This is a genomic window from Mycobacterium simiae (assembly GCF_008370645.1).
GTDB classification, from domain to species: domain Bacteria; phylum Actinomycetota; class Actinomycetes; order Mycobacteriales; family Mycobacteriaceae; genus Mycobacterium; species Mycobacterium simiae_A.
Window position 1 is genome coordinate 1 of sequence record NZ_VTZN01000012.1, and the last position, 50,760, is coordinate 50,760.

The 50,760-nt window shown below is 64.2% G+C and carries 44 protein-coding genes, 1 tRNA gene and 2 pseudogenes; 25 read left to right on the forward strand and 22 right to left on the reverse strand.

Annotated elements, in window-relative coordinates; all coding sequences use genetic code 11:
- Positions 1–19 precede the first annotated feature (19 nt).
- From purN to F0Q45_RS03625, 4 genes are all read left to right on the forward strand, one after another.
- On the forward strand, positions 20–649 hold the full coding sequence (gene purN, locus F0Q45_RS03610; RefSeq protein ID WP_149652625.1) for a phosphoribosylglycinamide formyltransferase: 630 nt from the start codon (positions 20–22) through the stop codon (positions 647–649).
- Between the two features lie 7 nt (positions 650–656).
- Positions 657–2,240, forward strand: coding sequence for a bifunctional phosphoribosylaminoimidazolecarboxamide formyltransferase/IMP cyclohydrolase (gene purH, locus F0Q45_RS03615; RefSeq protein WP_149652626.1), 1,584 nt, complete (start codon positions 657–659; stop codon positions 2,238–2,240).
- 110 nt (positions 2,241–2,350) lie between these two features.
- Entirely contained in the window at positions 2,351–3,733 is a 1,383-nt protein-coding gene (locus tag F0Q45_RS03620) for a sigma 54-interacting transcriptional regulator (protein WP_149652627.1), read from the forward strand.
- A complete protein-coding gene (locus F0Q45_RS03625; protein ID WP_149652628.1) occupies positions 3,726–5,699 on the forward strand; it encodes a vWA domain-containing protein in 1,974 nt (657 codons plus the stop codon). Before F0Q45_RS03620 ends, F0Q45_RS03625 begins: the two co-directional genes overlap by 8 nt.
- A gap of 78 nt (positions 5,700–5,777) precedes the next feature.
- On the opposite strand, the gene F0Q45_RS03630 is transcribed toward F0Q45_RS03625, so the two are convergent.
- The 8 genes from F0Q45_RS03630 to F0Q45_RS03665 form a co-directional block, all read right to left on the reverse strand.
- A complete protein-coding gene (locus tag F0Q45_RS03630) occupies positions 5,778–7,619 on the reverse strand; it encodes a glycoside hydrolase family 15 protein (RefSeq protein WP_149652629.1) in 1,842 nt (613 codons plus the stop codon).
- A 154-nt stretch (positions 7,620–7,773) separates the two neighbouring features.
- Positions 7,774–8,376: a DUF1707 SHOCT-like domain-containing protein gene (locus F0Q45_RS03635; RefSeq protein ID WP_149652630.1), complete on the reverse strand. Its 603-nt coding sequence runs from the start codon at positions 8,374–8,376 to the stop codon at positions 7,774–7,776.
- Positions 8,377–8,806: 430 nt separating this feature from the next.
- Positions 8,807–9,691: an enoyl-CoA hydratase family protein gene (locus tag F0Q45_RS03640; RefSeq protein ID WP_149652631.1), complete on the reverse strand. Its 885-nt coding sequence runs from the start codon at positions 9,689–9,691 to the stop codon at positions 8,807–8,809.
- Between the two features lie 10 nt (positions 9,692–9,701).
- Positions 9,702–10,868, reverse strand: coding sequence for an acyl-CoA dehydrogenase family protein (locus F0Q45_RS03645; RefSeq protein ID WP_149652632.1), 1,167 nt, complete (start codon positions 10,866–10,868; stop codon positions 9,702–9,704).
- Positions 10,865–12,850: an ATP-binding protein gene (locus tag F0Q45_RS03650; RefSeq protein WP_149652633.1), complete on the reverse strand. Its 1,986-nt coding sequence runs from the start codon at positions 12,848–12,850 to the stop codon at positions 10,865–10,867. The genes F0Q45_RS03645 and F0Q45_RS03650 overlap by 4 nt, the downstream gene beginning before the upstream one ends.
- 5 nt (positions 12,851–12,855) lie before the next feature.
- The gene (locus F0Q45_RS03655) at positions 12,856–14,451 is read right to left on the reverse strand and encodes an acyl-CoA carboxylase subunit beta (RefSeq protein ID WP_149652634.1); all 1,596 of its coding nucleotides are present in this window, start codon (positions 14,449–14,451) and stop codon (positions 12,856–12,858) included.
- A 46-nt stretch (positions 14,452–14,497) separates the two neighbouring features.
- Positions 14,498–15,646 carry an acyl-CoA dehydrogenase family protein gene (locus F0Q45_RS03660; protein WP_149652635.1) on the reverse strand — a complete coding sequence of 383 codons (1,149 nt, stop codon included), beginning with the start codon at positions 15,644–15,646 and terminating at the stop codon, positions 14,498–14,500.
- Positions 15,643–17,334, reverse strand: a complete 1,692-nt coding sequence (locus tag F0Q45_RS03665; protein WP_149652666.1) for an acyclic terpene utilization AtuA family protein — start codon at positions 17,332–17,334, stop codon at positions 15,643–15,645. Before F0Q45_RS03665 ends, F0Q45_RS03660 begins: the two co-directional genes overlap by 4 nt.
- Positions 17,335–17,576: 242 nt before the next feature.
- On the opposite strand from F0Q45_RS03665, the gene rpmF reads away from it, so the two are divergent.
- From rpmF to F0Q45_RS03695, 5 genes are all read left to right on the forward strand, one after another.
- On the forward strand, positions 17,577–17,750 hold the full coding sequence (gene rpmF / locus F0Q45_RS03670) for a 50S ribosomal protein L32 (RefSeq protein ID WP_122444383.1): 174 nt from the start codon (positions 17,577–17,579) through the stop codon (positions 17,748–17,750).
- Positions 17,751–17,958: 208 nt separating this feature from the next.
- On the forward strand, positions 17,959–18,645 hold the full coding sequence (gene mprA, locus F0Q45_RS03675; RefSeq protein WP_188112770.1) for a two-component system response regulator MprA: 687 nt from the start codon (positions 17,959–17,961) through the stop codon (positions 18,643–18,645).
- Positions 18,645–20,192: a HAMP domain-containing sensor histidine kinase gene (locus tag F0Q45_RS03680; RefSeq protein ID WP_149652637.1), complete on the forward strand. Its 1,548-nt coding sequence runs from the start codon at positions 18,645–18,647 to the stop codon at positions 20,190–20,192. Before mprA ends, F0Q45_RS03680 begins: the two co-directional genes overlap by 1 nt.
- Positions 20,193–20,286: 94 nt before the next feature.
- On the forward strand, positions 20,287–21,672 hold the full coding sequence (locus tag F0Q45_RS03690; protein WP_149652638.1) for a trypsin-like peptidase domain-containing protein: 1,386 nt from the start codon (positions 20,287–20,289) through the stop codon (positions 21,670–21,672).
- The gene (locus F0Q45_RS03695; protein ID WP_149652639.1) at positions 21,672–22,217 is read left to right on the forward strand and encodes a MogA/MoaB family molybdenum cofactor biosynthesis protein; all 546 of its coding nucleotides are present in this window, start codon (positions 21,672–21,674) and stop codon (positions 22,215–22,217) included. Before F0Q45_RS03690 ends, F0Q45_RS03695 begins: the two co-directional genes overlap by 1 nt.
- Positions 22,218–22,236: 19 nt before the next feature.
- On the opposite strand, the gene mscL is transcribed toward F0Q45_RS03695, so the two are convergent.
- Positions 22,237–22,698 carry a large-conductance mechanosensitive channel protein MscL gene (gene mscL / locus F0Q45_RS03700; RefSeq protein WP_149652640.1) on the reverse strand — a complete coding sequence of 154 codons (462 nt, stop codon included), beginning with the start codon at positions 22,696–22,698 and terminating at the stop codon, positions 22,237–22,239.
- 1,343 nt (positions 22,699–24,041) lie between these two features.
- Between mscL and F0Q45_RS03705 the strand changes: the two genes are divergently transcribed.
- Genes F0Q45_RS03705 through F0Q45_RS03715 form a run of 3 tightly spaced genes read left to right on the forward strand, consistent with a single transcriptional unit; the run spans position 24,042 to position 28,495 of the window.
- Positions 24,042–24,776 (forward strand): ABC transporter ATP-binding protein, encoded by a 735-nt coding sequence (locus F0Q45_RS03705; protein WP_149652641.1) that lies wholly within the window; start codon positions 24,042–24,044, stop codon positions 24,774–24,776.
- Positions 24,773–27,349, forward strand: coding sequence for an ABC transporter permease (locus F0Q45_RS03710; protein ID WP_149652642.1), 2,577 nt, complete (start codon positions 24,773–24,775; stop codon positions 27,347–27,349). Before F0Q45_RS03705 ends, F0Q45_RS03710 begins: the two co-directional genes overlap by 4 nt.
- A gap of 6 nt (positions 27,350–27,355) precedes the next feature.
- The gene (locus F0Q45_RS03715) at positions 27,356–28,495 is read left to right on the forward strand and encodes a lipocalin-like domain-containing protein (protein WP_149652643.1); all 1,140 of its coding nucleotides are present in this window, start codon (positions 27,356–27,358) and stop codon (positions 28,493–28,495) included.
- Between the two features lie 118 nt (positions 28,496–28,613).
- On the opposite strand, the gene F0Q45_RS03720 is transcribed toward F0Q45_RS03715, so the two are convergent.
- Together F0Q45_RS03720 and F0Q45_RS03725 are read right to left on the reverse strand one after the other, a co-directional pair.
- Positions 28,614–29,675, reverse strand: coding sequence for a polyprenyl synthetase family protein (locus F0Q45_RS03720; protein ID WP_188112773.1), 1,062 nt, complete (start codon positions 29,673–29,675; stop codon positions 28,614–28,616).
- A 73-nt stretch (positions 29,676–29,748) separates the two neighbouring features.
- Entirely contained in the window at positions 29,749–30,405 is a 657-nt protein-coding gene (locus tag F0Q45_RS03725; RefSeq protein WP_149652644.1) for an SAF domain-containing protein, read from the reverse strand.
- Between the two features lie 87 nt (positions 30,406–30,492).
- On the opposite strand from F0Q45_RS03725, the pseudogene F0Q45_RS03730 reads away from it, so the two are divergent.
- Positions 30,493–30,753 (forward strand): annotated as a pseudogene (locus F0Q45_RS03730) (hypothetical protein); the annotation flags it as partial.
- 20 nt (positions 30,754–30,773) lie between these two features.
- On the opposite strand, the gene F0Q45_RS03735 reads toward F0Q45_RS03730, so the two are convergent.
- A complete protein-coding gene (locus F0Q45_RS03735; protein ID WP_149652646.1) occupies positions 30,774–31,076 on the reverse strand; it encodes an FmdB family zinc ribbon protein in 303 nt (100 codons plus the stop codon).
- A gap of 73 nt (positions 31,077–31,149) precedes the next feature.
- Complete coding sequence (locus F0Q45_RS03740; RefSeq protein WP_149652647.1) at positions 31,150–31,743, reverse strand: 5-formyltetrahydrofolate cyclo-ligase; 594 nt, start codon at positions 31,741–31,743, stop codon at positions 31,150–31,152.
- Between the two features lie 77 nt (positions 31,744–31,820).
- On the opposite strand from F0Q45_RS03740, the gene F0Q45_RS03745 reads away from it, so the two are divergent.
- The 7 genes from F0Q45_RS03745 (at position 31,821) to F0Q45_RS03775 (ending at position 37,611) form a co-directional block, all read left to right on the forward strand.
- A complete protein-coding gene (locus F0Q45_RS03745) occupies positions 31,821–32,729 on the forward strand; it encodes a UTP--glucose-1-phosphate uridylyltransferase (protein WP_149652648.1) in 909 nt (302 codons plus the stop codon).
- An 85-nt stretch (positions 32,730–32,814) separates the two neighbouring features.
- The gene (gene glp, locus F0Q45_RS03750) at positions 32,815–34,095 is read left to right on the forward strand and encodes a molybdotransferase-like divisome protein Glp (RefSeq protein ID WP_149652649.1); all 1,281 of its coding nucleotides are present in this window, start codon (positions 32,815–32,817) and stop codon (positions 34,093–34,095) included.
- A 19-nt stretch (positions 34,096–34,114) separates the two neighbouring features.
- Positions 34,115–34,768, forward strand: a complete 654-nt coding sequence (locus F0Q45_RS03755) for a GNAT family N-acetyltransferase (protein WP_188112771.1) — start codon at positions 34,115–34,117, stop codon at positions 34,766–34,768.
- Positions 34,769–34,918: 150 nt separating this feature from the next.
- Positions 34,919–36,016: a divisome protein SepX/GlpR gene (gene sepX, locus F0Q45_RS03760; protein WP_149652650.1), complete on the forward strand. Its 1,098-nt coding sequence runs from the start codon at positions 34,919–34,921 to the stop codon at positions 36,014–36,016.
- Between the two features lie 51 nt (positions 36,017–36,067).
- Positions 36,068–36,140, forward strand: a tRNA-Ala gene (locus tag F0Q45_RS03765).
- Between the two features lie 419 nt (positions 36,141–36,559).
- Positions 36,560–36,955, forward strand: coding sequence for an XRE family transcriptional regulator (locus F0Q45_RS03770; protein ID WP_149652651.1), 396 nt, complete (start codon positions 36,560–36,562; stop codon positions 36,953–36,955).
- Positions 36,952–37,611, forward strand: a complete 660-nt coding sequence (locus F0Q45_RS03775; protein ID WP_149652652.1) for an RES family NAD+ phosphorylase — start codon at positions 36,952–36,954, stop codon at positions 37,609–37,611. Before F0Q45_RS03770 ends, F0Q45_RS03775 begins: the two co-directional genes overlap by 4 nt.
- Positions 37,612–37,618: 7 nt before the next feature.
- Here the strand turns inward: F0Q45_RS03775 and F0Q45_RS03780 are convergent, their stop codons facing one another.
- The 6 genes and pseudogenes from F0Q45_RS03780 to F0Q45_RS03805 form a co-directional block, all read right to left on the reverse strand.
- Positions 37,619–37,942 (reverse strand): transposase family protein, encoded by a 324-nt coding sequence (locus F0Q45_RS03780; protein WP_149652653.1) that lies wholly within the window; start codon positions 37,940–37,942, stop codon positions 37,619–37,621.
- A gap of 213 nt (positions 37,943–38,155) precedes the next feature.
- Positions 38,156–38,662, reverse strand: a complete 507-nt coding sequence (locus F0Q45_RS03785) for a hypothetical protein (RefSeq protein ID WP_149652654.1) — start codon at positions 38,660–38,662, stop codon at positions 38,156–38,158.
- A gap of 20 nt (positions 38,663–38,682) precedes the next feature.
- Positions 38,683–40,280 (reverse strand): annotated as a pseudogene (locus F0Q45_RS03790) (putative alpha/beta hydrolase).
- Positions 40,281–40,452: 172 nt separating this feature from the next.
- Positions 40,453–41,115 carry a C39 family peptidase gene (locus F0Q45_RS03795; RefSeq protein WP_149652655.1) on the reverse strand — a complete coding sequence of 221 codons (663 nt, stop codon included), beginning with the start codon at positions 41,113–41,115 and terminating at the stop codon, positions 40,453–40,455.
- A 470-nt stretch (positions 41,116–41,585) separates the two neighbouring features.
- The gene (locus F0Q45_RS03800) at positions 41,586–44,135 is read right to left on the reverse strand and encodes a heavy metal translocating P-type ATPase (RefSeq protein WP_149652656.1); all 2,550 of its coding nucleotides are present in this window, start codon (positions 44,133–44,135) and stop codon (positions 41,586–41,588) included.
- Positions 44,136–44,324: 189 nt separating this feature from the next.
- Positions 44,325–44,855, reverse strand: coding sequence for a hypothetical protein (locus F0Q45_RS03805; protein ID WP_149652657.1), 531 nt, complete (start codon positions 44,853–44,855; stop codon positions 44,325–44,327).
- Between the two features lie 239 nt (positions 44,856–45,094).
- On the opposite strand from F0Q45_RS03805, the gene F0Q45_RS03810 reads away from it, so the two are divergent.
- Positions 45,095–45,346 (forward strand): hypothetical protein, encoded by a 252-nt coding sequence (locus tag F0Q45_RS03810; RefSeq protein WP_149652658.1) that lies wholly within the window; start codon positions 45,095–45,097, stop codon positions 45,344–45,346.
- A gap of 11 nt (positions 45,347–45,357) precedes the next feature.
- Here F0Q45_RS03810 and F0Q45_RS03815 read toward each other — a convergent pair whose 3' ends face one another.
- Positions 45,358–46,098 (reverse strand): class I SAM-dependent methyltransferase, encoded by a 741-nt coding sequence (locus F0Q45_RS03815; protein WP_149652659.1) that lies wholly within the window; start codon positions 46,096–46,098, stop codon positions 45,358–45,360.
- A gap of 130 nt (positions 46,099–46,228) precedes the next feature.
- On the opposite strand from F0Q45_RS03815, the gene F0Q45_RS03820 reads away from it, so the two are divergent.
- From F0Q45_RS03820 to F0Q45_RS03830, 3 genes are read left to right on the forward strand one after another with little or no spacing between them, the layout of a single operon-like run.
- Positions 46,229–47,221 (forward strand): GNAT family N-acetyltransferase, encoded by a 993-nt coding sequence (locus F0Q45_RS03820; RefSeq protein ID WP_149652660.1) that lies wholly within the window; start codon positions 46,229–46,231, stop codon positions 47,219–47,221.
- 12 nt (positions 47,222–47,233) lie between these two features.
- Entirely contained in the window at positions 47,234–47,923 is a 690-nt protein-coding gene (locus F0Q45_RS03825) for a DUF5642 family protein (RefSeq protein ID WP_149652661.1), read from the forward strand.
- Between the two features lie 27 nt (positions 47,924–47,950).
- Positions 47,951–48,604, forward strand: a complete 654-nt coding sequence (locus F0Q45_RS03830; RefSeq protein ID WP_149652662.1) for a DUF5642 family protein — start codon at positions 47,951–47,953, stop codon at positions 48,602–48,604.
- 16 nt (positions 48,605–48,620) lie between these two features.
- Here the strand turns inward: F0Q45_RS03830 and F0Q45_RS03835 are convergent, their stop codons facing one another.
- Positions 48,621–49,217: an alpha-ketoglutarate-dependent dioxygenase AlkB gene (locus F0Q45_RS03835; protein WP_188112772.1), complete on the reverse strand. Its 597-nt coding sequence runs from the start codon at positions 49,215–49,217 to the stop codon at positions 48,621–48,623.
- Positions 49,218–49,284: 67 nt separating this feature from the next.
- On the opposite strand from F0Q45_RS03835, the gene arcA reads away from it, so the two are divergent.
- Positions 49,285–50,493: an arginine deiminase gene (gene arcA, locus F0Q45_RS03840; protein ID WP_149652664.1), complete on the forward strand. Its 1,209-nt coding sequence runs from the start codon at positions 49,285–49,287 to the stop codon at positions 50,491–50,493.
- A 38-nt stretch (positions 50,494–50,531) separates the two neighbouring features.
- Here the strand turns inward: arcA and F0Q45_RS03845 are convergent.
- On the reverse strand, positions 50,532–50,760 hold a 229-nt coding region (locus tag F0Q45_RS03845), incomplete at its 5' end, for a DUF559 domain-containing protein (RefSeq protein WP_149652665.1).

Here is a 50,760-nt window from a genome sequence, read left to right on the forward strand (position 1 = left end):
CCCGACTAGGCTCCCTCGTGTGCAGGAACCGTTCCGGGTACCCCCGAGTGCACCGGCGCGGCTAGTGGTGCTGGCATCGGGCACCGGTTCACTGCTGAACTCACTGCTCGACGCCGCCGTCGGCGATTACCCGGCGCGCGTCGTCGCCGTAGGTGTGGATCGCCACTGCCGGGCCACCGAGATCGCCGCGCAGGCATCGGTGCCAGCCTTCACGGTGGAGGTCGCCGACTACCCTAGCCGCGACGCCTGGGACGCCGCCATGACCGACGCCACCGCCGCCCACTCGCCAGACCTGGTGATATCAGCCGGTTTCATGAGAATACTTGGGCAACAATTTCTTTCACGCTTCAACGGACGCATACTCAACACGCATCCGGCCCTGCTGCCGGCTTTCCCGGGGGCACACGGCGTGGCCGACGCACTCGCCTACGGAGTGAAAGTCACGGGCTGTACGGTTCACCTGGTGGACGCCGGCGTGGACACCGGGCCGATACTGGCGCAGCAGCCTGTCGAGGTGCTCGACGGCGACAACCAAGCGACCTTGCACGAGCGCATCAAGGTGCTGGAGCGACGACTATTGGTGGACGTGGTGGCCGCGATTGCCACCGGCGGTGTGACGGTGACCGGACGGAAGGCGATCCTGGGATGAGCACAGCATGAGCAACGACAGCATACGGAAGCCGATCCGCCGCGCGTTGATCAGCGTGTACGACAAGACCGGGCTGGTGGAGCTGGCCCATGGGCTGACCGCGGCCGGCGTCGAAATCGTTTCGACCGGATCAACGGCAAAAACGATTGCCAGCAAAGGGATTCCAGTAACCCGGATAGAGGAGCTTACTGGTTTTCCGGAGGTGCTCGAAGGCCGGGTCAAGACCTTGCACCCGGGTGTGCACGCCGGTCTGCTGGCCGACCTCCGCAAGCCCGAACACCAAGCGGCGCTGGACAAGCTGGGAATCGCGGCGTTTGAGCTGCTGGTGGTCAACTTGTATCCGTTCAGCCAGACCGTCGAATCCGGTGCCAGCGTCGACGAATGCGTCGAACAGATCGACATCGGCGGGCCCTCGATGGTTCGGGCTGCGGCCAAAAATCATCCCAGCGTGGCCGTGGTCACCGACCCGCTCGGCTATGACGGGGTGCTCGCCGCGGTACGCAGTGGCGGGTTTGCGCTCGGCGAGCGTAAAAAGTTGGCGTCCATAGCATTTCAGCACACCGCTGAGTACGACATCGCCGTCGCCACGTGGATGCAGTCGACCTTGGCGCCCGAACAACCCGAAACGGCTTTTCCGCATTGGTTCGCTAGAAGTTGGCGTCGTCAGGCGATGCTGCGCTACGGCGAGAACCCGCACCAGCAGGCCGCGCTCTACTCCGATCCCGGCGCCTGGCCTGGGCTGGCGCAGGCCGAGCAGCTGCACGGAAAAGAGATGTCCTACAACAATTTCACCGACGCGGATGCAGCCTGGCGGGCCGCGTTTGACCACGAACAAATATGCGTGGCAATCATTAAGCACGCCAACCCGTGCGGCATCGCAATTTCGTCGGTCTCGGTCGCAGATGCCCATCGTAAGGCCCACGACTGCGACCCGCTGAGCGCCTATGGCGGAGTGATTGCAGCCAACACCGAGGTGACCGTGGAGATGGCGGAGTACGTCAGCACCATCTTCACCGAAGTCATCGTCGCGCCCGCCTATGCACCTGAGGCCCTTGAGCTGTTGACGCGAAAAAAGAACATCCGGGTACTGGTGGCCTCGGAGCCGCAGGACGGTGGCACCGAACTGCGTCCCATCAGCGGGGGACTGCTGATACAACAGCGTGACCAGCTCGACGCGCACGGTGACAACCCGGCCAATTGGACCCTGACGACTGGCGAGCCGGCCGATCCAGCGACGCTAACCGACCTGGTCTTCGCCTGGCGCGCCTGCCGCGCGGTCAAGTCGAACGCGATCGTCATCGTCGCCGACGGCGCTACCGTCGGCGTCGGCATGGGTCAAGTCAACCGGGTCGACGCCGCGCGGCTGGCCATTGAACGAGCTAATGCACGTGGCGGTGGGCGGGTCAAGGGCGCCGTCGCGGCCTCGGACGCGTTCTTCCCGTTCCCGGACGGGCTGGAGACGCTGGCTGCCGCCGGGGTCACAGCGATCGTGCACCCGGGCGGCTCGGTACGCGACGACGAGGTGACCGAAGCGGCAGCAAAAGCCGGTGTCACCTTGTACCTCACTGGGGCACGCCACTTCGCACACTGAGGCCCACCGACAGTGGATTTCACGACGCGACAGGCGCGAGACACGCACGAGAATGCGTCGTGAAATTCACTCTCGTCGCCAGACGAAACATGGCGTCGTAGCGTGGAGTAGTGACTTCACCGAGCGACCTGCCCCGCACCGTCGGCGAGCTTCGTGCTTCCGGTCATCGTGAACGGGGTGTCAAGCAGGAAATCCGGGAAAATCTGCTGACCGCGCTGGCCGAGGGGGACGGTGTCTGGCCAGGCATCCTGGGCTTCGAAGACACCGTGCTGCCCCAGGTGGAGCGGGCCTTGATCGCGGGCCATGACTTCGTCCTGCTCGGGGAACGGGGCCAAGGCAAGACCCGCCTGCTGCGCGCCCTGACCGGGCTGCTCGACGAGTGGACGCCGGTGATCGCCGGAGCCGAACTGGGGGAGCACCCGTACACGCCGATCACCCCGGAGTCGATCAAGCGAGTCGCGCAGTCCGGTGACGATCTGCCGATCGCCTGGAAGCATCGCAGCGAGCGCTACACCGAAAAGCTGGCCACCCCCGACACCAGCGTGGCCGACCTGGTCGGCGACATTGACCCGATCAAGGTCGCCGAGGGTCGCAGCCTCGGGGACCCGGAGACCATCGCCTACGGCCTCATCCCGCGCGCGCACCGCGGCATCGTCGCGGTCAACGAATTGCCCGATCTGGCCGAGCGCATCCAGGTGTCGATGCTCAACGTGATGGAGGAGCGCGACATTCAGGTCCGCGGTTACACGCTGCGCCTACCGCTGGATGTGTTGGTGGTTGCCAGCGCCAACCCCGAGGACTACACCAATCGCGGTCGCATCATCACACCGCTCAAGGACCGGTTCGGCGCCGAGATCCGCACCCACTACCCGTTGGAGCTGGACGCGGAGGTGGGCGTCATCCTGCAGGAGGCGCATTTGAGCGCGCAGCTGCCCGGCTACCTGATGCAAGTGATCGCTCGGTTCGCCCGCTACCTGCGCGAGTCGCATTCAGTCGATCAACGGTCCGGAGTGTCGGCGCGCTTTGCGATCGCGGCGGCCGAAACCATTGCCGCCGCGGCGCGACACCGCGGCGCGGTGCTAGGGGAGACCGATCCGGTGGCGCGGGTGGTGGATCTGGGCACGATCATCGACGTGCTGCGCGGCAAGCTCGAGTTCGAATCCGGTGAAGAAGGTCGCGAACAGGCGGTGCTGGAGCATCTGTTGCGCCGGGCGACCGCCGACACCGCGTCTCGAGTGCTCGGCGGGATCGACGTCGGCTCGCTGGTGGCCGCCGTGGAGAGCGGCTCGGCGGTCACGACGGGGGAGCGGGTGTCGGCCAAGGACGTGCTGGCCGCGGTTCCGGGGCTGCCGGTTGTAGACAGAATCGCAGCAAAGCTCAATGCCCAATCCGAAGGCGAACGCGCGGCAGCATTGGAATTGGCGTTGGAGGCGTTGTACCTCGCCAAGCGAATAGACAAGGTCTCGGGGGAGGGCCAAACCGTCTATGGCTAGCAGACACTCGACGCGGTACTCGGCGTATACCGGTGGTCCTGACCCGCTGGCTCCGCCGGTGGATTTACGCGAGGCGCTCGAACAGATAGGGCAAGACGTCATGGCGGGCGCTTCGCCGCGCCGCGCGCTGTCCGAGCTGCTGCGCCGCGGCACCAGGACCATGCCCGGCGCTGACCGGCTGGCCGCGGAGGCGAATCGGCGCCGTCGTGATCTGTTGCGCCGCAACAATTTAGACGGAACTTTGCAGGAGATCAAGCGGCTGCTCGATGAGGCGGTGCTGGCCGAGCGTAAGCAACTGGCCCGCGCGCTGGACGACGACGCCCGCTTCTCCGAACTCCAGCTGGACGCGCTCCCGCCGTCGCCGGCCAAGGCGGTTCAGGAGCTTGCCGAGTACCGCTGGCGCAGTGGTGAGGCTCGCGAAAAATACCAGCAGATCAAGGATCTGTTGGGCCGCGAGCTGCTCGACCAACGATTTGCCGGCATGAAGCAGGCCCTTGCCGGCGCCACCGACGAGGACCGCCAGCGCGTCAACCAGATGCTGGATGACCTCAACGACCTGTTGGACAAGCATGCCCGCGGCCAGGACACGCAGCAGGACTTTGACGACTTCATGGACAAGCATGGCGAGTTTTTCCCGGAGAACCCGCGCAATGTCGAGGAGCTGCTGGACTCGCTGGCTAAGCGCGCTGCCGCCGCGCAGCGGTTCCGCAACAGCCTGAGCCAGGAGCAGCGTGACGAGTTGGATGCGTTGGCGCAGCAGGCATTTGGCGCGTCCTCGCTGATGCGGTCGCTGAGCCGGCTCGATGCCCATTTGCAGGCGGCGCGCCCGGGCGAGGACTGGACCGGGTCACAGGAGTTTTCCGGTGACAACCCGTTCGGCATGGGCGAAGGCACCCAGGCGTTGGCCGATATCGCTGAGCTGGAGCAGCTTGCCGAGCAATTGTCGCAGAGCTACCCAGGCGCCACCATGGACGACGTTGACCTTGACGCGTTGGCCCGTCAACTCGGCGATCGGGCCGCCATCGACGCTCGAACGCTCGCCGAACTGGAACGCGCACTGGTCAATCAGGGTTTCCTGGATCGCGGGTCCGACGGCCAATGGCGGCTATCTCCCAAGGCTATGCGCAGGCTCGGTGAAACCGCGTTACGAGATGTGGCGCAACAGCTTTCGGGGCGCCGCGGCGAGCGGGATCATCGGCGCGCGGGAGCCGCCGGAGAACTCACCGGAGCCACCCGGCCCTGGCAATTCGCTGACACCGAGCCGTGGAACATTTCCCGAACCTTGACCAATGCCGTGCTGCGGCAAGCGGGTACGGCGAACCACGATCGCCGGATCCGGATCACCGTCGACGATGTCGAGGTCTCCGAAACCGAGACACGGACCCAGGCCGCGGTTGCGTTGTTGGTGGATACGTCGTTTTCGATGGTGATGGAGAATCGTTGGCTGCCGATGAAGCGGACGGCGTTGGCGCTGAATCATCTGGTGTGCACACGGTTCCGCTCGGATGCGTTGCAGATCATCGCGTTTGGCCGGTATGCGCGGACGGTGACGGCCGCGGAGCTGACAGGTTTGGAGGGGGTCTATGAGCAGGGCACCAATCTGCATCACGCGCTGGCGCTGGCGGGTCGTCACTTGCGTCGGCATCCCTATGCCCAGCCGGTGGTGTTGGTGGTGACCGACGGTGAGCCGACGGCCCACTTGGAGGACGTCAACGGCGAGGGCGCGTCGGTGTTCTTTGACTACCCGCCGCATTCGCGGACCATTGCCCACACCGTGCGGGGGTTCGACGACATGGCCCGGCTGGGAGCACAGGTCACCATCTTCCGGCTGGGCAGCGACGCTGGCCTCGCGAGGTTCATCGACCAGGTCGCGCGCCGGGTGGAGGGACGGGTCGTGGTGCCCGACCTCGACGGGCTGGGTTCGGCGGTAGTGGGCGACTACTTGCGGTCGAGGCGTCGGCGATAGGTGGCTGGCGCAAGAGGCGGCGTGTTCTGGTGAGCTGCAGACAAGCCGCGCTAAATCCGGTAACGCGCGCGGCTTCCGTCAACCGCGAGCTTCGGCTTGGGCTATTGCCCAAGCCGCGTTGACGAGACCGATGTGGCTGAACGCCTGCGGGAAGTTACCCAAGAGCTCACCGGTGCTGGGGTCGACCTCTTCGGAGAGCAGCCCGACGTCGTTGCGATAACTGATGGCGCGCTCGAACACATCGCGAGCACGATCGAGCTGACCCGATGCCGCCAGCGCCTGCGCCAGCCAGAACGTGCACAGCAGGAACGTGCCCTCTTGTCCGGTCAGACCGTCATCATTGGCTTCCGCGCTGGTGCGATACCGATAGACCAGGCCGCGCGAGTCGACGAGCTGTGCGGCGATGGCGTCGATAGTGGCCAACACTCGGGGGTCGTCGGCGGGGAGGAAGCCGACCAGCGGCAGCATGAGAGCTGACGCGTCCAGGCTGTCGCTGCCAAATGCCTGCGTGAACGAGTTGACCGCGTCGCTCCACCCTCGAGTCAGGATCTGATCCCGAATTTCGTCGGCGGCCTTTTGCCAGGCCTCGACCCGGTCGCTGGCGCCAAGATTATCGGCCAGGGCGATGGCGCGGTCCAGTGCGACCCAGCACATGAGCTTGGAGTAGAGGAAGTGCTGCGGGGCGCCGCGTACTTCCCAGATGCCGGAATCCGGCTCCTGCCAAACACGTGCGGCGGCATCGGCGCAGTCGATCAGGAACTCGCGTCCGGCCGCGGCGCATGGGCGGTCCGGGTGCAGCTGTTTGGCCAGGCGGTGCGCCGCGCCCAGCAGCTCGCCATACACGTCAATTTGGCTTTGCCCCCACGCGCCGTTGCCCACGCGCACCGGGCGGCTATCGCGCCAGCCGCGCAGATGACCAAGCTCGCGTTCGGTCAGGTCATGCTCGCCGCCGACGCCGAACATGATTTGGAGTGGCTGCTCGGCGCGCAGTTGCCCGGCGGAGCTGACTGCTAGGTAATCGAAGAACTGTTCCGCCTCGTCTGGGCAAGCGGCTACCCAGAGGGCTTCCAGGGTAAGGCTGGCGTCCCGCACCCATGAGTACCGGTAATCCCAATTGCGTTCTCCGCCAATCTCTTCCGGCAGTGACGTGGTAGGCGCGGCCACCACGGCCCACGTGGGCTGGTAGGTCAACGCCTGCAGGACCCGCCCGCTGTGATGCACCAGGTCGCGCCACGGCCCGTCATAGCTCTGATGGATCTGCGACCAGGACCGCCACGCGTCGACGGTCGCCTGCATCGCAACGTCGAGCTCGGCGGACGACATGGCCTCGGGAAATGCCTCCGAGGTGGTGCGGTGTTGCAGCCCAAGGACGATCCGCTCACCCTCTCGCATGAGGGACCGGCCAATCGCGTCAGAGTCGGTGATGTCCAGCGGAATCGGGGAGGACAAGAGCAAGACGTCCGCGCCCCCGCGGACCAGGATGCCGCCGTCGATGGTGGATACCAGCGGTATGACCACGCCGTATTCCGAGCGTGCCGAGAATTCCACGCTAACTTCCACCTCGCCGGTAGTACACGCCAACGACCGCACCAGCAGCCGAGGAGCAGCAGCGCCCAGCTGGTGCGGGTCATCGACGTAGCCGGTGGCGAGGGCGTCGCGCAGCACCAGCGTGCCGGTGGTGGTGGTAAAGATGGTCTCGAGCACCATGGTGTGCTCGAGGTACCGGCGGGTGACCTCGGCGCGCTGATCGGTAGGGCGCACCGAGAACGATCCGGCGTCCGCGTCGAGGATTTTGGCGAACACCGACGGCGAGTCGAACCGCGGCAAGCACAACCAGTCAACCGAACCGTTGCGACTGACCAGGGCGGCAGTATGGCGGTCAGACAACAGGGCGTAGTCCCCGATGGGTGTCGTGCTCATTCGGTTCCTCCTGAAAGCTGCATAGGTCCAGGCTTGCGTACCACAGAGTTCGCCATGTCGTTGCCGAAACTCGCCGCGCGGTTGCCGGACTTCGTGATCGGCCAACCGGTACAACAGCGGTTAGCGAGCCACTCATCGCAGCGATTGCACCGGGCTACTTGCGGGACTTGCGTGCTTTGCGCTTGATCCCTACACCGCCCCAGAACGAGAAGCCGCGGATCTTCACTCTGGGTGCGCCCCGGCTGCCCTCGCCCATGACGTCACGGTCGAAGTTGCCCATGACGCCGCGGCCGCGAATCTCAACGTTGACTTCGGGCGGCAACAGGATGGTCTGGGAGCCCATGATCGAATACGCGCGAATCTCTACCTCGGTTGAGGTGAAGTCGGCGTAGCGTAAATCCACCACTCCCGACCCGCAGAACGCGAAGGTGGTGAGCTTCTTAGGCACATTCCACCGGCCGCGCCGCTCGAACCCGCTGAGCAGGGCAAGCAGCAACGTGGACGGCGCCGGGTTGCAGTTGCCCCCGCGGCGGGGGCTGACGGACGCACCGAGCAAGTCGGCTCGAAGCTGGTCCAATTCTTGGTAGGTGGTTGCCGCGTAAGCCCTGGTGAGCCGGTCTTCGTACTCGTTCAGTGGCAGGCGACCTTGTTCGGCCGCATACGCCAGCAACTGCGCGAGCTGGATGCGATCGGTGTCCGCTGCAAGCGGCGGACTATCGCTCGTGTCCTTTGCGCCACGCTGGGCGGGGGTGCTCATCACCCACGAGCGTACGACGTCCAGAATTTGCGGCAAGCAGGTTGGCTAAACTGCAACCTTCCTCCCAGGTAGGTCTCAACTGCCTCCGGCTTTTGAGGCGCATGCGGCCCCGCGCTCCGGGTTCGGGCCAGCGAAAAGTCGCGAGGGGTCCATTCGTGGTGCCTAGGTGGGTCAGTGGCTCCGGACGTCGTCGAGAGGAACACCTGCGGCCTTGCCCCGGCTGACGCACTGCGTCTCGATCGAGCTGCCGGGAAAACCGGGCACGATTTTTTGGGGCGCGTGGCTACGGTGCGCAAAGCGTGTACGAAATGGGCCCGGCGTCGGGGTCGTTGATCGCCCGGGCGTTGGTCAGTGGCAAACACGGAAGTTTCGGGGCAACGATGTTGTGTGCGGTAAGGCGGCTTCGGCCGGAGCCGATCCCTTAGCAGCCCTAGGCGTCGCTGTGTTGAACCCAGCTCGGCGGGCGTTTCTGCAGGAACGCCAGCATGCCCTCCCGAGCTTCGTCGGAAACGAACAGCCGCGCCGACTCCTCGGTGAGCCGCTCCGCATCGCGGTCGAAGCCGTCCAGCACGGCGGCGGCGGTGAGCGCCTTGGACGCCGCCAACCCCTGCGGTGATCCGCGGCTCACGTCGGCCACGAGTGCGGCCACCGCGGCGTCGACGTCGTCGGCCGCGCGCGTGATCAAGCCGATTTCGGCTGCTTCGCTGGCGCCGAACGTCTCGCCGGTCAGGTAATAACGGGCTGCAGCGCGCGGCGACAGTTTCGGCAGCAAGGTCAGCGAGATGATGGCCGGGGCGACGCCGATGCGGGCCTCGGTCAGGGCGAAGGTGCTGCGTGGTCCGGCGACCACCAGGTCGCAGGCGCCGACCAGCCCGAACCCGCCGGCCCGCACATGGCCGTCGATGGCAGCGATCACCGGCCGCGGCGAGGAGACGATGGCGCGCAACAGCGCGGTCATCTCCCGCGCGCGCGCCACCGCCATGTCATATGCAGATGGTGGCGACCCGCTTCGCCCGGCTGCGCCGCGCTCGCGATCGCCACGGGCCGATGGTGGCGACCCGCTTCGCCCGGCTGCGCCGCGCTCGCGATCGCCACGGTCACCACCGCCCGCTTCGCTGAGGTCGGCTCCGGCGCAGAATGTGCCCCCGGTGTGGGCGAGTACGACCACCCGCACCGCCGGATCCGCCTCGGCGTCCCGCAGTCCCTCGTGCAGCTGGGTGACCAGGGTGGTCGATAGCGCGTTGCGGTTGTGCGGCGAGTTCAGCGTGAGCCGGGCAACTAAGCCTTCTCTGGCGTATTCGACGAGCCTGTCCATCAGTACGGCGTCAGTAGGATCTAGGCAGGCCCAGCGAGGTCTGCGCGACGAAGTTGAGCACCATTTCGCGGCTGATCGGGGCGATCCGGGCCAGCCGGGCCGACGTCATCATCGCGGCCACGCCGTACTCCTTGGTCAGCCCGTTGCCGCCCATCGACTGCACGGCCTGGTCGACCGCCCTCGTCGACGCCTCAGCCGCAGCGTATTTGGCCATGTTGGCCGCCTCGGCGGCACCGGCGTCGTCGCCATGGTCGTAGAGCGTCGCGGCCTTCTGCATCATCAGCTTGGCCAGCTCGACCTCGATGTGGCACTGCGCCAACGGATGTGCCAGGCCCTGGTGCGCGCCAATCGGGGTGGACCAGACCTGGCGGGTCTTGACGTAGGCGACGGCCTTGCCCAGCGCGAACCGTCCCATGCCGACCGCACTGGCCGCGCCCATGATGCGCTCGGGATTCAGCCCGGCGAAAAGCTGCGCTATGGCGGCGTCCTGGGCACCCACCAGTGCATCGGCGGGTAGCCGGACGTCGTCGAGGAACACCTGGAACTGGCGTTCCGGACTGATCAGCTCCATCTCGATCGGAGTGTAGGTGAATCCGGGTGCGTCGGTCGGCACGATGAACAACGCCGGACGCAGCTTGCCCGTTTTGGCCTCTTCCGTGCGCCCTACCACCAGCACCGCTTGCGACTGGTCGATACCGGAGATATAGACCTTCTGGCCCTTCAGTATCCAGTCGCTGCCGTCGCGACGCGCGGTGGTGGTGATCTTGTGTGAATTGGACCCGGCGTCCGGCTCGGTGATGGCGAACGCCATCGTCAACGACCCGTTGGCGATGCCCGGAAGCCAGCGTTGCTTCTGCTCGTCGGTGCCGAACTTGGCGATGATGGTGCCGTTGATGGCCGGCGATACCACCATCAGCAGTAGCGCGGAGCCCGCGGCGGCCATTTCCTCCATCACTAGTGACAGCTCGTACATGCCGGCGCCGCCGCCGCCGTATTCCTCGGGTAGGTTCACTCCGATGAAGCCGAGTTTGCCTGCTTCAGACCATAACTCGGTGGTGTGTTGATGGGCGCGGGCCTTCTTCAGGTAGTACTCGTGGCCGTAGTTGGACACCCATGCCGACACCGCCTTGCGTAGCGCCTGGCGCTCTTCGCTTTCGACGAAGCTGGTGTCTGTCATTGTGAATCTCCTTGTGATTCGGGTGTTTCCACTCGCGCTAGGACGGCCCCGACTTCGACTTGCTGGCCGGTGTGAACATTGAGTTGCGTGAGTACCCCGTTGGTGGGCGCGCTGATGGTGTGCTCCATCTTCATTGCCTCCAACCAGATCAAAGGCTGACCGACGGTGACGGTATCGCCGACCTCGGCGCTTAGGCGGATGACGTTGCCGGGCATCGGAGCCACCAGCGAGCCCTGTTCGACGGCCGAACCCGGCTCGGGAAAGCGGGGCAGCGCGACCAGGTGCACCGGGCCAAGAGCGGAATCGACATGAACATCTTGGCCGTAGCGCGCCACCGGGAAGCTGCGGGCCACCCCGTTGGGGTCGGCCAGCACAACCTCGTCGGACGTGGCCGAGACCAGCTGCACGGACTCGGCGCCGGGAAGTTCCAATCCCGCTCTGGTGAAGCGGTATTCGATACGGTGCTCAATGTCGCTGTCATCACGGTAGCTCTTGACCTGGTAGCCCGACGCCAGGTTACGCCAGCCACTGGGAACCGCGCCAAACACCGCCGCCGTGGCCCGATTGTGTGCGGCGTCGGCCAGCGCGGCGGCAATCGCCGACAACCGGATAGTTGGGGCGTCGGCCAGCTGCGCCGACAGCTCCGCCAACCCGTGGGTTTCGAAAAATGCCGTGTCCGTAGCCCCAGCGAGAAAAGCCGGATGACGCAGCACCTTCACCAGTAGGTCGCGGTTGGTCCGCAGGCCGTGTAGCCGAGTGCGGGCCAGCGCGTCGGCCAGCACCCATGCCGCCTGTTGACGCGTCGGCGCATAGGAGATGACCTTGGCCAACATCGGGTCGTAATGAATCGACACGGTAGAGCCGTCGACGATCCCGGAGTCCAGCCGGATCCCGGTCCGATGTCCTAGCGTGCCGAACTGCGCGCGCACCGACGGCAGGTCGATCCTGTGCACCAGCCCAGCCTGCGGCTGCCAGCCCTGCGCGGGATCCTCGGCGTACAGGCGGGCTTCGACCGAATACCCTTGGGCTGCAGGTGGCTCAGTTTCCAGCCGACCGCCTTCAGCGACGACGAGCTGCAATTCGACCAGATCCAGTCCAGTGGTCTCTTCGGTCACCGGATGCTCGACCTGCAGGCGGGTGTTCATCTCCAGGAAGTAGAACTCACCGACATCATCGGCGAGGAACTCCACCGTCCCGGCGCCGGTATAGCCGATCGCGGAAGCCGCCAGTCGGGCGGCGTCAAACAGCTTAGCGCGCATACCCGCTATGCGCTCCACCAACGGCGACGGCGCCTCTTCGATGATCTTCTGGTGGCGGCGCTGGATGGAGCATTCCCGTTCCCCGACGGCCCACACGGTGCCGTGCGTATCGGCCATGACCTGCACCTCGATGTGGTGCCCGGTGGGCAGGTAACGCTCACAGAATACCGTCGGGTCGCCGAACGCTGACTGCGCTTCGCGCTGTGCGGCCTCGACTTCGGCAGGCAGGGCGGACAATTCGTAAATCACCCGCATGCCGCGGCCGCCGCCGCCGGCAGAAGCCTTGACCAGCATCGGCAACTGAGAATCCGTCACGGTGTCCGGGTCGAGCTCCTCGAGCACCGGCACTCCGGCGGCCGACATCAGTTTCTTCGATTCGATCTTGGAGCCCATCGCCCGAACCGCATCCACCGGCGGCCCGACCCAGATCAGGCCGGCTTCCTGCACGGCGGCGGCGAAGGCAGCGTTCTCCGAAAGGAATCCATAGCCGGGATGCACGGCGTCGGCGCCGGCCGCGTGTGCGGCCGCAATGATGGCCTCGACGTTGAGATAGTCGTTGGCTTTCGGCAGTCGCACCCGGGCGTCCGCCTCGGCGACATGCGGCGCGGCCGAGTCCGGTTCGGTATAGACAGCGACGGTGCCTAGACCCAACCGGCGGCAAGTGGCGAAAACCCGGCGGGCGATCTCGCCGCGGTTGGCAACCAGTACTCGAGTGATCGGCATCGACATCACATCCGGAAGACGCCGAAGTTCGACGTTCCCTTGATCGGGCCATTGGCGATGGCGGACAAACACATTCCCAGCACGGTGCGGGTGTCGCGCGGGTCGATCACCCCGTCGTCGTAGAGCATCCCGGACAACACCAGCGGCAGCGACTCGGCTTCAATCTGGCCCTCCACGGCGGCGCGCATGGCCGAGTCGGCCGCTTCGTCCACTTGTTGCCCGCGGGCTTCGGCGGCAGCCCGAGCCACGATCGACAACACGCCCGACAGTTGCGCGCCGCCCATCACCGCGGACTTGGCGCTGGGCCAGGCGAACAGGAACCTCGGGTCGTAGGCGCGTCCGCACATCCCGTAGTGCCCGGCCCCGTACGACGCGCCAATTAACAGCGCGAGGTGCGGGACTGTCGAGTTGGAAACAGCGTTGATCATCATCGAGCCGTGCTTGATCATGCCGCCCTCTTCGTAGTCCTTACCGACCATGTAGCCAGTGGTGTTGTGCAAGAACAACAACGGCGTGTCATATCGGTTGGCCAGCTCAATGAACTGGGTCGCTTTCTGGGACTCCTCGCTGAACAGCACGCCGCGGGCGTTGGCCAGGATGCCCAGCGGATAGCCGTGCAACTGAGCCCAGCCGGTCACCAGCGACGACCCGTATAGCGGCTTGAACTCGTCGAACTCGGAGCCGTCGACAATGCGGGCGATCACCTCACGCGGATCGAACGGGATACGCAGGTCCGCCGGGACGATGCCGATCAGCTCCTCGGCATCGAACAACGGCTCGGTCACCGGTTTAGGCTTGGGCCCCAGCTTCTGCCAGTTCAGCCTGGCCACAATGCGACGCCCGATGCGGATGGCGTCGAGCTCGTCTTGCGCAAAGTAATCGGCTAAACCCGAGATGCGGGCGTGCATTTCAGCGCCGCCCAGCGACTCGTCGTCGGACTCCTCGCCGGTGGCCATCTTCACCAGGGGCGGACCGGCCAGGAACACCTTGGAGCGTTCCTTGATCATCACCACGTGATCGGACATCCCGGGGACGTAGGCGCCGCCGGCGGTAGAGTTGCCGAAAACCAGTGCGATGGTGGGTATCCCGGCCGCTGACAGTCGGGTGAGGTCGCGAAACATTGCTCCGCCGGGAATGAATATCTCTTTCTGGGTAGGCAGGTCCGCACCGCCGGATTCGACCAGCGAGATCACCGGAAGCCGGTTCTGGAATGCGATCTGGTTGGCCCGCAAAATCTTTCGCAGAGTCCAGGGGTTGCTGGTGCCGCCCTTGACCGTCGGGTCGTTGGCGACGATCAAGCATTCCACGCCGGACACCGCGCCGATACCGACGACTGTGCTGGCGCCGACCTTAAAGGCGCTGCCGTATGCGGCGAGCGGACTCAGTTCCAGGAACGGAGAATCCGGGTCGACCAGCAGCTCGATGCGTTCGCGGGCCGTCAACTTGCCGCGCGCGTGGTGACGATCGACGTATTTGGGTCCGCCGCCTTCTAGCGCCTTGGCGAGTTCGGCGGCAATCTCGTCGAGCTTGTTCCTCGCGACCGCGGCAGCCTCGGTGAAGACGGCGCCGGTCGGGTCGAGTGTGGACTGTAAGACGGTCACTGCCACCGCCGACGATGCGGTGCGGAGCGATGAGCGGGCGGTGAGATCATGATTGATACCCCAGCAGTTTGGCGGCCAAAGCGGTGAGTATTTCGGTAGTTCCGCCGCCGATGCCGATGATTCTCATGTCCCGGTATTGGCGTTCGATCTCGGATTCGGCCATATAGCCCATGCCGCCGAAGAGCTGGACGGCTTGGTTGGCCACCCATTCGCCGGCGTCGACGGCGGTGTTCTTGGCGAAGCACACCTGCGGAATCAGATTCGTCTCCCCGGCCAGCTGACGCTCCACCACGTGGCGCGAGTAGACGCGGGCGACGTCAATGCGCCGGGCCATCTCGGCCAGCGTGTTCTGCACCGACTGCCGCGAGATCAGCGGACGCCCGAATGTCTCCCGGTCGCGACACCACTGCGCGGTGATGTCCAGACATCGCTGCGCGCTCGAATAGGCTTGTGCTGCAAGTCCGATACGTTCGGAGACGAAGGCCTGGGCGATCTGGGCGAAGCCGGTGTTCTGCGCCCCGACCAGATTGGTAGCCGGCACCCGGGTGTCGTTGTAGGACAACTCGGCGGTGTCCGAGGAGCGCCAGCCCATCTTGTCCAACTTGCGGGTGACCTCAAAACCAGGAGTTCCCTTTTCGACCACCACCAGCGACACCCCCGCGGCGCCCGGCCCGCCCGTGCGGACTGCGGTGACGACGTAGTCGGCGCGCACCCCTGAGGTGATGTACGTCTTGGCACCGTTGATCACGTAGTGGTCGCCGTCGCGCACCGCGCTGGTGCGCAGATGCCCGACGTCGGAACCGCCGCCGGGTTCGGTGATGGCCAGCGCACCGATTTTCTCTCCGGCTAGCGTGGGACGAACGTAGGTGTCGATCAACCGTGCATCACCGGAGGCGATCATGTGCGGCACCGCGATGCCACAGGTGAATAGCGACGCGAAGACTCCGCCGGGCGCACCTGCTTGGTGCATCTCTTCGCAGATGATCACCGGATCGGCGGCGTCACCGCCGCCGCCGCCGACGGCTTCGGGAAAGCCTGCGCCCAGCAGGCCGGCGGCTCCGGCCCGACGGTGCAAGTCGCGCGGCAATTCACCGACTCGCTCCCATTCCTGGATATGCGGCAGAACTTCTCGTTCGGCGAACGCGCGCACCGTCTTTCGCAGCTGCTCGCGCTCCGGTGTGGTCCAGATACTCACAACAGCGTCTCCGGAATGTCGACATGGCGGCTGCGCAACCATTCGCCCAGCCCCTTGGCTTGCGGATCGAACCGCGCTTGATAGGCAACGCCCTGACCCAGGATCCCCTCGATCACGAAGTTCAGCGCCCGCAGGTTGGGCAGCACATGCCGGGCGACCTCGAGGGCGGCCGTTTCGGGCAGTAGCTCCTGGAGTAGCGTAACGGTCAACGTGTTGGCCAGCCAGCGCCACTGCTCGTCAGTGCGTACCCACACCCCGACGTTGGCGGAACCACCCTTGTCGCCGCTGCGGGCACCGGCAATCAAACCCAGCGGCACCCGCCGGGTCGGGCCAGCCGGCAACGGCTCGGGCAGCGGCGGGGGAGCCACCGGTGCTAGCTCCAAAGTCTGTGTGGCGCTAGGAATGTCGGTGCGGTTGCCATCCGGATGGACCGCGACGTGCGGCACCTGGCTGGCGTCCACGTAGCCCGGGGCGAACACGCCGTATACCTGACCGTCGCCGGGCGGGGCGGTCACGGTGAAACCCGGATAGCTGGCCAACGCCAATTCGACTGCCGCCGAAGAGAATTGTCGTCCGACATGGGCGGGATCGGGATCGCGGACCACGCAGCGCAGCAAGGCGCTGGCCGCCTCCTCGGTGTCGGCGTCGGGGTGGTCGGTGCGGGCCAGGGTCCACTCGAGTTCGGCGGGCTTGACGGTCAGCGCAGCTTCGAGCTGGTGTCGCACCAAAGCGGCTTTGGCCTCGATGTCCAAGCCGGTCAGTACGAACGTCACGGAGTTGCGGAAGCCGCCGATGCTGTTCAGCGACACCTTCAGCGTGGGTGGCGGCGGCTCGCCAACCACGCCGGCGATGCGCACCCGGTCTGGGCCGTCGCCCGACAGTTCGATGGTGTCCATCCGGGCCGTCACATCAGGGTTGGCATAACGCGCACCGGTGATCTCGTAGAGGAGTTGCGCAGTAACGGTGTCGACGCTGACCAGGCCGCCGGTGCCGGGATGCTTGGTGATCACCGAGGAACCGTCGGCGTGCACCTCGGCCAGCGGGAAGCCGGCGTGCACGAGGCCTGGTACCGCGGGAATCTCGGTGAAAAACGCGTAGTTGCCGCCGGTGGCCTGCACGCCGCATTCGATGACGTGACCGGCAACCACGGCGCCGGCCAGCTGGTGGTAGTCGGTGCGGCCCCAGCCGAAGTGCGCCGCCGCCGATCCGACGATCACCGAGGCGTCGGTTACCCTACCGGTGACCACGACGTCGGCTCCGGCGGTGAGGCAATCGACGATGCCCCAAGCACCCAGGTAGGCATTGGCCGTCAGCGGTGTGCCGAGGCCGAGTTCGGCCGCACGGGACCGCAGGTCGTCGCCTTCCACGTGGGCGACCCGCGCCGGAACCCCGAGGCGCTGGGCGAGGGCCCGGATCGCGTCGGCCAGCCCGGCCGGGTTCAGGCCACCGGCGTTGGCCACAATGCGGACCCCGCGATCGCAGGCTAGCCCCAGACAGTCCTCCAGTTGGGTGAGGAACGTCTTGGCGTAGCCCCGGTCAGGATTTTTCATCCGGTCGCGACCCAGGATCAGCATGGTCAGCTCGGCCAGATAGTCGCCGGTGACGTAATCCACGTCGCCGCCGGTGAGCATTTCGCGCATGGCTGAGAGGCGGTCGCCATAGAAACCCGAGCAGTTGGCGATGCGCACAGCACCAGACACGGAAGCCATGCGCGTCTCCCTTCATTGGGATTACCGATGGGGCGAAACCAGCCAACCAACCGGTAGGTCAGCATAGCTTGCCTACCGATGGTGGTGTGATACCCGCCTCGATTGTCGCGGTTTTGGTGGCCTGCGCGTCACCGACTACCCTTGAAGGCGATCGTCGCCGTGAGGCCGCTCAGCCATGCAACGCGACACACCGACCCCCGATCAAGGAGTAAGGCCCCACCATGGCGGTACCCAAGCGCAGGATGTCGCGCGCGAATACCCGAAGCCGACGCTCGCAGTGGAAGGCCACCTCGACCGAACTGGTCGGTGTCACCGTGGCGGGCCAGAAGCACAAGGTGCCCCGCAGGCTACTCAAGGCGGCGCGCCTGGGCCTCATCGACCTCGACCGGCGCTAGCTCGCTCCAGGCCGGCAGTCCGCTCAGTTGCAGTGGTCACAGCTACCACATCACTCCCGGCGCGGGCCTGGCACCCGATGTGCCCAGAAAGACCATGCTGCCCGGCAGGGGCTGCTGTGGCGCATGTGACTAACCCGCCGGCCAGACCCGCCGCAACCACGGCGCGCCTCTCAGGCCAGTCTCAGGCGGTGGTACGAAACTAATGTCCGTGCGGATTCTTGTCGTCGACGACGATCGCGCCGTGCGCGAGTCATTGCGCCGGTCGCTCTCCTTCAACGGCTACTCGGTCGAGTTGGCCCATGACGGGCTGGAGGCTCTCGACATGATTGCCAGCGATCGGCCCGACGCGCTGGTATTGGATGTCATGATGCCGCGGCTGGACGGCCTGGAGGTGTGTCGTCAGCTCCGCAGCACAGGTGATGACCTGCCCATTTTGGTGCTGACCGCCCGGGACTCTGTTTCCGAGCGGGTAGCTGGGCTAGATGCCGGTGCTGATGATTACCTGCCCAAGCCGTTCGCCCTGGAAGAGCTGCTGGCGCGGATGCGGGCCCTGCTGCGGCGCACCAAGCCCGAGGATGTCGCCGAGTCGGTGGCCATGCGGTTCTCCGACCTGAGCCTGGACCCGGTTACCCGAGAAGTCACCCGCGGGCAGCGCCGGATCAGCCTCACCCGCACCGAGTTCGCCCTGCTGGAGATGTTGATCGCCAATCCGCGACGGGTGCTCACCCGTAGTCGCATTCTCGAAGAGGTGTGGGGGTTCGACTTTCCCACGTCTGGCAACGCGCTTGAGGTCTACGTCGGGTACCTGCGTCGCAAGACCGAGGCCGATGGCGAGCCGCGGCTGATCCACACCGTCAGGGGAGTGGGTTACGTGCTCCGCGAAACGCCGCCTTGATGATGCGCTTCCGCCGCCGAGCGCGCCCCCCGCTGCGCACCACGAGCTCGCTATCGCTGCGCTGGCGGGTCATGCTGCTGGCGATGTCGATGGTTGCGATGGTGGTCGTCTTGGTGTCCTTCGCGGTGTACGCGGTGATCTCGGCCGCCCTCTACAGCGACATCGACAACCAGCTAGAAAGCCGGGCGCAGTTGCTGATCGCTAGCGGTTCACTGGCCGCCGACCCGGGTAAAGCCATCGAAGGCACTGCCTATTCGGACGTCAACGCGATGCTAGTGAATCCCGGCCATTCGATCTATACCGCCAACCAGCCAGGACAGAACCTGCCCGTCGGAGCGCCCGAGAAGGCGGTCATCCGCGGCGAGCTGTTCATGTCGCGACGGACCGCCGCCGATCAGCGGGTGCTGGCCATCCATTTGCCCAATGGCAGTTCACTGCTGATCTCCAAGAGTTTGAAGCCCACGGAAGCGGTCATGACCAAACTGCGTGCGGTGCTGCTGATCGTCGGGGGGGTGGGTGTCGCGGTGGCCGCGGTGGCCGGGGGGATGGTGACCCGGGCGGGGCTGCGTCCGGTGGGCCGGCTCACCGAAGCGGCCGAGCGGGTGGCCCGAACCGATGACCTGCGGCCCATCCCGGTATTTGGTAGCGATGAGCTGGCCAGACTTACCGAGGCATTCAATTTGATGCTGCGGGCGCTCGCCGAGTCTCGGGAACGGCAGGCCCGGCTGGTCACCGACGCCGGACACGAATTACGTACCCCGCTGACGTCGCTACGCACCAACGTCGAGCTGCTGATGGCCTCCATGGCGCCTGGGGCTCCGCGGTTACCGGAGCAGGAGATGGTTGGTCTGCGTGCCGACGTGTTGGCCCAAATCGAGGAATTGTCCACCCTAGTCGGCGATTTGGTGGACCTGACCCGCGGCGACGCGGGCGAGGTGGTGCATGAGCCGGTCGACATGGCTGATGTCATTGACCGCAGCCTGGAGCGGGTCAGACGGCGTCGCAACGATATTTGTTTCGATGTCAATGTGATTCGCTGGCAGGTCTACGGCGATGCCGCCGGACTGTCCCGGGCGGCACTGAACCTCATGGACAACGCCGCCAAGTGGAGCCCGCCGGGTGGCCACGTGGGCGTCACGCTGAGACAACTGAACCCGTCACACGCCGAGCTGGTGGTTTCTGACCACGGGCCGGGCATTCCTCCGCAGGAGCGTCGCCTGGTGTTCGAACGGTTCTACCGCTCTACATCCGCGCGAGCGATGCCGGGTTCGGGCTTGGGCCTGGCAATCGTCAAGCAGGTGGCGCTCAACCACGGTGGATCGCTGCGCGTCGAGGACACCGTCCCAGGTGGGCAGCCGCCGGGAACGTCGATTTTTCTGCTGCTTCCGGGCCGCCCGCTGCCGGGTCCGGCCTACCCAGCCGTTCCGTTGGATACCAGGGCGACGCTCGAATCCGAGCTGCCTAGGGAGGGCGTTGAGGGCCGAGCGAACTCTCGGGATTCGGCAAACGTTATCTCAGTGGATTCTCAGTCCACGCGCGCAAGGTAGGGGTGCGGTTACTGTTGACGCAAGCCCATGTAAGCAGCGCATGGCCAAACACAGGGCTGACTAAGCCCGAGTAGAGGAAGAGCGACTAAGCGACATGACGAATCACCCGAGGTATTCGCCACCGCCGCAGCAGCCGGGATATCGTACCGCGCCTAACCAGCCTGTGCCCCCCGCGTATGCGCACGGGCCGCAGCAAACATACAACCAGCACTTAGACTGGCGCTATCAGCCGTCGCAGCAGCAGTTTCGGCCGCCGTATGAGTCCGCCACGGGTACCGGGCCAGGCCCGATTTCGGGAGGTACCGGGCCGGGGCCGATACCCGGTATGTTTCCGCCAATCACGCTTCCTCCCAACGTGATTCGTCCTCCACGCCCCCGGGCAGGCATGTTGGCAATTGGCGCGCTGACCATCGCCGTGGTGTCCGCAGGCATCGGTGGCGCGGCCGCATCGGTCATCGAACTGAGCCGGTCGCCCGCGAGTAGCAACGGCGGCGGAGTAGTTGCCAGCGGTGCTCCCAGCGTCCCGGCAGCAAATATGCCGCCAGGCTCGGTCGAACAGGTCGCCACCAAGGTGGTGCCCAGCGTGGTCATGCTGGAGACCGATATGGGGCGTTCGTCGGAGGAGGGGTCCGGCATCATTCTGTCGGCCGACGGGCTGATCCTAACCAACAACCACGTCGTGGCGGCCGCAGCCAAACCCCCCGCCGGTGCTCCACCGCCGAAAACGACAGTGACCTTCTTCGACGGTCGGACCGCGCCGTTCACGGTGGTCGGGGCCGATCCCACCAGTGATATCGCGGTGGTTCGGGTGCAGGGTGCCTCTGGACTCAGCCCGATTTCCATGGGTTCCTCGTCAGATCTGCGGGTGGGCCAGCCGGTGGTGGCGATCGGATCACCGCTGGGCCTGGCCGGCACCGTGACGACGGGAATCGTCAGTGCGCTGAACCGTCCAGTGTCGACGACGGGCGAAGCCGGTAATCAGAACACGGTGTTGGACGCCATTCAGACCGACGCCGCGATCAACCCCGGCAACTCCGGCGGTGCGTTGGTCAACATGAACGCCCAACTCGTCGGCGTCAACTCCGCCATCGCCACCCTGGGGGCGGATTCCGGTGACGCGCAGAGCGGTTCCATCGGACTCGGCTTCGCGATTCCGGTCGATCAGGCCAAGCGCATTGCCGACGAGCTGATTAGCACCGGCAAGGCGACACATGCCTCGTTGGGAGTGCAGGTGACCACGGACAAGGGAATACCGGGCGCCAAGGTCATCGAGGTGGTGCAAGGCGGCGCCGCCGCTAATGCCGGAGTCCCCAAGGGAGTCGTCGTCACCAAGGTCGAAGACCGCCCGATCAACAGTGCTGACGCGCTGGTTGCCGCCGTGCGGTCCAAGGCGCCGGGTGACAAGGTGGCGCTGACCTTCCAAGATCCTTCGGGTGGCAGCCGGACGGTACAGGTAACGCTGGGTAAGGCGGAGCAGTGATGAAGGCAGACGCATCGTTGTCAGAACTCGGATATACGGTTTCCCCCATGGAACAGGGTGCGGAGTTGGTAGTTGGGCGGGCACTTGTCGTCGTCGTCGACGATCGCACCGCCCATGGCGACGAGGATCACAGCGGGCCGCTGGTCACCGAGCTGCTCACCGAGGCCGGTTTCGTTGTTGACGGCGTGGTCGCGGTCGAGGCCGACGAGGTCGAAATCCGCAACGCATTGAACACCGCGGTGATCGGCGGGGTCGACTTGGTGGTGTCGGTGGGTGGAACCGGAGTGACGCCCCGTGATGTCACCCCCGAGGCCACCCGCGAGATCCTGGACCGGGAAATCCTAGGTATCGCCGAGGCCATCCGGGCCTCCGGACTGTCGGCGGGCATCACCGACGCCGGATTGTCACGAGGCTTGGCCGGCGTATCCGGCAGCACGTTGGTGGTCAACCTCGCCGGTTCCCGCTACGCCGTGCGTGACGGCATGGCGACGCTGAATCCGTTGGCTGCTCACATAATCGGGAAGCTATCGAGCCTCGAGATCTAATTCTCGGTGACCCAGCGGCTCAGGTGTCCGCGCGGGGTCCGTAGTTCGGGGGTGGCGACACCGACGCAGTTGGCTCGGTACCATGCTTGCCGGACGGGCCGGACCCGTTCGTTTGTGCCAGCAGGTCACGAATTTCGGTTAGCAGGACGACTTGTGCGTCGTCCGCCTGCTCGACCTCGCCCCGCTTGCGCAGCGTGTTGTAGGGCAGCACGATCAGGAAATACACCACGCCGGCGATCAGCACGAAGTTGATGGCCGCAGACAGCAGGATGTTCAAATCGATGGTTTGGCCGCCGCCAATGCTGATTTTCAGGATGCCGACGTCAGATTGTTGGTTGACGCCGATCCGGTTGATCAACGGCGTGATAATGCTATCGGTGAACTTGGTGACCAACGCCGTGAACGCGGTACCGATGACCACCGCGACAGCCAGGTCGACGATATTGCCCCGCGCGAGAAACTCCTTGAATCCTTTAAACATGCAGCTGTCCTTTCTGCAGTGGGCATCTTCCGAAGTTCAGGACTGGGACTATAAAAAACTAGCTCACTAGGTGTCATTTACCACACGACGATGTGACTTTGTGATCCGGAATATTTGCGTTCCCCCGTACCTGTTGCGAACGCGCTTGGCGAAATCCTGTGTCGGGAGCCGCCTCATGGGAATCGATCAGCGTGGCCTTGGCGGGTATTTGCCGCTCGTCGAGTGAGGCTGATCAACCGAGCCGCCGGTCGGTGAGCACTTGTTCAGGCAGAAGTGATGGCCGACTTCTAAGGCTAGTTCGTGCCTCGGCGGGTTGATTGGGTGGCCCGTAGCGCTGGTTTGACGTCGTGCCGGTTCTGAGCACTGATCCACTAGGTTGCCGCTGGGTGCCTCGGCTCGAAATAAGTTGATCGACAGCTGAATTCCCAAAGAAGGCGGCGATCGATGATCTTTATCGGTGATGACTGGTATCGCCGAGCGCGCCCGCCAAGCGCGGGCCGCACTACGGTCCGAGCAGCTGGCCCCACCGCAAGCGGTGAGCAACGCGTTCGGGCCACCACCCGGCCGCCGTCGGCATCATCGCCGAGCCGAACCGCCAGATCTCAGATCTGGAGACCCAGCCTGGCCGCCCATTTCGAGCAACACCCGGACGCCGATATCTACCTCATCTTGGAGATGCTCTCCGTGAGCGCGGATATCAATGCGAGGTCGACGCTGTGACTGACGCGCAGTCCGCGACAAGCACGCTGGCGTCCTACACGCCCACGCCGCGCATCCGGAGTGGTTCGTCCATAAAACGCCCGAACCGCAAAAGATCCTCCAAACCTCGTGGAGCAATCGACCTGACCAACCGAGGAGGAAACTCAGCAAATGCCGCTGGACGGTGCCTCATTTGGGTGCACTGGTTCCGCTTGGGTGTGCTGAGTATGTGGGGCCGCCCTTGCGCGTGGCAACAGGGCGCAGCGGGGGCGGGCGGTTGCCGTGGCACTCAGGTGGTAAGGGGTTGTCCGGCATTGGCGGTGAAATTGGGCCGAGACCGCGCCTTGACGACGGATGAAAACCCGGCCAGTCGCGTCGTCTCTGGCCTAGGTTTGGATCGTCGTTAACACCTCGACCTCCTCGGGCAGCGCCGCCCGAGGGCACTAGCGGGGCGTGGCGTACGGCTGCGTTCCAAACGTGGCGTTGCGGCTCTTACTCGATCGATGGTGGTCCCGACGGCATCCCCGTGTATTGGCACAGTCGAACTTCCCGCTAACACTCAACCGGCAGCCGTATATTGCGAACACATGCGGTCGTGCACGGTCTGAACTACAATACTGGAAGCGACCGGAAAAAGGACCTTCATGCGCGAGCCACCTGCCGTCCAGCTCAGGAATTTAAGCAGAACTTTCCAAGAAGGCGAAACCCAACGACTCGTCTTAGACGACATCACTGCCCATTTTGCGCAAGGTGAGTTCGTGGCGATATTGGGGCAGAGTGGTAGCGGTAAAAGCACCTTACTCAACCTCATCAGCGGCATCGAAAAGCCAACCAGCGGCGACGTGATAATTCACGGCTTTGCTCTCACAAAAATTAGCGAGCGGAACCGGACGCTCTTTCGGCGCGACCACATCGGCATGGTTTTCCAATTTTTCAACCTCATTCCTACGCTAACCGTGCTAGAAAACATTACCCTGCCTCAGGAGCTGGCCGGAATAAAGCACCGAAAAGCTGCCATTGTCGCCCGCGACCTCTTAGAGAAAGTGGGCCTAGCCGGCCGCGAAGATACTTTTCCAGATAAACTGTCCGGTGGAGAGCAACAGCGTGTGGCTATTTCTCGAGCACTGGCGCATGATCCCATGCTAATCCTCGCCGACGAGCCGACGGGCAACCTCGACAACGACACCGGCGACGTGGTATTGGCCGTCCTGCTTGACCTCACCCGTCAAGCCGGTAAAACCTTGATTATGGCCACCCATAGTCCGGCCGTCGTGAATCATGCTGATCGGGTTCTCACCTTAACGGGCGGAAAATTGATATCCGATCAGTCCCAAGAAAACAATATCTCTCAGCCTACCTGTCCAATATCCATGATATGAAATACGCGAATAGTCGAGCATTTCTGGCTTATGCTCCGTTGCTGCACATGGCTTGGCGCCGGCTGCGGCAACGGCCATTTCAATATGTCCTTCTGATCTTGGGAATCGGTCTGGGAGTAGCCATGATCGTAGCCATCGATCTTTCGAGTAGCTCTGCCCAACGTGCGTTTGACCTCTCAACCGAAGCCGTTACCGGGAAAACCACCCATCGCTTGGTGGGGGGATCTGCTGGGCTCGACGAACAGCTCTATGTCAATCTGCGCAAAGCGGGATATGATTTGTCCGCTCCCGTAATTGAGGGGTATGTGTTGGCCCCAAGAATGGGCAATCACGCTATGCGGCTAATGGGCGTCGACGCCTTTGCGGAGCCCCCTTTCCGCTGGACTTTATGGCGAAAGCAAGATGTATCAGTATTAGTTAAGTTCTTAGGGCAGCCTAATGCGGTCATTATCAGTCAAGGCACAGCGGAGAAATATCAGTTAGCGCTGGGTGACAAGTTTACCCTGCAAGTGGCGGGCACACCTACCACTGTAACCTTAGTTGGCTTGATGGCGACACCCGACGAAATTACCAAAGAAAAATCACGTGATCTTATCATCGCCGACATCGCCACCGCTCAAGAGCTTTTTCATATGCCCGGCAAACTCAGTCACGCCGATTTGATCATCGAAGACTCAGCCACGGCGACACAAATCGCAGCCCGTTTGCCACCCGGCGTGCGTCTAGAAACCGCCGATGCGAGAACCAACAGTATCAGGCAGATGACCTCAGCGTTTACGATCAACTTGACGGCACTCAGTTTGATCGCCTTACTTGTTGGTATTTTCTTGATTTACAACACCGTAACTTTCAATGTCATCCAGCGTCGGCCATTATTTGCCATCTTGCGCTGTCTGGGCGTGACTCGATTGCAAATGTTCTGGCTGATAATGACCGAGTCCATTATTGCCGGACTGATTGGCACTGGCGTGGGCCTCTTATTCGGAATTTGGCTCGGTGAAGGGGTGACCAACCTGGTGACCCGAACGCTCAATGATTTTTATTTCATTGTCAATGTTCGCAACGTGGCGGTGTCCCACGGGAGCATATTGAAAGGGCTGCTGTGTGGCATCTTGGCTGCCATTGTAGCCACGATACCCCCCGCTATAGAAGCGATGCGCACTACCCCTGCGAGCACGCTCCGACGCTCCTCCCTGGAAAGCAAGGTCGCGCGACTGATGCCGTGGTTGTGGGCGTCATGGTTAGGCCTAGGTGGCTTTGGCGTCTTGATGCTGTGGTGGCCGGCCGATAACTTGATCATGGCCTTTGTTGGCCTCTTTTCCGTTCTGATCGCCTTTGCGCTGACCACGCCGCCACTGACCCGGCTGGTGATGTTGCGCATAGCTCCCGGCCTCGGCCGCTTCCTCGGGCCGCTAGGACGAATGGCCCCCCGTGATATTGAGCGGTCATTGAGTCGTACCTCTGTCGCTATAGCCGCTTTGATGATGGCCGTCGCCTTGATTGTGGGCGTGTCCATGTCGGTGGGTTCGTTCCGGCGAACCCTGGCCAACTGGCTAGAAGTGACCCTGAAAGCAGATATCTATGTATCCCCGCCCACCCTAACCTCCGGTCGTCCCAGCGGTAATCTTCCTCCAGATGTTGTCGGGATTTTGAGCAAATGGCCGGGAGTCCGTGACGCAGTTACCGCGCGGTATGCGACCGCTTTTGCCCCGGCCTGGGGGCGCGACGTTGAATTGATGGCGGTCACGGGCGATATGTCCGATGGCAAGCGGCCATATCGGTGGATTGGCGGGGACCAAGCAACTCTGTGGTCACGTTTCCTGGCTGGGGAAGGTGTGATGTTATCGGAACCCTTGGTATCGCGTCAGCATTTGAGTATCCCGCCAGGACCCATCACTCTCATGACCGATTCCGGGCCACTTGCCTTCCCCGTGCTGGCTGTTTTCGCTGACTACACCTCAGATCAGGGAGTCGTTCTTATGGATCAGGCCAGCTATCGAAATAGGTGGCGGGATGCGAACGTGACAACGATGTTCCTCTTCGCAAAACCAGGCGTGACCGTGGAAACTCTGTTGGATCAGCTGCGAGCCAAGCTCGCCGGGCGTGAGGACATTGTAATCCAATCAAGTCGTAGCGTTCGCGAAGCGTCGATGGTTATCTTTGATCGGAGCTTTGCGATCACCATAGCTCTACAATTAGTGGCCACTGTTGTGGCATTTATCGGTGTACTTAGTGCATTGATGAGTTTGGAACTAGAGCGCGCTCGTGAGGTAGGTATTTTCCGGGCCGTGGGGATGACCGTTCGTCAATTATGGAGATTGACATTGATTCGTACCATGTTAATGGGCACGCTGGCAGGCTTGATAGCCATGCCCACGGGTGTCGTATTGGCTTGGATTCTTGTCTACATTATTAACGTAAGGTCATTTGGCTGGACCATGCATATGCAGCTTGCAACGGAGTATTTCAGCGTAGCCTTTTTGGTGGCGGTGGCGGCCGCCCTGGCGGCCGGCGTATATCCCGCTTTGCGTTTGGGCAAGATGAGCATTAGCGCGGCTATTCATGAGGAATGATAGCGCATGAGAAAAATCGGGTTGGCCGTTCTTATTGTACTGGTCGGGGCAGCGGCTCTGTGGCGGTGGCAACAGCCGCAAGCGGATGGTATAGCTGCTGAATCCCTACTTGCCATTTTGGCAGATCAGGATGCTTCCGGGTATGCCATAGCCAGCGAACCGGGTGCCATTCAATTCCCACGTGATTTTGGGCCGCATGAAGATTACCAGGGGGAATGGTGGTATTACACTGGGAATCTGGAAACCGCTGGTGGGAGACTTTTCGGCTACCAGCTTACTTTCTTCCGCAAGGCTTTGGCGCCAACCGCTGAAGCAATGATAGTGGAAGGCAGCTCGTCTTGGCGCACCAATCAGATTTATATGGCGAATTTTGCGATTAGCGATATCGCCAAAGGAGGCTTCTATCCGGTAGAAAGATTTGGCCGGGCCGCATTAGGCATGGCCGGGGCCACGGCGGAACCCTATGGCGTGTGGGTTGGAGACTGGTACGCTCGCGAGAGCGAAAATAAGTCGGTCACGTTATCTGCGAAAACGCAACACACCGCTCTGGAACTGAGTCTAACCCAAACACTGCCGCCCATTCTGCACGGTAATGCGGGCTTGAGCGTGAAGAGTGAACATGCCGAAACCGCGTCCTACTACTATTCGTTACTACGGCAGGCGACGCGGGGCACTGTGACCGTTAATGGCGAAAGTTTTTCTGTCACCGGTGTGAGTTGGAAAGATCATGAGTATTTTTCCGGCGCTTTGGCGGCCGATGATTTGGGGTGGGATTGGTTTGGGCTGCAATTCAACAATGGGGCGGCTTTGATGATTTATCAGCTGCGGCGGAAAAATGGCGAATTCAGTCCGTTTTCGGGTGGCACATTTGTTGCGGGCGACGGCACGGTCACACACCTAAGCCTGTCCGATTGGCGCATAACGGCGCACGATCACTGGACCAGTTCCTACAGCCACACTACCTACCCCATTGGCTGGCAAATCGAGATAAAGCGGATTGGTTTGAGGCTGACTGGAGCCGCGTTGATACGCGACCAAGAGTGGCGGGGGACTACGCCCTATTGGGAAGGCGCCGCATCCTTTGAAGGGCATTATCGAGACGGTCCGATCAAAGGCCATGGATATGTTGAGATGACGGGTTATTAGCTGCCAATTCGCGTGGCGGGATAGCTGCTTGGTGCGTGGGCTGTTGTGATGACATCACTGGTTGCGAAAAGGAGCGTTGACGCGGGAAAGAGCTGAGGTTGCGCGCGAGGCGAGGTAGTCAGTGATTACCCGACCGGCCAGGGGGCGATTCACGCGGTGTGGCCGCGCTGTGGTAGGTGCACCGGGAGATCGTGGAGTCGATCAGTTCGAAAAAGGCCTGGCGAGCCGCGCACGCAGGTAAGCCGGCAAGCTCTTCGCGGGCCTGTGCGGCGTAGCTGGCTAGCACATCGTTTGCCGCTAGCACGGCCGTCGAGCATCGCAGCAGGGTGATGGCTTCGGCGATCTTGTCTTCGTCGATCGGGTCGGCGAGTGACTTGCGCAGGCGATCTGCGTTGGGCCCGGGCTCACGCAGCGCGTAGAGCACCGGCAACGTGTGCTCACCATTCCACCGATGAATCCCGGGTACATCGCCGGACTTATCGAAGTCGTTGGCGATTCCCATGATGTCGTCCGCAATCTGCGATGCGGTGCCGATGAGGCGCCCGAGCCGTGTGAGGCGAAGAATCGTCTCGTCAGTCGCACCGGCGAACGTCGCTCCCAAGTGCCCGGCGGCTGCGACGAGCGCGCCGCGCTTCTGGCTCGCGGTCTGCAGGTAATGCGCAATTGAGTCGACATCTGGCGCGGCGCCACGGATTTCGTACATGTGACCGGTGACCAGCTCGGCAAAGGTCTCGGCGATGACCCGAAAAGCTATCGGACCCAGCCGCGAGCCCAGGCGCGAGGCCATCGCGAACTGGTAGTCGCCGGTGAGGATTGCGATGTTGTTGTTCCAGTGGGCGTTGCCGCCGAACGCTCCGCGGCGTACCTCGCCCGGCTGCGCGACATTGTTGTGGCAAAGCGCCGCTTGATGGATCAACTCGAGGGTTGCTCCCGCGACGGTGACCTGCCAGGTGTCGGGGTTGGGGCCAAGTTGTGCGGCCAGCACCGTGACGAGGGCTCGCAACGGCATGCTCCCGGCTTCGGAGATAGCCACCACCGCGTCGCGCATAGCTTCGTCGTCGTTGGAGAGCTCGTTGCTGATCAACTCGTGTATTTGCTCGGTACGGCGACGGACGCTGGCGGAGAGCCGGGGACCGCCAAGATCGAAGTCTGCAGCTAGTAGGGGGGCGCTCGGACGAATGCCGCAGCTGGCGTCGGACGGCGAGGCGATGTTGACGTTGGTACCCGGGCTATCGGCTCCGCAGGCCACCGGCTCAGTGTAGAACGACGGTTACCGTCTGGCCTAGCGCCGCACCGGCTACCACGTTCGCCACCCGGGCTGGCAGCGCGACCAAGACCACCCGGCCGTCGTCAGCTGCCTGAGTCTCGCGCTGGACCGAGATCAGTACCACGATGGCGTCGGTGGCCAGAACCCGCGCATTTGCCGGCGCCTCGTTCAGCGGCGCCGCCAATACGTCGACGACGTCACCGACCCGAACCAGGTCGATCAGCGCGTTGTCGGCTAAATGGAGCGGCACGATGCGCGCACCGGACCCGGCCGCGGTCTCGGCCAGTCGGCTGCTCAAGATTCGTACATCAGTCAGTACCTCGCCGCGCCGCGTCGGGCCGGCCAGTGTCGTGCCGACGACTGACCTCAGGTCGGTTTGCGCGCCGTCGGGAAGCGTTGGCGCCAAACGCGTTTCGAGTCGAAGATCATCAGCGGTCAATGCCGCGCCCGGAGCCAGGTCGCGTGCTGCCACCACCACCTCGAGACCGCTGGGGTGGGTATTCGACCGCAGCGCTGCGATGCCGGCGAGCACCACAAGACCGCCCGCTGCGACGCGCCGGGCCAGGATGGTGCGCGTCCAGTCCGGCCGCAACGACGTCGATAGCCGGCTGATCAGGCTCGGATTCAGCGATGTGTGTGCCACGCCGGACACGGTAGGCGTTGCGGGGCGCCGACGGTGGCGATGAATAAGTCGCCTGTGGAGAACCCGGTTGGGGTGGGCTGCTCAGAGAGTTCCACCACCGCCCCGTCGTCGGGTTTCTTCAACAGCGGTGCCGGCAGCTCATCGGGCTTGGGCAATGTCGGGTCTGGCCTCTCAGGCTTCTGGAACGCGGTGCCGAACGCATCGCTGGGCGGCACTTCCGGCTTCCAGAATTACGGGCCACTGCAATCGGGTGTACTGAACCTGGGCAACACCATCTCGGGCATCGGCAACACCGGTCTGGGGCTGCTGACCGCAGCGTTCAAGTCGGGCTTTGCCCACCTCGGCTAATGGCTCGCGGCCTATTTCCGCTAGCTAGAAGCGGCCACCGGGGACGGTGTGGGGCTGCTTGACTTCTCGCTCGATCCCGAACTTGAACTCGTGGCTGGGCTGCTGGTCGAAGACCCGTTGGTCGCGGTCTCTGACTTCTTGGCTGAGTCGCGGCTGTCAGTGCGATAAAAACCACTGCCCTTGAACACCACACCAACAGAGCCGAACAACTTGCGCAACCGACCGGAGCATTTCCCGCACGTGGTCAGCGCATCGTCGGTGAAGGTCTGCACAGTGTCGAAGCGGTCGGCGCACTCGGTGCACTCGTAGCTATAAGTCGGCACAACAACCTCCGGATAATGTCACTTGGGTTAGCACTCTACCGTTTCAAGTGCTAGAACCGCCACGTGAGCTCGATCATTCCCTCACCGGAAAGGCGATCACCCCGCGCCCGGGTGTGATCGCGTGAGTCATGCGCACGTCGTGCAGTTCTGACGGCAGCTCGTCCACCAGTTCCTCATCGCGGACCAGCGCGATCAGCCGTGCTTGCGAGTCGGCGCCGGCCAGTGAGCGGTCGTAGAAGCCCAAACCCTTGCCCAGCCGCACGCCCCGACGATCGACGGCCAGCGCCGGCACCACCACCACGCCGGCCTCGCCGACCGTCGACTCCGGCAGCCAGGGCTCGGGAGGCTCCAGCAGCCCCCACCGTCCGCTGACCAGCGCACCCGGCCGGTACTCGCCCCACAGCAACGGGACTGGGACGTTGTCGTCGGTTGTGCGCGCTACCGGCAGCAGCACTCGCCCCGCCCGGCGCAGCAACATTTCCAACATCTGCATCGATCCCGGCTCGGTGCGCACCGGCACGTAGGCGCAGACCGTGGCGCCGCTGCTCACCATCGGCTCCAAGTATCGGCTCAACAGCACGGCTTCGGCGGCCCGAACGTCGTCGGCAACCAGGCGCCGGGCGGCGCTCAGCCGTTTCCGCAACGCCGCTTTGCCCGCGCTTGTCATGACCTCAACGATGACAGGCCGGCACTTGCGCACGCCGGACCGACTCGGCAAACCCGGCGGGGGTTATCGTGTGAACGATGTCATCCGAAGATCCGGTCCCGTTCACGGCGATCGTCCCTGCCGCCGGCCTGGGCACGCGGTTTTTGCCCGCGACCAAGACGGTGCCCAAGGAGCTGCTGCCGGTGGTCGATACGCCCGGGATCGAGCTGGTGGCCGCCGAAGCGGCTGCAGCCGGCGCCGAACGGCTGGTGATCATCACCTCCGAGGGCAAGGACGGTGTGGTCGCGCACTTCGTCGAAGACCTGGTCTTGGAGGGCACTCTGGAGGCCCGTGGGAAGACGGCCATGCTGGCCAAGGTGCGCCGCGCCCCGGAGCTGATCAAGGTGGAGTCGGTGGTGCAGGCCGAGCCGCTCGGTTTGGGGCACGCCATTGGCTGCGTGGAGCCGACGCTGACGGCCGACGAGGACGCGGTCGCGGTGCTGCTGCCCGATGACCTGGTGCTGCCGACAGGTGTACTGCGGACCATGTCGAAGGTGCGGGCCCGGCTGGGCGGCACGGTGTTGTGTGCCATCGAGGTGACCCCTGAGGAGGTCAGCGCCTACGGGGTTTTCGACGTCGAGCCTGTCGCCGACGCGGATTTGCCTGACGTGCTCAGGGTCAAAGGCATGGTGGAAAAGCCGAAATCCGAGGACGCCCCGTCGTTGTATGCCGCGGCCGGGCGTTACGTGCTGGACCGGGCGATCTTTGATGCGTTGCGCCGCATCGACCGGGGTGCCGGCGGTGAAGTGCAGCTCACCGACGCTATCGCGGTGCTGATCGCCGAGGGCCACCCGGTCCACGTAGTTGTGCACCGTGGATCCCGACACGACTTGGGAAATCCCGGCGGGTACCTCAAGGCTGCGGTTGACTTTGCTTTGGATCGTGACGATTACGGCCCGGAGTTGCGGCGATGGTTGGTGGCGCGATTGGGTCTGACCGAGCAGTAGCCGGGCACAGTGTGACGGCCCGCCCTCGGGGCGAGCCGGGCGATCGCGCCCAGCTCGCCTAACTGGCTCGACGGAAAGGCGCGCTGTGCGTTCTGTGGAGGAGCAGCAGGCCCGGATATCGGCCGCCGCGGTGGCCCCAAGGCCGATGCGGGTTGCGATTGCTGAGTCACAGGGGCTGATGTGCGCCGAAGAAGTAGTGACCGAGCGCCCGCTACCCGGCTTCGATCAGGCCGCGATCGACGGCTATGCGGTGCGCAGCGTCGACGTGCAGGGCGTTGGTGATTCCGGCGGGACCGAACTGTTCGCCGATGATGCCAGCCTGGAGGGCCGCGACGTGGTGACATTGCCGGTGATGGGCACCATCGAAGCCGGCGCCCGTACCCCGACCAGGCTGCAGCCCCGCCAGGCGGCTCGGGTGCAGACCGGGGCGCCGCTGCCGACGCTGGCTGATGCGGTGTTGCCGTTGCGGTGGACGGATGGCGGGATGTCGCGCGTGCGAGTGCTGCGCGGTGCGCCGTCGGGTGCTTACGTGCGGCATGCCGGCGACGATGTGCAGCCGGGTGACGTTGCGGTGCGCGCCGGCACCGTGATCGGCGCCGCCCAGGTGGGGCTGCTAGCTGCAGTCGGCCGCGAACGGGTGCTCGTGCATCCGCGTCCGCGGCTATCGGTCATGGCTGTAGGCGGCGAGCTGGTCGACATCTCGCGGACCCCAGGCAACGGGCAGGTGTATGACGTCAACTCCTATGCGTTGGCGGCTGCTGGTCGGGATGCGGGAGCCGAGGTGAACCGGGTCGGCATCGTCAGCAACGACCCCAAGGAGCTCGGTGAGATCGTCGAGGGTCAACTCAGCCGGGCGGAGGTCGTCGTGATCGCCGGAGGGGTCGGCGGTGGTGCCGCAGAAGCCGTCCGCGCGGTGCTTTCCGAGCTCGGTGACATGGAAGTCGTCCGGGTCGCGATGCATCCGGGATCGGTTCAGGGGTTCGGACAGCTCGGCCGGGATCGCGTTCCGACGTTTCTGCTGCCGGCCAATCCGGTCAGTGCCCTGGTGGTTTTCGAGGTGATGGTCCGGCCATTGATCCGGCTGTCGCTGGGTAAACGGCAGCCCATGCGCCGCATTGTGCAGGCCCGCACTCTTTCGCCGATCACGTCGGTGGCTGGGCGCAAGGGGTACCTGCGCGGTCAATTGATGCGTGATCAGGAAAGCGGCGAATACCTGGTGCAGGCGCTGGGCGGGGCGCCCGGAGCGTCATCGCACTTGCTGGCCACACTGGCCGAGGCAAACTGTCTGATTGTGGTCCCCACCGGAGCTGAGCAGATTCGTACTGGCGAGATCGTCGACGTCGCCTTCTTGGCTCAGCACGGCTGATCGCGACACGGCAGCGTTCGTGAACCTCTTGCGCTCCAGTTACCGGCATCCGGGCTGGCCGATGGGCGTCGGACCGCTACGGGTCGCGGCGGGAGTCGTGTGGTTGCGGCCGGTACGGCTGCGCGACGGCGGCCAGTGGAGCCGAATCCGGCTGGCCGACCGGGTACACCTGGAACCGTGGGAGCCCAACACGGAAGGCGAATGGACCATCCGGCATTCGGTCGCCGCCTGGCCGGCGGTGTGTTCGGGTCTGCGATCGGAGGCGCGCAAGGGCCGCATGCTGCCGTACGCGATAGAGCTCGACGGGCAATTCTGCGGCCAATTGACCATCGGCAACATCACCCATGGGGCGCTGAAATCAGCCTGGATCGGCTACTGGGTGAGCAGCGCGCACACCGGAGGCGGGGTAGCCACCGCGGCGTTAGCGCTGGGCCTTGACCATTGCTTCGGCCCGGTGGGACTGCATCGGGTGGAGGCCACCGTACGCCCGGAAAATGCGGCCAGCCGGGCCGTTTTGGCCAAGGTGGGCTTTCGCGAGGAGGGGCTGTTGCGCCGCTACCTCCAGGTCGACAACGAATGGCGCGACCACGTATTGGTGGCGCTTACCGCTGAAGAGGTCAACGGATCGGTCGTGTCGAGGCTGATCCGCGACGGCCACGCCGGCTATCCCTGACTCGGGGCCTGTGACTGGCGCGACACGTGTGGCGTGTGGTGCTTGTGAGAGACAAATTACAGGTGTGTAATTGTCCTGGTCACGTCGACCGGCCCGAGCTGGCCCACGAGACGCCATCGCGGAGATCGAAACCGAGGAGAGCAGGACATCATGCCAAGCATCCCGCAGTCGCTGTTGTGGATATCGCTCGTGGTGCTCTGGCTGTTCGTGCTGGTGCCCATGCTGATCAGCAAACGTGACGCGGTCCGGCGCACCAGCGATGTCGCCTTGGCGACTCGGGTACTCAACGGCGGTGCCAGCGCCCGACTACTCAAGCGTGGTGGGCCCGCCGCCGGCCACCGCAGCGACCCGCACTGGAAGCCTGAGGTCGACGAGAACGACGAGGGCGAGGACATCGACCAGGATGCCGACCAGGCAACCTGCCCGGTCGAGGCTGCCGACGACGCGCGCCCCACTGGCGCGATCCTGATGACGGTCGCCCCCCCGAAAGCCGGGGTCGCCGAGCCCGATTACCTGGATGTCGATGTGGTCGACGAAAATGCGGGAGTCCTTCCCGCCGGGGCCAGCGACCGAATCACCGAACCTACGCCGTTGGCAGTGGATAGCCGACTCGATGAGGCTGACGTTCACGCTGCAGATGACCCCGCCGAAGATGCTGATCTTGACACCGCGGAGCTGTTCGCCGCCCGGGGCGCCGAGCGGGAGCGTAACGAGCGTGCCGACGACGAATACGAATACGTCGAGGACTCCTCCGGTCTGGAGCCACAGGAGGACGACGAGGCGCCGGTGAGCTTCACGCCGGGTTCCTCGCGGCGCCGCCGGTACGACACGAAGACCGCCGCCGCAGTCAGCGCCCGTAAGTACGTGTTTCGCCGGCGCGTGTTGATGGCGATGGCGGTGATCCTGGTGGGCTCGGCGGTTACCGCCTTCGAGGTGACGTCGCTCGCCTGGTGGTTATTCGGCAGCGCAACCTGTGTGACGATGCTCTACCTGGCCTATCTGCGCCGGCAGACCCGGATCGAGGAGAAGGTGCGTCGCCGCCGCATGCAACGGATAGCTCGGGCGCGGGCCGGCGTGGAAAACACCCACGACCGCGACTACGACGTGGTGCCGTCGCGGCTGCGGCGTCCCGGCGCAGTGGTCCTCGAGATCGACGACGAAGACCCGATCTTCGAGCACTTGGATCACCCGGGCTCGATGCGCAACTACGGCTGGCCGCGCCACCTGCCGCGGGCCGTCGGCCAGTAGGGCCGGCAGTTCGGCCGCTGGTCGTCGCGGCTGGTAGCCTGCTAGCGATCAGGGGCTATGGCGCAGTTGGTAGCGCGACTCGTTCGCATCGAGTAGGTCAGGGGTTCGAATCCCCTTAGCTCCACAACAAGAACCCAGTTCAGAGGGCATTTCCAAATCTAAAGTTGCGTCCAGATCGACTTAACATCACGGGCCGTGGCAAGCATCCATGCCCAAAATGAACCGCAGCGGGAACGCTCACCGTATGCCGTGCCGTCAATGCTCGTTGACCTCCGAAAATCTCCCGGCCGCATAGCGTTTCAAGGCCCTCTAGACCAAGCCCGGGAATCATTGGCATACCAACGGCTCCGTCCGTGTCCCTAGCGGCGATGTAACCGGACAAGCTCGACATGGGCTGACGGGGACGTAGGAGCGATGAGGGAGGTTCCGACTGTGATGCATCGGCCAGGACTGGTAGGCTAGTGAGTGTAGTTTGAGGGTGCGTTATTGGGTGTCTACTCGGTAATATCACACGTAGACCAACCCAGAAGGTGAAGGTGCGACATGCCGGTCTTGACCGTCTCAGCGGCGCAGCGGCTCGATGACGAGGCAGCGACGCTTTCGATCCGCCAGATCGCCGCGTATCTGCAACAGGCTGTCGGCCAGCGCGTCGCGGCGGCGATGGCGGGCTTGGCCGACGCGAAGCAAATCGGCCGCTACGCGCGCCAGGGAGGCCCGCAACCTCACGGCGCGACCGAACGCCGGCTACGTGAGGGCTACAAGGTCGTCAGGATGCTCGTCGATGCCTACGACGACAAGACGGCGCGGGCGTGGCTTTTTGGCACCAACACGCGCCTGGACGATCGGGCGCCGATCGAGGTGCTCGGTGCGGCGATCGACACCGCGGAGTTTGCGACGGTTGTACGGGCCGCACGGCAGGTCGCCAGCTTCCAGGCGTGATCGTGACGCCCGACGAGGGGCGAATCCTGTGGCGGGTCGGCTATTACGCCGACCCGCTAGGCTTCACTCCGCTGGAGCTGTACCAATTCAGTCATCGTTTCGACGACATCTGCCGGCGCTTTCGCACGCTGTATTGCGCTGACTTGGCCGAAACCTGTCTCCGCGAGGTGCTCGCCGACTTCCGGCCGAACCTTGGCGCGCTGCGCCGACATATCGAGCGCTACGGACCTGAGGCCGCCCAAGACTTCATTGAGAAGCCAGTCACCGCGCAGTGGCGCATCCAGCACGTTCTCGTTCCCACGGTCCTGGAGCTCGAGGGCCCCGTGATCGATCTCACCGACGTGCCCACACGCCAGGCGATCGAAGATCGCCATGTCGAACTGCTGCTTGAGCACAACCTGGAGCACCTCGATCTACATGAGATCACCACCAGTCGCCGGGCCATCACGCAGGCGATCGCCGCGGACCTCTTTGATCGAGGTGCCGGCGGTGTCCGGTTTCCCTCCCGCCTGGACGGCAAGCCGTGCGTCGCGCTGTTCGAGGGGCGCGGCACCGCGAGCCTCGCCGGAGACCCCATCGCGCTCACCGACCCACCGCCCGAACCGCTCACCAACGTCACCACGCCGTGGGGTCTCGCGCTTGAGCCAACGCCGTGAAAATGCTCTAGGTCGGTGCGAAGGAGATGCACCCGCTGATCCACGTCAAGGGCAACACCGCCCCGTTGTCGCTGAGCAGGCTGGCCGGATTGCCATAGGCGGCAGCGGCTTTGGTGAAGCTGTTGTCGACGTCGCTGGCCGTGAACACCGGCAAGGTGTCGCCGCCTACAAATAGCCGGAAGTGATTATCGAGGACGTCGAGAATCTCGACGTCGGTGTTGTCGGCAAGTTGCCAATGGGTGATGTCGGGTTGCCAGCGTTCGTCGGGCTGTTCGGCTTGGAAACGGATGTAGCTGTTTTTGGGGGCGTTTGTGCGGTTGGGGGTAGCCAAGCCTCGTGCTGTAAGGATCCGCCAGATCGTGGACACCGCGGGACTTTCGCTGCGGCGTTGCTGAAGGTGAGCGCGATCGTGGCAGCGCCGGCCTCATGCCCATCGCGTTTGGGGTGCTTACGCAGCCATGGGGAGGTCGCCACTTAACCGGGTTGGCCATGACCGCCATCGGGATTCTAGTTGGTTGCGCCCGCGGCCTGCCCTGGAAAGCAATCACACGTGAGGCAGCCAACCGGAGCCATGTGGCGACAGCACAAAGCCGCGGCCTTGCGAGTCTTTGCACGCCGTGGTGCCCGCGTTGTCCACGCCGCAGATGACACCGTTCACCGTGATGGAGTGGAACGCAGGCAGGGTCTTGAGCGGATGCCCGTAGACTTGACCATCGGGCGCAATCGGGTCACCGGATTGCGCTAATCCAGAGGTAGTCCCGATCGCGTTCACGGTGCCAGCTCCAGTGGCTGGCGTGACAGCGGGAAAGTTATTTCCCGTGCATTGCGCTTGCCCGGAGAAGAAGTCGCACGTGATGCCATCAGGGGTGAGGAAGAACACCATATTGAGCGGCGCGCGCCCCGTGTTGGGAAGTGCGATCGTGTAGTCCGCAACGTTTACCGGCGAATACCCGCTGATGTCGGGAAAGGCAGGCGTATCGGCGCGGGCGTTACAGCTGGTCACAACAGCGCTGATGATCCACGCAGCGACAGCGAGCGCTCTACTGGTCATGTTCGTCCTATCGGCGGCAGTTAGCGGTTCGCGTTCACCGCAAACTGCTGCGTGTTGTACGGCGTGTTGGTTGTCGTGTTCCATTGACTGACGAAGAGATTCAGCTTATCCAGCGTGGAGCCAGGGAGGATGAATCCGCCGTAGTTCTGAGGTACAAAGTTCGGCCCCCGCGAATTATTCTGCTGAGCAACAAGTGTCGGTCCAACGCTCAACACTTTCGTGGGGTCATTCACAACACGGATCTCGACGTTCCCAGTCCCCTGGTTGAATCCCGACAGCACCGCCTTGCCGTCGACTTCCCTGAAACTGAGTTCACCGTAGGGGGACTGGCTGAGCGGGGCGGCGGCTTGTTCGGGTGTGCCCCGCTGCCGGTCCAGGGTTGCCAGGCGGAGCGGTCGGTGACGTGGCTGGCGTCGACTCGGTACATGGTGACGCCTTGGCTGCGGTCGAATGAGTCGGCGGCGATGTACACGTTGCCATCTGTGGCCTGGAAGCCGCTGATCTGGGTTGGCGCGGCTCCAGGCGCACGCCACGAGCCTGCGATGGGCTGCCAGCCATGGGAGAGGTCGCCGCTAACCTGAGTGAGCCACGATCCGCCATCAGGCTTCAAGTTGGTTGTGCCCGTGGCCATCATGTAGGTGGTGCCGTCGCGCATCCGGATACTTCCAGCGGGGAGGGTGTTTTTCCCGGCCGCTTGCGGAGGCGGTGGGAACAGCACGTTCAGACTCCCGTCCGGCCCAGTCAGCGGCGTGCCGAAATGCGGACGACCCTGATCGTCGAACGTGACCGGGACGGCCACCGATGGGTAGTGCGTCCCGTCGTAAGCATTATCGCCGGAGAACGAATCTCCGAAGACTGCGACGTATGTCCCGTCGGGCAATTGAACCACTTCCCCCAAGTCTGCCGCTCCGATTCCGGGTATGCCCGGATTGGAGCCGGTACCGGCGATCGGACCCAGATTCCTTGCCTCACCACGTTTCAACGGACCTTCGATCCAGTCGTCCACGGTCGCTGACGGGTCGTAGCCGTCGGTGCGCAGGGTCGCCAATGAACTTTGCAACGTGGCCGAATAGGTGTTGCGTGTCGAATGCAGCTGGCCCAGGGCGGCCTTGGTGTCGCGGATGGCGTCGTCTTCACAGGTGGTGATAAAGGCATCGAGTGCGTCCCGGTCTGCCGCGCTCAGGTGGACATCTTTTTCCATTTCGACGGCTTGGCCAATCAAGTTATCGAGTTCCTGCAACTGAGCTTCCAGAGCGGCGATCTCGCCAGTTGCGGCCTTTTGCGCCTCGGCTAACGCTGCGGCAATGTTTTCCAGGTCGACGCCGATCTTGGGTAACTGCAGGGACTGCGCGCCGAGGGACTTGACCACCCGCTGCACTTCGGCCGAATCATTGATCGGGTGATCGCCAGTTTGGTGGTGCCAGGCCGCGTCGAAGCGGTTGCGGGCTTGCTCGAATGCGTTGTTGGCCTCCACGGTGCATCGGCCCGCTTCGCGAAATGCCTCCGCCAGATCGGCAATCTGCAGAGGGCGACCAGCCTGCAGGCTTCGATCGATCGCCCAGGGATCGCCACCGGCTTGGGCGATCAGAGCGGCGATGCTGATGTAGTGGAGCTGCACGGAATTGTCAGCGTTAGCACCGACTACGGGTCAGCTCGGCCCGGGCACGCGCAGCGGCGAGTGACATCACCACCTCCTTTTGAGCTGGTGTCAGACTAACTATCGCCGATTTGACGATCAACTCGCCTTGCAACCGCTTTGAGCACGTCGTGATGCTGTCCCTTGCGTCGAGTCAGGTGGTAACCGCCATCAGCTCGCTGCTGGTTTTCCATGCCTGGATGAAGAGCGCCAACGGGATCTGCTCGTCGGCTCCGTGGCGGCTACCGCTGTCATTGAGGTGCACGACTTCGCTACCAGCGTCGACGCCGGTCACCACCACGGTGTGGTTATGCATTGGGTTGCCGTTTCTGTCCCTGTCTTCGACGGGCCTGTGCCAGATGAGTTCGGCATTGACACTGACGATCACCTTGTGGCCGGAACCCAGTTGCTGCTCGAGTCCCCCCAGGTCTCCGTTGATGATCACGGCGCCCACGTTGTACCGCGCCAGCAACGTCGGGATGTCCCTGAACCAGGCGCCCTGGCCCGAATTCGGGTCGGTGGGATCAGCCGGCCGGGTGTAGATCGGACCCGGGCCCTGCGAGCTCGGGGTCGACTGGGCCATCTCGATAATGTCCTCCTCCGAGGGCTCCACGCCGGTCACTTCGCCGACCACGTCGGCGCTCGACATGAGGACGCAGTCGTCCCAATATTGCTGGTAGCGCCAGTATTTGGCGGCGGCCGCGGGGTCGCCGTACATGGTGTCCGACGTCGCGTTGGTCGGGCCGGCCAATCCCAGGACGACACCACCGGCGACCACGGCGACGGCGGCAGCCTTGGCGATGATCGCGACCTTCATCGTTTGCTCGCTCTCCTTCCGCGGTGTGGCGGACTTGGAGAAAAGGCTCGGATGCACGCCTTGTCGTTTTCTCAACGAATCCTTGGAGTGACCGGCCCGTCTATAGCTGCGGCATGTCCGCGACGATAGGTGGATGGCGCGCGTGGGAAGGCCAGAGCAGCACCCCAGACCGCGAAATCACTTCTACCACAAAAATCTTTGGGTTGGAGCGGCACACAGTTTGCCCAACTCAGAGCGACAACCCAAGGAGCACAATGGATTTGTCGCTCGTAGCTGGGCACAAAGAACCTTCCGACCCGTTGGTACCCCTGTGACTGATGATGTGGCAGTTATGGTGGCGTCCCGCTGCCGCGGGATCAAGACGATTTACCCTTTTAGACGCCGTGCTCCGCAAGATCTGGTGCGCGCGGCGTCGCCCCGGCAGTAGGCGTCCGCGGCGGCGTCGCCGTCGCGGTACGCGAGGACTAGCCTTAGCCAGCGACCGGTTCGCGCTGGGCGGCACCGATTTCCACCCGAGGGTCGACCGCGGGTACTTCCGCAGGAGCAAGCGGTTCGACCCGGTAGCGGCGCAGGCGGTTGGCGTTACCCACCACAGATAACGAAGACAGTGCCATAGCCGCGGCGGCGATCATCGGCGAAAGCCGCAGTCCCAAAATGGGATACAACACGCCCGCCGCCAGCGGGATCCCGACGGCGTTGTAGATCAAGGCGAAGAACAGATTCTGTCGAATGTTGCGCATGGTGGCACGGGAGAGCCGGATCGCAGTGACCACCCCAGCCAGCGAACCCGAGATCAGGGTGATGTCGGCGGCTTCGATCGCCACGTCGGTTCCGGTGCCGATGGCAAGCCCGACGTCGGCTTGGGCCAGGGCGGGTGCGTCGTTGATGCCGTCGCCGACCATGCCAACCCGGCGACCCTCGGCCTGCAGCCGGCGGATCTCGCCTGCTTTGTGGTCGGGTAGGACTTCGGCCAGCACCCGCTCGACACCGACCTGGCGGGCGATCGCGGCGGCAGTGCGGGCGTTGTCCCCGGTGATCATCACGACCTGTAGGCCCAACTTGCGCAGGGCGGCGATTGCCGCAATGGAATCGTCCTTGACGGTATCGGCCACACCGATCACCCCGGCCGGCTCGCTGTCGACCGCGGCCAGAATTGGGGATTTCCCCGCGGCCGCTAGCTCGGCGCTGATCTGCTCGAGTTCCGCTGTGTCGATGCCGTTTTCGGCCAGCAAAGTCGCGGTGCCAACGAGCACGGTAACGCCCGCGACAGTGGCCCGAACCCCCTTGCCGGTGATTGAGTCGAAGGCCGATACCGCGGGAATGTTGATGCCGCGATCACGGGCCCCGGCTACCACCGCGCCGGCGATAGGGTGCTCGCTGTCGACTTCGGCGGCGGCAACCAGCGTGAGCAGTTCCCTCTCCGGGACTGTCCCGGTCACGCGGACATCGGTCAGAGCCGGCTTGCCGGCGGTAATGGTGCCAGTCTTGTCCAGCACAATCGCGTCGAGGCGGTGCGCGGTCTCCAGCGCTTCGGCTGAGCGGATCAGGATGCCGGCGCGGGCGCCCTTGCCGGTGCCGACCATGATCGACAATGGGGTAGCAAGGCCCAGTGCGCATGGGCAGGCGATGATCAAGACCGCAACCGCCGATACCAACGCCTGTGTCAACGTGGGTGCTGGGCCGGCGACAAACCACACCACGAAAGTGACTATCGCAGTGGCGATCACGACCGGAACGAAGTATGCCGAGATCGCGTCGGCCAGCCGCTGGATCGGGGCTCGCGATGCCTGCGCCTGCTGCACCATGCGGATGATTTGGGCGAGCATGGTGTCCGCGCCGACTTTCGTCGCACGGACCCGCAACGCGCCGGTGCTGTTGATGGTTGAGCCGATGACGGTGTCGCCGGTCTGTTTGCTGACTGGCATCGACTCACCGGTCACCATCGACTCATCGACGGCGGATCGCCCGGACAGCACGGTGGCGTCGACCGGGATCTTCTCGCCGGGCCGGATCACGATCTCGTCGCCAACGATGACCTCGTCGACCGCGACCTCGGTCTCGACGCCGTCCCGCACGACACGGGCGGTGCGGGCTTGCAGGCCCAGTAGGGCGCGGATGGCTTCGCCGGTGCCGGCTTTAGCGCGGGCTTCCAGCAGCCGGCCCAGCATGATCAGCGTCAGGATCACCCCAACTGCTTCGAAATACACATCGCGCACTTCGGCTGGCAAGGCCCCGGAGGCGACGGTGACCAGCAGACTGTAGCTGTAGGCCGCCACGGTGCCCAGGGTGATAAGGCTGTTCATGTCGGCGCTGCGATGCGCCAGCGCCAGCCAGCCGCTGCGATGGATCGGCCAACCGACGTAAAACATCACCGGGGTGATCAACGTCAGCTGCACCCACTGGTTGAGCAACAGGTCCGGCACCCAGGCGGCGCCCAATGGATGAGCCATCACCGCGTACAGCACCGGCGCGGTGAGCACCGCGCCGATCGCTACGCGGCGGGTCAAGTCGGCGATATCGGCGCGTCGCTCTTGCGCCTGGGCAGCTTCAACGTCTGCGGCGGCAGGCTCGCCGACGCGATCCGATGGCGCATTACCCGAAGCAGCGTAAGGCATTTCGGGTTCGGCGGATGCCACAGCCCGGTCGTCGGAGGTGACGACCAGGGTGCCGGAGATCATGTTCATGCTGCAGCTAAATCCGAACGATCCCGCCTGTTGCGGGATGAGCCTGACCGTGGTGCGCTGATGCGCGGGCAGGGCCGCCGACAGCTGGAGGTCGGGAAACACGACCCGCGAGCTGCAATCCCCGGTTTCCTGCCGGTCGAATTCGATTTCCACCGGAATGCCCTGGCGCACCTGGACCACGTTGGGACTGTACCCACCGCGGATCATCACCTGGATCCGCTGCACCCCGTCGCTGACCGCGGCGGCGTGGGCGCGCCGCGGCGCAAAGAAGTACCACGCTAACCCACCGATCGCCAGGGCCGCGCCCACAAGGACGGCAATGTCGGTACCAGACATGATGAACTCCTCGCTAGCCGGTCGTATTTGGGGCTTGCGCCCGCCGTACACAGGCCAATATACCCCTAGGGGGTAATGCGGCGGCAACTTGTCTCGGCGAATTGGACCAACCACGTCTCCGGCAGCTGGTGCCCGCAGCCGCGTGCCGAACGCTGCGCCTAGCCAACGAGTCGAGTGTTCGATGAAAGATCAGGCGCTGCCCGACCGCAGCGACAATAGTCCGGGTGCGACCGGCCCGGTCAGATAGGTGCGTGCGCCCGACGACACGCTGAGCACGATCCGCGGTGGCTGACTCGCGGCGCCTTCGGCGGCGGAGACAAACCGCTGGACATGCTGCAGCTCGGTGAGCAGAACAGCCGTCTCGCCAACCGGTATGTCGTGGGGAACCTCGAGTCCGGATGCCCGGGTTGGCTGCAGCGACGTGCCGTTCGGACCAATGCGGATCGCCCAGCTCGCCACATGCAGTGGGGCGCGCCCGGTGTTGACGACCTTGACGCCGATAACGAATCGGCCCTCGGGGAATCGCGCCGCCGCGTTCTGCAGCGATTCGCGTGCGTCGTTTCCGGCGTCGCTGGTCACTACCCCGTCGGGTGTAAGGAGACCGACCACGGGCGTCAGTTTCGCCTCTGGCCGCTTGCGAAAGCCGAAGAACTGCCAGATAAGCGAGGCTACTGCGAGCACGGTGGCCACCAGGCCAAGGACGAATCCGGCGACGCTCACCTTGCGACGCTCAATCTGTCAACCATGATCGTCAACGCTACTGGTGGGGTTGGGTGACGCAACTCCGAAGCCAGCCGGCAGGGTTATCGGCCCAGTCCGCATTGCGGAAATGCGCTGTGGCGGAAGTAATTGAGGCAAGCCCGCACCAAGTCTGATGAAGTTCCAAAATTCACCTGAACATTCGCTAAGACCGCGTTTCAGCACAGGACGAGCTGACATGACCGCCCTACTGTCAAGGTATGAGCACGAAGTACTACCTGCAGAAGGTGCCTGTCGAATCGGTGGAGCCAGGCTTTTCGCTGGCCGTGCGCCACGCCGGCGATTATCGGCTGTTCCAGGTCGATTGCACACAGATGTCCCGGCGCAGTGGCCAACCGGTCATGATCACGCTCACCAGCCAGCCGCTCAACGGCGGCGATCCGTGGACCCTCGAATTGGAGGCGGGCACGCCGGTGGTCCGGCTGTTGGGCGTTTACCAGGCCGCCTCGTAGCGTGCAACGCGTTACCGAGGCTTGGTGGCGGCGACGAACTGCAGCGCGCGTTGTGCCTGCTGGTCAATGTCGACCAGACCCGCCGACGCAAACAAGTCGACAAAGCTGTGTCGGTCGAACATGGTGAGCCCGATGAGCCCGGCGGTCGCGGTCAGTGCCTTTCGGATTGGCGCCGTTTGCCCGGAATAACTGGTCAGGATCGCTATCCGGCCGCCGGGGCGCAGTACCCGCACCATTTCATGGGTGATCCGGAACGGCTCGGGCATCAGATACAGCGCACCGAAACAGCAAACAGCATCGAATGTTTCGTCGTCGAACGGCAACATGCGGGCATCGCCGCGGACATAACACGTCTGCGGTCCGCTGTTGTCGGCAACGGCCCGAGCCAGCATCGGTTCGGAAATGTCGAACCCCACGGCGAGGCCGCCAGCCGGCAGACATCGGGCCAGCGGCGCCGTGAAATTCCCTGGGCCACAGGCCACGTCGAGCAACGTACCGGCACTGTGGAGCTGCAATGCCGCTGCCGCGCGACGCTGTTCGGCCTGGGCGGTGAAGCCGCTAGCCAGATAGAAGGATGCCGGACGCCACAACCGCTCGTACACCGTTGCGACGAAAGGGCTGTTCATCGCCCGCTGGGCAAACGTAGGGACCGGCGCACTCGTCGATTCGCCCAACACGTCGAGGAAGCCGTGCCGCAGTACGGCGGTCTCACTGAGCAAACTGCGAGTCAGCTCAAGCGGATCAGTATGCATGGCGGTTGTCTTTCGATGGTCCGGAGTCGTATATACCACCCGTGGTCAGGCTAATCTTTTGTTGCCGCAGCGGTAGGCGGCGCCATAACCTGAGCGGCTAGGACCGCGACGCGGTGGCGGATGGGATGGGATGGCCGAAGTGACCGGCGCACGGGTCGACGAACTCGCGGGAATGGACATCTTCGAGGGATGCCCTGCCAAGGAGCTAGTGCACTTAGCGACCTGCCTCACCCCCATGCGGGTGCCCGCTGGCCAGGTCCTCATGCGGCAGGGTGAGCAGGCCGTGTCGTTTCTGCTCATCTCGTCGGGTAGCGCTGAGGTCATCCATGTTGGCGACGACGGTGTCGTGATCGTCGAGCAAGCGCTGCCGGGCATGATCGTCGGGGAAATCGCTTTGCTGCGTGATATCCCCAGGACGGCGACGGTCACCGCGGTCGAGCCGCTGACCGGCTGGATCGGCGCCCGTGCTGCACTCGATCAGATGATGCACGTTCCTGGGATCATGAATCGGCTGGTCCGCATGGTCCGGCAACGCCTCGCCGCCTTCATCACCCCGATTCCGGTGCGGATTCGCGACGGCACTCAACTCCTGCTGCGGCCGGTACTGCCTGGCGATAGCGAGCGGACGGTACGCGGGCACGTGCACTTCTCCAGCGAGACGATCTATCGGCGGTTCATGTCGGCGCGGGTTCCTAACCTGGCGATGATGCACTATCTGTCCGAGGTCGACTACATCGACCATTTCGTTTGGGTGATGATCGACGGCAGTGACCCGGTGGCCGACGCACGTTTCGTCCGCGACGACATCGACCCGACGCTCGCCGAAATCGCGTTCACCGTCGCCGACGCCTATCAGAGCCGGGGGGTCGGAAGCTTCTTGATCGGCGCGTTAGCCGTTGCCGCCCGGGTGAGCGGCGTCGAGAGGTTTTCCGCCCGGATGCTTTCCGACAACGCGCCGATGCGCACCATCATGGATCACCACGGCGCGGTCTGGCAGCGTGAGGACATCGGGGTCATCGCCACGGTCATCGAGGTGCCCGGGCCGCGAAACCTGGGCTTCGGACGCGAGATGGCCGAGAAAATCCGGGTGGTGGCCCGGCAGGTCATTGAGGCGGTGAGTTAAGGATTGGCAATCGTGCGGCCGTTCAGGATGGGCGTGGGGGTGACTCTGCTGGTTACTGCCTGCGCTCATGCGCCCGCACCGGTGCGGGCCCCGTCGGCTTCCGCGCCGACGCCGCACCCCACCACCGTCACCCCGGCCAACATCAAAAGGATCAGTCGCGAGCTGCCACCCGGCTATGAGATCACCAACGTTATTCCCAGTGCCGCCTCGCCGAGAGCGATCTGGAGTCTTGACGTGGCCGCGACGGTGCAACCCGCGGAATGCGCGATTATGGCCGATCCGGGTAGCAGTGGCAATGGCCGCAGTCAGTCCGCTCAGGGTGTGTCCGGATCAGGTGCGGGCGGCATTGTTAACGCCGTCGTGGTGGTTGTGCCGTCCGGCCCGGTGCTTCCCGCAGAACATGTGGTTGCCGGCTGTACGCAGTGGACGATGTCGGACGGACATACAACGGCCGCCATCCGCCTCATCGATCCGCCCCGCATCGAGGATGCCGAAACCCTGGGCATGATCACCGACATCCGCACCTCCGTGGAGTCCGGTACCGAAATAAGTTCGCAGATATACACCTTCATCGCCTACCTGGGCCAGCAGCACTACGCCTTCACCACGCTGACCACCGACCCCGGGTCCATGCGTGCGCCGCTGCCGGCTCAGTTCGCCGCCGATCTGCTGGTCAAAACGGTGTCGACGTTACGCAGCTGAGCATCCGCGTTGGGTAGGGTGGCCACGATGTCGAAGGTGGTGCTGGCGCTGGCAACAGTGTGCGTGCTCGTCGGCTGCTCGCAGCGCGCATCCCAGCTGACCAAGGCCGACATCGGCAAAGTCATCGACGTAAAGTCAAGCTTCGGACCCGAGTTCAAAGTCAGCGACGTCCCGCCCAGGGCTATCGATCCGCAGTTTTTTGCCGCCCGCAAGCTACCGGACGGGCTGACGTTCGACCCGGCGAATTGCGCCAAAGCGGCTGTGGGACCACAGCTTCCACCCGGCTTGCAAGGCAATATGGCCGCCGTCAGCGCCGAGGGCAACGGCAATCGGTTCGTCGTGATTGCCGTTGAGACCTCACAGCAGCTACCCGTCAACGACCCCGGCAAAGATTGCGCCAAGATCGGCTTTTCCGGAGCGCAGCTGCGAGGTGGTATCCAGGTAGTCGATGCGCCCCATATCGACGGCACCCAGACACTTGGTGTGCACCGGGTGCTGCAGGCGGTGGTCGACGGGTCACCCCGCACCGGCGAACTCTACGACTACTCGGCGCAGTTCGGCTACTACCAAGTCAATGTGATTGCCAATCCACTAGTGATCCCTAATCAGCCGGTCACGCCGGTGGATATCAAACGCGCCCGTGACCTGCTAGTCAAAGCGGTGGCCGCAGTTAGCGGCTAGGGCTCTAACAAGAGCTCTAACGCACGTCGCGGGGCCGGAACTGGATGCTCACCCGCGGTCCGGTGGGTGTCGACGTCTTGGGTACCGAATGCTCCCAGGTACGTTGACACGATCCGCCCATCACCAGCAAATCTCCATGCGCCATCGGGAATCGCAATGATGCGCCGCCGCCGCGCGGGCGCATCGCGAAGATACGGGTCGCGCCCAGGCTGACGATCGCGACCATGGTGTCCTGGGTGCTGCTGCGGCCGATGGTGTCGCCGTGCCAGGCCACGCTGTCGGAGCCGTCCCGGTACCAACACAGCCCGACGGTGGTGAACGGCTCACCCAGTTCGCCGCCGTAAATGTCGTTGAGCCGCCGCCGAATCCGCGCTAGCTGTGGATGCGGTGGCGCTTCGATCGTCAAGTCGTGAAAGCTCACCAGCCGGGGTACGTCGACCACCCGGTCGTACATGTGGCGCCGTTCGGCCCGCCATGGCACCGTGGCCAGCAGCGCCTCCAGCAGGGCGTCGCCACCCTGGAGCCAGTTGGCGCGGATGTCGAGGAATGCGCCGTCACCGAGTTGTCTTCGCTCGTTGTGTTCGAATAGCGAGCCCTGTACCGCGATCGCCACGAGCACGATTCTATCGCACACTTGTTCGACGAACTGGGGCGTGACGCGACCCGCTACGGTTTGAGCTGTGGGCGTTGAGTTGGGTTCCAATTCCGAGGTAGGCACACTCCGGGTCGCCATCCTGCACCGCCCGGGCACCGAACTGCGCCGACTCACCCCCCGCAACAGCGATCAGCTGCTGTTCGACGGGCTGCCTTGGGTGTCTCGGGCGCAGGACGAGCACGACCAGTTCGCCGCACTGCTGCGCTCGCGCGGCGTGGAGGTGCTGCTGCTGTCCGAACTGCTGACCGAGGCGCTGGGCAGCGGTGCCGCCCGGATGCAGGGTGTCGCCGCCGCTGTGGACGCACGCCGTCTCGGAATGCCTTTGGCCCAAGATCTTTCGGTCTACCTGCGCAGTCTCGACCCGATCCGGCTGGCTCATGTACTAACCGCCGGGATGACGTTCCACGAGCTGCCGTCGGATATCCAGACCGACGTGTCGTTGGTGGTCCGCATGCACCAAGACGCGGACTTCGTCATCGAGCCATTGCCTAACCTCGTGTTCACTCGGGACTCGTCGATATGGATCGGGCCGCGAGTAGTTATCCCGTCGCTGGCACTGCGGGCGCGGGTGCGCGAAGCATCGTTGACCGACATCATCTATGCCCATCACCCGCGGTTCACCGGAGTACGGCGCGCCTACGAGTCGCGCACCGCTCCCGTCGAGGGCGGCGACGTGCTGCTGCTGGCCCCCGGTGTGGTCGCCGTCGGAGTGGGTGAACGCACCAGCCCGGCCGGCGCGGAAGCGTTGGCGCGCAGCCTTTTTGACGACAACCTCGCGCACACTGTGCTGGCCGTGCCGATTGCCCAGAAGCGCGCCCAAATGCATCTGGACACCGTGTGCACAATGGTCGACATCGACGCGGTGGTGATGTACGCGGCCGTCGTCGACTCGCTGCAGGCGTTTACCCTCCGCCGCACACCTGACGGGGTGACGATCAGCGATGCGGCTCCATTCCTGCAGGCCGCTGCTGAGGCGATGGGCATCGACAAGCTGCGGGTCATCGACACCGGTTTGGACCCTGTCGTGGCCGAACGCGAACAGTGGGACGACGGCAACAACACGCTGGCGGTGGCACCCGGTGTCGTCGTCGCCTACGAGCGCAATGCGCAGACCAATGCCCGCCTGGAGGCCGCAGGTATCGAAGTGCTGACCATAGCGGGCTCCGAACTGGGCACGGGCCGGGGCGGCCCGCGTTGCATGTCCTGTCCGGCCGCGCGTGACCCGCTGCTGTAATGACCAGATTGCCGCCAGGGTCGTGGTTGTTGGAGGAATCACAGCCTCCCCCGCAAGCGGGAGGTGCCCTCAGGCGGCAATTTCGACGCTGTGCGGGCCAGCGCGTCGCGCACGCGCTTGACGACCAGTTCGGCTCGGTCTTCGTTGATTACCTTGATCACGTGCCAACCAAGGCGATCGAACATCTCAGCTCGGTGAATGTCTTTCACATACTGTCGCCGTTCGCTGCGATGTTGGTCTCCGTCGTATTCAAGGGCCACCATCGGC

Bases quoted from the DNA above. Each gene is read 5' to 3' on its own strand.
- purH (WP_149652626.1), top strand. From the start codon at position 657: ATGAGCAACGACAGCATACGGAAGCCGATCCGCCGCGCGTTGATCAGC.
- F0Q45_RS03625 (WP_149652628.1), top strand. From the start codon at position 3,726: ATGGCTAGCAGACACTCGACGCGGTACTCGGCGTATACCGGTGGTCCT.
- F0Q45_RS03630 (WP_149652629.1), bottom strand. From the start codon at position 7,619: ATGAGCACGACACCCATCGGGGACTACGCCCTGTTGTCTGACCGCCAT.
- F0Q45_RS03635 (WP_149652630.1), bottom strand. From the start codon at position 8,376: ATGAGCACCCCCGCCCAGCGTGGCGCAAAGGACACGAGCGATAGTCCG.
- F0Q45_RS03640 (WP_149652631.1), bottom strand. From the start codon at position 9,691: ATGGACAGGCTCGTCGAATACGCCAGAGAAGGCTTAGTTGCCCGGCTC.
- F0Q45_RS03645 (WP_149652632.1), bottom strand. From the start codon at position 10,868: ATGACAGACACCAGCTTCGTCGAAAGCGAAGAGCGCCAGGCGCTACGC.
- F0Q45_RS03650 (WP_149652633.1), bottom strand. From the start codon at position 12,850: ATGCCGATCACTCGAGTACTGGTTGCCAACCGCGGCGAGATCGCCCGC.
- rpmF (WP_122444383.1), top strand. From the start codon at position 17,577: ATGGCGGTACCCAAGCGCAGGATGTCGCGCGCGAATACCCGAAGCCGA.
- F0Q45_RS03680 (WP_149652637.1), top strand. From the start codon at position 18,645: ATGATGCGCTTCCGCCGCCGAGCGCGCCCCCCGCTGCGCACCACGAGC.
- F0Q45_RS03690 (WP_149652638.1), top strand. From the start codon at position 20,287: ATGACGAATCACCCGAGGTATTCGCCACCGCCGCAGCAGCCGGGATAT.
- F0Q45_RS03695 (WP_149652639.1), top strand. From the start codon at position 21,672: ATGAAGGCAGACGCATCGTTGTCAGAACTCGGATATACGGTTTCCCCC.
- mscL (WP_149652640.1), bottom strand. From the start codon at position 22,698: ATGTTTAAAGGATTCAAGGAGTTTCTCGCGCGGGGCAATATCGTCGAC.
- F0Q45_RS03705 (WP_149652641.1), top strand. From the start codon at position 24,042: ATGCGCGAGCCACCTGCCGTCCAGCTCAGGAATTTAAGCAGAACTTTC.
- F0Q45_RS03710 (WP_149652642.1), top strand. From the start codon at position 24,773: ATGAAATACGCGAATAGTCGAGCATTTCTGGCTTATGCTCCGTTGCTG.
- F0Q45_RS03715 (WP_149652643.1), top strand. From the start codon at position 27,356: ATGAGAAAAATCGGGTTGGCCGTTCTTATTGTACTGGTCGGGGCAGCG.
- F0Q45_RS03740 (WP_149652647.1), bottom strand. From the start codon at position 31,743: ATGACAAGCGCGGGCAAAGCGGCGTTGCGGAAACGGCTGAGCGCCGCC.
- F0Q45_RS03745 (WP_149652648.1), top strand. From the start codon at position 31,821: ATGTCATCCGAAGATCCGGTCCCGTTCACGGCGATCGTCCCTGCCGCC.
- sepX (WP_149652650.1), top strand. From the start codon at position 34,919: ATGCCAAGCATCCCGCAGTCGCTGTTGTGGATATCGCTCGTGGTGCTC.
- F0Q45_RS03770 (WP_149652651.1), top strand. From the start codon at position 36,560: ATGCCGGTCTTGACCGTCTCAGCGGCGCAGCGGCTCGATGACGAGGCA.
- F0Q45_RS03785 (WP_149652654.1), bottom strand. From the start codon at position 38,662: ATGACCAGTAGAGCGCTCGCTGTCGCTGCGTGGATCATCAGCGCTGTT.
- F0Q45_RS03795 (WP_149652655.1), bottom strand. From the start codon at position 41,115: ATGAAGGTCGCGATCATCGCCAAGGCTGCCGCCGTCGCCGTGGTCGCC.
- F0Q45_RS03800 (WP_149652656.1), bottom strand. From the start codon at position 44,135: ATGTCTGGTACCGACATTGCCGTCCTTGTGGGCGCGGCCCTGGCGATC.
- F0Q45_RS03810 (WP_149652658.1), top strand. From the start codon at position 45,095: ATGAGCACGAAGTACTACCTGCAGAAGGTGCCTGTCGAATCGGTGGAG.
- F0Q45_RS03815 (WP_149652659.1), bottom strand. From the start codon at position 46,098: ATGCATACTGATCCGCTTGAGCTGACTCGCAGTTTGCTCAGTGAGACC.
- F0Q45_RS03820 (WP_149652660.1), top strand. From the start codon at position 46,229: ATGGCCGAAGTGACCGGCGCACGGGTCGACGAACTCGCGGGAATGGAC.
- F0Q45_RS03830 (WP_149652662.1), top strand. From the start codon at position 47,951: ATGTCGAAGGTGGTGCTGGCGCTGGCAACAGTGTGCGTGCTCGTCGGC.